Origin of the sequence: Dinoroseobacter sp. S375 (genome assembly GCF_049800775.1) — a bacterium.
In the GTDB taxonomy this organism is placed as follows: domain Bacteria; phylum Pseudomonadota; class Alphaproteobacteria; order Rhodobacterales; family Rhodobacteraceae; genus Dinoroseobacter.
Window position 1 is genome coordinate 1 of sequence record NZ_JBNAFR010000014.1, and the last position, 57671, is coordinate 57671.

Annotated in this window: 46 protein-coding genes (1 of these 46 running past the window's edge); 19 read left to right on the forward strand and 27 right to left on the reverse strand. The window is 66.3% G+C overall.

The genetic code is table 11. The features are described from left to right. Positions 1 to 693, reverse strand: a 693-nt coding sequence (locus tag ACP150_RS20415; RefSeq protein ID WP_424968551.1) for a trypsin-like serine peptidase, incomplete at its 3' end; no start/stop codon positions are given. Positions 694 to 837: 144 nt separating this feature from the next. Here ACP150_RS20415 and ACP150_RS20420 point away from each other — a divergent pair. From ACP150_RS20420 to ACP150_RS20435, 4 genes are all read left to right on the forward strand, one after another. Next, the gene (locus ACP150_RS20420; protein ID WP_424968552.1) at positions 838 to 3918 is read left to right on the forward strand and encodes a calcium-binding protein; all 3081 of its coding nucleotides are present in this window, start codon (positions 838 to 840) and stop codon (positions 3916 to 3918) included. 90 nt (positions 3919 to 4008) lie between these two features. After that, on the forward strand, positions 4009 to 4872 hold the full coding sequence (locus ACP150_RS20425) for a Stf0 family sulfotransferase (protein ID WP_424968553.1): 864 nt from the start codon (positions 4009 to 4011) through the stop codon (positions 4870 to 4872). A gap of 75 nt (positions 4873 to 4947) precedes the next feature. After that, on the forward strand, positions 4948 to 5676 hold the full coding sequence (locus ACP150_RS20430; RefSeq protein WP_424968554.1) for a CatB-related O-acetyltransferase: 729 nt from the start codon (positions 4948 to 4950) through the stop codon (positions 5674 to 5676). Then, positions 5673 to 6425: a sulfotransferase family 2 domain-containing protein gene (locus ACP150_RS20435; RefSeq protein ID WP_424968555.1), complete on the forward strand. Its 753-nt coding sequence runs from the start codon at positions 5673 to 5675 to the stop codon at positions 6423 to 6425. The genes ACP150_RS20430 and ACP150_RS20435 overlap by 4 nt, the downstream gene beginning before the upstream one ends. 53 nt (positions 6426 to 6478) lie before the next feature. Here ACP150_RS20435 and ACP150_RS20440 read toward each other — a convergent pair whose 3' ends face one another. Both ACP150_RS20440 and ACP150_RS20445 read right to left on the reverse strand, forming a co-directional pair. Further along, positions 6479 to 7147 carry an ABC transporter ATP-binding protein gene (locus ACP150_RS20440; RefSeq protein WP_424968556.1) on the reverse strand — a complete coding sequence of 223 codons (669 nt, stop codon included), beginning with the start codon at positions 7145 to 7147 and terminating at the stop codon, positions 6479 to 6481. A gap of 31 nt (positions 7148 to 7178) precedes the next feature. After that, positions 7179 to 8273, reverse strand: coding sequence for a capsule biosynthesis protein (locus ACP150_RS20445; protein WP_424968557.1), 1095 nt, complete (start codon positions 8271 to 8273; stop codon positions 7179 to 7181). A gap of 264 nt (positions 8274 to 8537) precedes the next feature. Here ACP150_RS20445 and ACP150_RS20450 point away from each other — a divergent pair, with 264 nt between their 5' ends. The 5 genes from ACP150_RS20450 (at position 8538) to ACP150_RS20470 (ending at position 13713) form a co-directional block, all read left to right on the forward strand. After that, positions 8538 to 8855: a hypothetical protein gene (locus ACP150_RS20450; RefSeq protein WP_424968558.1), complete on the forward strand. Its 318-nt coding sequence runs from the start codon at positions 8538 to 8540 to the stop codon at positions 8853 to 8855. A 267-nt stretch (positions 8856 to 9122) separates the two neighbouring features. Next, positions 9123 to 9968 (forward strand): ABC transporter permease, encoded by an 846-nt coding sequence (locus ACP150_RS20455; RefSeq protein WP_424968560.1) that lies wholly within the window; start codon positions 9123 to 9125, stop codon positions 9966 to 9968. Beyond that, positions 9961 to 10911, forward strand: a complete 951-nt coding sequence (locus tag ACP150_RS20460) for a glycosyltransferase family 2 protein (protein ID WP_424968561.1) — start codon at positions 9961 to 9963, stop codon at positions 10909 to 10911. Before ACP150_RS20455 ends, ACP150_RS20460 begins: the two co-directional genes overlap by 8 nt. Before the next feature lie 248 nt (positions 10912 to 11159). Continuing rightward, entirely contained in the window at positions 11160 to 12605 is a 1446-nt protein-coding gene (locus ACP150_RS20465; protein WP_424968562.1) for a mannose-1-phosphate guanylyltransferase/mannose-6-phosphate isomerase, read from the forward strand. Positions 12606 to 12774: 169 nt separating this feature from the next. Further along, positions 12775 to 13713, forward strand: a complete 939-nt coding sequence (locus ACP150_RS20470) for a glycosyltransferase family 2 protein (RefSeq protein ID WP_424968563.1) — start codon at positions 12775 to 12777, stop codon at positions 13711 to 13713. Between the two features lie 87 nt (positions 13714 to 13800). Here ACP150_RS20470 and ACP150_RS20475 read toward each other — a convergent pair whose 3' ends face one another. From ACP150_RS20475 to ACP150_RS20495, 5 genes are all read right to left on the reverse strand, one after another. After that, entirely contained in the window at positions 13801 to 16170 is a 2370-nt protein-coding gene (locus ACP150_RS20475) for a hypothetical protein (protein ID WP_424968564.1), read from the reverse strand. A gap of 391 nt (positions 16171 to 16561) precedes the next feature. Then, positions 16562 to 18094, reverse strand: coding sequence for an oligosaccharide flippase family protein (locus tag ACP150_RS20480; protein WP_424968565.1), 1533 nt, complete (start codon positions 18092 to 18094; stop codon positions 16562 to 16564). Positions 18095 to 18394: 300 nt separating this feature from the next. Further along, on the reverse strand, positions 18395 to 19711 hold the full coding sequence (locus ACP150_RS20485; RefSeq protein ID WP_424968566.1) for a right-handed parallel beta-helix repeat-containing protein: 1317 nt from the start codon (positions 19709 to 19711) through the stop codon (positions 18395 to 18397). Further along, positions 19690 to 20574 carry a glycosyltransferase family 2 protein gene (locus tag ACP150_RS20490; protein WP_424968567.1) on the reverse strand — a complete coding sequence of 295 codons (885 nt, stop codon included), beginning with the start codon at positions 20572 to 20574 and terminating at the stop codon, positions 19690 to 19692. Before ACP150_RS20490 ends, ACP150_RS20485 begins: the two co-directional genes overlap by 22 nt. Continuing rightward, on the reverse strand, positions 20571 to 22004 hold the full coding sequence (locus ACP150_RS20495; protein ID WP_424968568.1) for an O-antigen ligase family protein: 1434 nt from the start codon (positions 22002 to 22004) through the stop codon (positions 20571 to 20573). The genes ACP150_RS20490 and ACP150_RS20495 overlap by 4 nt, the downstream gene beginning before the upstream one ends. 291 nt (positions 22005 to 22295) lie before the next feature. On the opposite strand from ACP150_RS20495, the gene ACP150_RS20500 reads away from it, so the two are divergent. Then, positions 22296 to 23237 (forward strand): endonuclease/exonuclease/phosphatase family protein, encoded by a 942-nt coding sequence (locus ACP150_RS20500; RefSeq protein WP_424968569.1) that lies wholly within the window; start codon positions 22296 to 22298, stop codon positions 23235 to 23237. 18 nt (positions 23238 to 23255) lie between these two features. On the opposite strand, the gene ACP150_RS20505 is transcribed toward ACP150_RS20500, so the two are convergent. From ACP150_RS20505 to ACP150_RS20525, 5 genes are all read right to left on the reverse strand, one after another. Next, positions 23256 to 23876 carry an acyltransferase gene (locus ACP150_RS20505; protein WP_424968571.1) on the reverse strand — a complete coding sequence of 207 codons (621 nt, stop codon included), beginning with the start codon at positions 23874 to 23876 and terminating at the stop codon, positions 23256 to 23258. Then, positions 23873 to 24877: a glycosyltransferase family 2 protein gene (locus ACP150_RS20510; RefSeq protein WP_424968573.1), complete on the reverse strand. Its 1005-nt coding sequence runs from the start codon at positions 24875 to 24877 to the stop codon at positions 23873 to 23875. Before ACP150_RS20510 ends, ACP150_RS20505 begins: the two co-directional genes overlap by 4 nt. A 57-nt stretch (positions 24878 to 24934) precedes the next feature. Continuing rightward, a complete protein-coding gene (locus ACP150_RS20515; RefSeq protein ID WP_424968574.1) occupies positions 24935 to 25897 on the reverse strand; it encodes an aldo/keto reductase in 963 nt (320 codons plus the stop codon). Continuing rightward, on the reverse strand, positions 25890 to 27647 hold the full coding sequence (locus tag ACP150_RS20520; protein ID WP_424968575.1) for a GMC oxidoreductase: 1758 nt from the start codon (positions 27645 to 27647) through the stop codon (positions 25890 to 25892). The genes ACP150_RS20515 and ACP150_RS20520 overlap by 8 nt, the downstream gene beginning before the upstream one ends. Positions 27648 to 27830: 183 nt before the next feature. Beyond that, positions 27831 to 30824, reverse strand: a complete 2994-nt coding sequence (locus ACP150_RS20525) for a LamG-like jellyroll fold domain-containing protein (RefSeq protein ID WP_424968576.1) — start codon at positions 30822 to 30824, stop codon at positions 27831 to 27833. 900 nt (positions 30825 to 31724) lie between these two features. Here ACP150_RS20525 and ACP150_RS20530 point away from each other — a divergent pair. Beyond that, a complete protein-coding gene (locus ACP150_RS20530; protein WP_424968577.1) occupies positions 31725 to 32174 on the forward strand; it encodes a UDP-N-acetylglucosamine--LPS N-acetylglucosamine transferase in 450 nt (149 codons plus the stop codon). Further along, entirely contained in the window at positions 32171 to 32659 is a 489-nt protein-coding gene (locus ACP150_RS20535; protein ID WP_424968578.1) for a glycosyltransferase, read from the forward strand. The genes ACP150_RS20530 and ACP150_RS20535 overlap by 4 nt, the downstream gene beginning before the upstream one ends. Before the next feature lie 13 nt (positions 32660 to 32672). Here ACP150_RS20535 and ACP150_RS20540 read toward each other — a convergent pair whose 3' ends face one another. The 12 genes from ACP150_RS20540 to ACP150_RS20595 form a co-directional block, all read right to left on the reverse strand. Further along, positions 32673 to 33449 (reverse strand): sulfotransferase family 2 domain-containing protein, encoded by a 777-nt coding sequence (locus tag ACP150_RS20540; RefSeq protein WP_424968579.1) that lies wholly within the window; start codon positions 33447 to 33449, stop codon positions 32673 to 32675. Then, complete coding sequence (locus tag ACP150_RS20545; protein ID WP_424968580.1) at positions 33446 to 36073, reverse strand: glycosyltransferase; 2628 nt, start codon at positions 36071 to 36073, stop codon at positions 33446 to 33448. Before ACP150_RS20545 ends, ACP150_RS20540 begins: the two co-directional genes overlap by 4 nt. 206 nt (positions 36074 to 36279) lie before the next feature. Beyond that, positions 36280 to 36891 (reverse strand): sugar transferase, encoded by a 612-nt coding sequence (locus tag ACP150_RS20550; protein ID WP_424968582.1) that lies wholly within the window; start codon positions 36889 to 36891, stop codon positions 36280 to 36282. Beyond that, the gene (locus ACP150_RS20555; RefSeq protein ID WP_424968583.1) at positions 36888 to 37751 is read right to left on the reverse strand and encodes an NAD-dependent epimerase/dehydratase family protein; all 864 of its coding nucleotides are present in this window, start codon (positions 37749 to 37751) and stop codon (positions 36888 to 36890) included. Before ACP150_RS20555 ends, ACP150_RS20550 begins: the two co-directional genes overlap by 4 nt. 142 nt (positions 37752 to 37893) lie before the next feature. After that, positions 37894 to 38760 carry a glucose-1-phosphate thymidylyltransferase RfbA gene (gene rfbA / locus ACP150_RS20560; protein ID WP_424968584.1) on the reverse strand — a complete coding sequence of 289 codons (867 nt, stop codon included), beginning with the start codon at positions 38758 to 38760 and terminating at the stop codon, positions 37894 to 37896. A gap of 31 nt (positions 38761 to 38791) precedes the next feature. Continuing rightward, positions 38792 to 39625: a sulfotransferase family 2 domain-containing protein gene (locus tag ACP150_RS20565; protein ID WP_424968585.1), complete on the reverse strand. Its 834-nt coding sequence runs from the start codon at positions 39623 to 39625 to the stop codon at positions 38792 to 38794. Between the two features lie 43 nt (positions 39626 to 39668). Beyond that, positions 39669 to 40529: a dTDP-4-dehydrorhamnose reductase gene (rfbD, locus tag ACP150_RS20570; protein WP_424968586.1), complete on the reverse strand. Its 861-nt coding sequence runs from the start codon at positions 40527 to 40529 to the stop codon at positions 39669 to 39671. After that, positions 40526 to 41599, reverse strand: a complete 1074-nt coding sequence (locus ACP150_RS20575; RefSeq protein WP_424968587.1) for an acyltransferase family protein — start codon at positions 41597 to 41599, stop codon at positions 40526 to 40528. Before ACP150_RS20575 ends, rfbD begins: the two co-directional genes overlap by 4 nt. Then, a complete protein-coding gene (locus ACP150_RS20580) occupies positions 41599 to 42327 on the reverse strand; it encodes a sulfotransferase family 2 domain-containing protein (RefSeq protein WP_424968588.1) in 729 nt (242 codons plus the stop codon). Before ACP150_RS20580 ends, ACP150_RS20575 begins: the two co-directional genes overlap by 1 nt. A 12-nt stretch (positions 42328 to 42339) precedes the next feature. After that, positions 42340 to 43380 (reverse strand): dTDP-glucose 4,6-dehydratase, encoded by a 1041-nt coding sequence (gene rfbB / locus ACP150_RS20585; RefSeq protein ID WP_424968589.1) that lies wholly within the window; start codon positions 43378 to 43380, stop codon positions 42340 to 42342. Between the two features lie 3 nt (positions 43381 to 43383). Beyond that, positions 43384 to 43938: a dTDP-4-dehydrorhamnose 3,5-epimerase gene (gene rfbC, locus ACP150_RS20590; protein WP_424968590.1), complete on the reverse strand. Its 555-nt coding sequence runs from the start codon at positions 43936 to 43938 to the stop codon at positions 43384 to 43386. A 166-nt stretch (positions 43939 to 44104) separates the two neighbouring features. Next, entirely contained in the window at positions 44105 to 45145 is a 1041-nt protein-coding gene (locus ACP150_RS20595; RefSeq protein ID WP_424968591.1) for a replication initiator protein A, read from the reverse strand. Positions 45146 to 45526: 381 nt separating this feature from the next. Here ACP150_RS20595 and ACP150_RS20600 point away from each other — a divergent pair, with 381 nt between their 5' ends. The 7 genes from ACP150_RS20600 (at position 45527) to ACP150_RS20630 (ending at position 55510) form a co-directional block, all read left to right on the forward strand. After that, the gene (locus tag ACP150_RS20600; protein WP_424968592.1) at positions 45527 to 46918 is read left to right on the forward strand and encodes an AAA family ATPase; all 1392 of its coding nucleotides are present in this window, start codon (positions 45527 to 45529) and stop codon (positions 46916 to 46918) included. Positions 46919 to 47023: 105 nt separating this feature from the next. Continuing rightward, entirely contained in the window at positions 47024 to 48094 is a 1071-nt protein-coding gene (locus tag ACP150_RS20605) for a ParB/RepB/Spo0J family partition protein (RefSeq protein WP_424968593.1), read from the forward strand. Positions 48095 to 48456: 362 nt separating this feature from the next. Next, positions 48457 to 50373 carry a polysaccharide biosynthesis protein gene (locus tag ACP150_RS20610; protein WP_424968594.1) on the forward strand — a complete coding sequence of 639 codons (1917 nt, stop codon included), beginning with the start codon at positions 48457 to 48459 and terminating at the stop codon, positions 50371 to 50373. A 323-nt stretch (positions 50374 to 50696) separates the two neighbouring features. After that, a complete protein-coding gene (locus tag ACP150_RS20615; protein WP_424968595.1) occupies positions 50697 to 52919 on the forward strand; it encodes a YjbH domain-containing protein in 2223 nt (740 codons plus the stop codon). Continuing rightward, positions 52910 to 53695 (forward strand): YjbF family lipoprotein, encoded by a 786-nt coding sequence (locus ACP150_RS20620; protein ID WP_424968596.1) that lies wholly within the window; start codon positions 52910 to 52912, stop codon positions 53693 to 53695. Before ACP150_RS20615 ends, ACP150_RS20620 begins: the two co-directional genes overlap by 10 nt. A 166-nt stretch (positions 53696 to 53861) precedes the next feature. After that, complete coding sequence (locus ACP150_RS20625; protein WP_424968597.1) at positions 53862 to 54113, forward strand: hypothetical protein; 252 nt, start codon at positions 53862 to 53864, stop codon at positions 54111 to 54113. 230 nt (positions 54114 to 54343) lie between these two features. Next, complete coding sequence (locus ACP150_RS20630) at positions 54344 to 55510, forward strand: nucleotide sugar dehydrogenase (RefSeq protein WP_424968598.1); 1167 nt, start codon at positions 54344 to 54346, stop codon at positions 55508 to 55510. A 432-nt stretch (positions 55511 to 55942) separates the two neighbouring features. On the opposite strand, the gene ACP150_RS20635 is transcribed toward ACP150_RS20630, so the two are convergent. Further along, positions 55943 to 56983, reverse strand: a complete 1041-nt coding sequence (locus tag ACP150_RS20635; protein ID WP_424968599.1) for a hypothetical protein — start codon at positions 56981 to 56983, stop codon at positions 55943 to 55945. A 181-nt stretch (positions 56984 to 57164) separates the two neighbouring features. Next, a protein-coding gene (locus ACP150_RS20640) for a glycosyltransferase (RefSeq protein ID WP_424968600.1) crosses the window boundary here: on the reverse strand, positions 57165 to 57671 show its 3' portion. 3384 nt of this gene lie beyond the right edge of the window; 507 of the gene's 3891 nt are visible here — the last part of the coding sequence; its start codon lies off the right edge, out of view; the stop codon is at positions 57165 to 57167.

Here is a 57671-nt window from a genome sequence, read left to right on the forward strand (position 1 = left end):
CGGGGTCTCGAGGATGGCGCCCCCGGCGCGCAATTGGCCGGGCCCGCAGGCCCGGGCCAGGGACAGAACATGGGGCCGCAGCCCGGCATAGCCCGCCAGCGCCGTCGCGCTGCCTCCGGTCCCGGAGCGGGCCATGGGCAGGATCCCGGCGCTTGCCCCCAAGGGGGTGTCGAGCACCAACAGGGCCCAATCCCGGGCAATCCCGCCGCGGAAATCCCGGCTTGCCGGATCCTGTACCGGGTCCAGCACATAGCGGCGCACCCCCGCCACTCCGAGCCCCGTGCCGCGCTGGTAGCCTGCCACAAAGCGCAGGCTCTGGGCCGGGATCCAGGCCTTGCGGGCGTAGTTATACAGGCAATGGGCCGCGGTCAGCACCACCGCCTCGGCCACTAGCGTGCCGGTGCAATGGCTGCGGATCTGCAGGCTGGCGAAATTCACCCGCCCGATGGCCCGCCAGGGCGCGGTCCCGGCATCGAGGATCTCGCGCCCCCGGATCGCGGCACAGCCCGCCTCCCCCTGCCGCCCGGCGCCGCAGATCCCACTGAGCTCCGGGCGATAGATCTGGTTATGCAGGGTTCCGGCATCGGGGGTCTGGGCCAGCCCCGGCCCCGGGCCCAAGCCGAGGCTCCCGCCCAAACCGACCCCCCCGCCGAGCAGGAGGGCGCCCAGCAGGTTGGCGATCCCGGCCCGCATCCGGGGCCCGGGATGCGGACGTCCCGCGCCCCTTAAAATTCGCGCGAAACGCCACCCTTTTGCCCTGCCCCTCGCCCGGCCCGTGACGTCGCGGGGGGGAATGCTGTCCGCGCACGAAGCGCAGATTGTCCAAGGGGGGCCAAGGTGGCGCAGATTGTTCATGTCACGACACTGACCGATCCGGTCGCAGTGGACCAGCCCGCTGCGCCGGTCACCGCGTTGGAGATCGGCCAGACCGCCAACGGGGCGCTGCTCTATGCGAGCAGCCCTGCGGGGGGCGTGGTCACGGCCTATGCGCTCTCGGGCAGCGGGTCGGCGACCCTGGTCGATCAGCAGGCGCTGACCGATCCGCCTTCTGCCGGGGGCGGGGGTGCGGACGCGCCGGAGGCCGTGGTCACCCTGAACGGGCAGATATACCGGGTGGTGCTCGACCATCCGGATCACGCGGTGCAGCTTTTTCGCCTGAATCCCACGGGCGGATCCGATCTGGTCGCGACCATGGGGGCGGAGCAGGGTCTGGGCCTGTCGACCCCCACGCAGCTTGAGGTGCTGGAGGTCGCAGGCACGGCCTATGCCATCATCGGCGGGGCCGGGTCCTCCTCCCTCAGCGTGCTGGAGGTGACCGCCACGGGGGAGCTGATCCCCCGGGACCATGTCATCGACGATATGGAGACCCGGTTCTCCCGGGTTACCAGCCTCGAGACCCTGCAGGTCGACGGGCGCAGCTATGTGATTGCGGGCGGGGCCGATGACGGCCTGTCCCTGTTCGAGCTTTTGCCGGGGGGGCGGCTCGTCCATCTCGATACGGTGGCCGACAGTGCCGAGATGTCCCTCGTGAATGTGGTGACCCTGGCCGCCCAGGAGACCGGAAACGGCCTGCAGATCTTCGCCGGATCCGAGCGGGAGCCCGGGGTGACCCAGCTGCAGGTTTCGCTCGGCACGACCGGGGCGGTGCAGCTCGCCTGGGATGGCGGGGCGACCCTGACGGGCACGGCGGGGGCGGACCTGCTGGTGGGCGGTGCCGGGGCCGACCTGCTGAAAGGTGGCGCGGGCGCGGATCTGCTGCTCGATGGCGGCGGAGAGGACCGGATGCAGGGCGGTGCCGGCGCGGATCTCTTCCTGCTGGATGCCGATGGGGCGGTGGATCATATCCTCGATTTCGATCCGCGCGAGGATGTGCTGGATCTCTCGGCCTGGACCATGCTGCGCAGCATGGATCAGATTGCCATCACCCAGACCAGCGATGGCGCCCGCCTCAGCTTTGGCGAGGAGGTGCTGATCCTGCACAACCCGGAGGGCGGGGCCTATGATCCGAGCCTGCTGGCCGGGCTCGATGTGCTCAATCTCAGCCGGGTGCATCTGACCATGTTCGACGGCCTGACCCCGGACCCGGTGCAGATCCTGTTCGAAGGCAGCGCGGCGGGCGAGACGATCCATGGCAACGCGGCGGACAACACCCTGCTGGGCCTGGGGGGCAATGATGTTCTTCTGGGTGGCGCGGGGGCCGACTATCTCGATGGCGGCGCGGGGACGGACCGTGCCGCCTATTGGACGGCATCCGCCGGGGTCATGGTCGATCTGGAGAACAGCCAGGCCAATACCGGAGATGCGGCGGGCGATGTCTATGAGAACATCGAGGACCTGCAGGGCACCAAGTACCGGGATGATCTGCGCGGGGACAGCGCGGTCAACACGCTGATAGGGGCGGCTGGCAGTGACACCCTCTGGGGGCGCGCGGGCAATGACCGGCTCCTTGCCGGAGACGGCAATGATGTTCTTCTGGGGGGCGCGGGCGCAGACCGCCTCGATGGTGGGGCAGGAACAGACCGGGCCGCCTATTGGGCCGCGGAGATAGGGGTCCTGGCCGATCTTCAGGCGCCTCAGGCCAATACCGGGGATGCGGCGGGCGACATCTTCATCAGCATCGAAGATCTGCATGGCAGCAAGCATCGCGACGATCTGCGTGGCGACGGGGCGGCGAATACGCTCTGGGGCGCGTCCGGGGATGATACACTCCATGGACGTGGCGGCGCGGACCGGCTTGTCGGCGATGCCGGTAATGACGTGCTGCTCGGCGGGACGGGCGCTGACCGGCTCGAAGGCGGGGTGGGGACGGATCGTGCCGCCTATTGGACGGCCAGTGCGGGTCTGCTGGCGGATCTGCAATTTGCGCATGCCAATACCGGAGATGCGGCGGGCGATCTGTATGACAGCATCGAGGACCTGCAGGGCAGCAAATACCGCGATGACCTGCGTGGCGATAACGCGGCGAATACGCTCTGGGGCGGGGCGGGCAACGATCTGCTCCACGGGCGGAGTGGTGATGATCGTCTTGTCGGAGATGCCGGCAATGACGTGCTGCTCGGCGGGATCGGAGCAGATATTCTGGAAGGTGGCGCCGGCACGGATCGCGCGGCCTATTGGACAGCGAGCGAAGGAGTCCTTGCGGATCTGCAGGCCTCGGACGTCAATACGGGAGAGGCGGCGGGCGATACCTATGCCGGTATCGAGGATCTGCAGGGCAGCAAGTACCGGGACGATCTGCGCGGCGATGAGGGGGCGAATACGCTCTGGGGCGGGGCGGGCAACGATACGCTCCACGGGCGCGGGGGCCATGACCGTCTGGTCGGGGATGTCGGGAATGATATTCTGCTCGGCGGGGCGGGGGCGGACCGGCTCGAAGGCGGCGCCGGCACGGATCGCGCGGCCTATTGGACAGCGGGCGAAGGGGTCCTTGCGGATCTGCAATCGTCCCGATCCAACACAGGTGATGCGGCAGGCGACAGCTATACCGGCATCGAGGACCTGCATGGGAGCCGGTACAATGACCGCCTGCACGGGGATGCGGGCGCGAACACGCTCTGGGGGGGCTCCGGAAATGATGTCCTGCAGGGACGCCGTGGGGATGATCACCTGCTCGGGCAGGACGGGCGCGACTACATGGTGGGCGGCGCCGGCAATGATCGGTTCAACGGTGGCGCGGATGCCGATACTTTCGTCTTCGAGACCGGCCATGACGTGATCGAAGATCTGACCCTTGGCGAGGATCGGTTGCGGCTTTCGGCAGATCTCTGGGGCGGAGGACCACTCGATGCGGACACGCTCATGCCCTTTGCGGAACAGCAGGCCGATGGGCTCTTGCTCGATTTCGGCGCGACCGGCAGTGTTTTGCTGATCGGTGTCACGGATGTGTCGCTTCTGAGCACGGCGATCGATCTGCTATAGGTGCTGCCCGGCGATGGCGATTGCGTGCAGCGGCATGTTTCGGTAAGCCCGGCGCAGAGCTGATCTTCCGCATGTGGTCCTTTCGCGCTTATGAAAAAACAACTTTTCGATTCCACTGATTTCGACCCAGAGCGTTATAACCGATACCTGCGCATCAAAGATCCCGCCGAAAAGACATATGCGATCTACTTCACGGCGCGCTCCGGCAGTTCCTGGCTGAACGATGTCGCCAAGCAGACCGGCCGGCTGAGCGATCCGGGGGAATGCTTCAATCCGAGTTTCGTGCCGCGCATGTCCAAGGCGCTGAACGCGTCGAACATGGATCAGTATCTCGAGATGCTGCGCCGCCGCCGGAACACCCATGGGGTCTTCGGTTTCGAGGCGACCTTCTACCAGATCCGGGTGACGTTCGGATCCGTCGAGGCGTTCATGGCGTACTTTCAGAGTGCCCCATGCTTCTGGCTGATCCGCCAGGACATCGTCCAGCAGGCCGTCTCGCTCTACAAGATGGATGTCACCCAGGTCACCCATAAGGCCCATTCGGATACCGAAAGCCGGGCCGCGGCCGAGGCGAAATTCGTCTATGACCGTGAGAAGATCAAATACTGGGTCCGCCATCTGCTGAACAAGGAGATCGGCTCCGAGGCGATGTTCAAGGATTATGGCCTCACGCCGCTGCGCCTGAGCTACGAGGTGATCACCGCCATGAGCGCCCATGAGGTGGTCAATGTGATCGCCCATCATATCGGCGAACCGGTGATCCCGGTGGGCGACCTGTCCACCGAACATGGCAAGCTCGGCACCAGCCGGAACGTGGAGTTTGCCACGCGCTTTCGCGAGGAAGAGGCCGAGTGGATGAAAGAGGTCAGAGAGATCCGCGCCCCCTGGTTGAGCCAGGTCAACCGGACACCGCCAACAGGGCTGTTGTCGGACGGATCTCCTGCCACAACGTGATATGTGCGGTGCGCCCCGCATTTGGCCGGTCGCTGCCGTGCCGTCGAGGCGTCAATCTGAAGGACAGGGCCCCGTATGAGTAAAGTTGTCGTGCCGTTTCGGAAGCTGCAGCGCGCAGGTGTGGAAGTCCTTCGCCGTGGCATCAAGCAGGAGATCTCGCTGCCCCGTGACACCCGGCTCGAGGCTCCCTGCAGCCTGAAATGGACCAACTACCACCATTCCCTGGAGCTTGGTGCGTTTTCCTATCAGGTCTCGGGCTATTGCTTCGCGGCGCGGATTGGCCGTTACTGCTCCTTCGGCGAGGAGATCCAGATCGGGCGGCAGAACCATCCGCTGACTTGGGTCTCGACCAGCCCGGCCTTCTATTCCTATGACCGGATGTTCAAGCTCGATGGCGGGTTTGAGGGCGCAGACCAGTATCATAACTACAAGTTTTCCCCGTCCAGTCGTGGTGTGCGGGCCAAGATCACCACGATTGGCAATGATGTCTGGATCGGACATGGGGCCCTGATCTCGGCGGGGGTCACCATTGGCGACGGGGCCATTGTTGCGGCCAATGCTGTCGTGACCAAGGATGTCCCCCCCTATGCGGTGGTGGCGGGCAATCCGGCGGTCATCAAGAAGATGCGCCTGCCGGCCGAACTGATTTCCCCGATGCTGGAATGTGGCTGGTGGCGTTTCGCGCCATGGCAGCTGTCTCATCTGGATCCTGCGGATCCCGAAGCATTCATCCTGGGCGTCCAGGAGATGACCGATGTCCCAGAGTTTGCGCCCAGCGTATTGGACTTCAAGGAGGGTGCATGACACCGATTGTCTTTCTTCATATTCCCAAGACCGCTGGACAGACGATCCATCACGAGCTTCAGCGCGTCGTCGGGTCAGACCGTGTGTCGCCCATCCGGTCCCGTGCGCAGGTCGATGTCGGAGAGGCGCAGATGCCGCCGGGATATGACCTCTATTCCGGGCATCTGGACTGGACCGAATTGGAAAGCTTGCCGGAAAACCGGTTCGTCTTCACGGTCCTGCGCAGCCCGTTCGAGCGGATCGCGTCCTTCTACTTCTACATCCTGAAGCGCGCCAAGAGCATGTCCGCCGCGGATCTGGCCAAGTCGAAACGTGTGGGGATGCAGACGGTTGGAACGGTGTCCGCGCCAGAGTACTTCTTTGGCGGGGATGCGAAATGGTCCAACTACATCCAGCAGCATTACGACAATTTCTACACACGCTATTTTGCCACCCGCATGATCCGCGGTCGGCTGCAGCCCGGTGAAACGGTCGCCGAGGCCCTGCCCCGCGCCTTGCGCAATCTGGAGATGGTCGACCGGGTCTATTCCACAAAGAACCTGGGCGCTCTGGAGGCGGATATCGCCGAGCGATACGGGGCGCAGATCAATCTCACGAGCACCTTCGTCAATGTCGGGAGCCATGACCGCTCCCAGGAGCGTTGGCCCATGTTGCTCGATCTGATGGACACCGATGAGCAGCGTGAGAAGCTGACCCGGTTGGCTGAAACGGATCTCAAGTTGATCGAGGCGATTGGTCTTCAGGTCTGACGGATCGGTATCTGCCAGACTGAGAGGGCCTTTTGACGGGCCCTGGCGGATGCCTATCGCACAGGGCGCACTGCCATATTGGCCTCGTGCTGCTCGATGGCGGCCTCAAGATCGTCAAAGTACCGGGCCTGACCATTTTCTAGGACGATCGCGGCGTCACACATCTGGCGGATCTGCGAGGTCGAGTGGCTGACCACGATGGCGCCTGCATTTTCCATGCGCGCCCTGAACAGTTGCGTTGCCTTGGCGCGAAACGCCGCGTCGCCGACGGAGGTGACCTCGTCCACCAGATAGGTTTCAAAGCCGATCCCCATGGAGACCCCGAAGGCCAGCCGCGATTTCATCCCTGAGGAATAGCTGCGCAGGGGCAGGCGGAAATGTTTGCCGAGCTCGGCAAAATCCTCGACGAAATCGCTCAGAGAGTCGGTGTCGACCCCGTAGACCCGGGCGATGAACTTGGTGTTCTGGGCCCCGGTCAGATCCCGGTGAAAGGAGCCTGCAAACCCCACGGGCCAGGAGATCGAGCCCGTGGACAGGATCCGTCCGGATGTGGCATCCATGGTTCCCGCGATCATCCGCAACAGGGTCGATTTTCCTGCCCCGTTGCGCCCCAGCAGGGCGACGGAGGTGCGCGAGGGGATCGTCAGGTTGACGTTCTGCATGATCATCTTGGACTGACCATGCAGCACGAAGCGTTTGGTGAGGTTCTCGAACCGGATCATCGCGTCTCGCCCCTGCTCCGCCGCGTCTGGCTCAGCGCCGGTCCCGCAGGGAATAGGCCACCAGCGCCGTGATCGACCAGGCCAGGAAGGAAAAGAGCGTGATCAGCCCCAGCAGGAAGCCGCGCTCGGGATATTCCGCACGTTCCGCCAGGGTCGGGCGGATATGGGCGGCGAGATAGCGGCTCTGGCGGCGGGCCTCGTTGCGGGCCGCGTCAAAGGCCGCGAGGGCGGCCACATAGCTCTGCTGGGCAAATTCCAGATCCACGGCCAGGGTCTCGTACTCGCCCACCAGATCGGCAAAGACCGAGCGCTCATCGGAACTGCCTCCGCCCAGGCCCATCTTGCGGCGCTCTTCGTCGATACGGCGCTCGATCACCTCCACGCGCAGCTCACCCTGGGTGATCCGCGGATCGCCGGACCGCGTGGTTTCACGCAGCAGATCCACCTCGATCAGCGCATCGGCCAGCTGGGCCTCCAGATTGGTCAGAAGCCCCATCTGGCTCTGGGTGTCGATGGTCGGATCGACGATCTGGGTGCGGTTGCGGAACGCATTCAGCGCGACCCGCGCCTCGCGCAGCCGGACCACCGCCTGATCGAGCTCGTCGCGGGCATAGCGGATGGCATCCTCCCGGGCGAGCGTCGAGAGCTCGTTGATCATCGCGCTGCTCTTGTCGAAGATCGCCTCGGCGATGGCCTGCGCATCCCGGGGCGCAAAGGCCAGCACCCGCAGATCCAGAAGCCCCGAGCCACTGTCGTAATAGATCGCCACCTTGCGTTCCCAATGGGCCACCAGATCCTCGATCGTGCCCGGAGCCTCATAGGCAAAGATCGGATCCACGGCCGGGTCTGCCCGGCTCCACATCTCGCGCAGGTCGAGCTCGGCATCGATATTGGCGACCAGCTCCTGGCCTTGCAGGAACTTGTAGAGGATATCCGTATCCGAGCTGGACGAGCCCGACAGTTCCGTCACCCCGCCCAACAATTCGATCGCCGAGCCGATCTCTTCGGTGCGCACGGAAAACCCCACATAGGAGGCGTATTGGTCCACGGCCCGGGTCCAGAGATAGCCCGCCGAGATCCCCATGGGCAGCAGGACCATGGCCACAAAGCTCGCCAGAAGCAGCACATGCCGCCGCGCGCCCCGGGCCGGTTGTGCCGGGGGCGGGACAGGTGCCGGGGCGGCCGCTTGGGCCGGGGCCGGAGCCTGTTGCGCGCGGGCCGGAGCCTGTTGCGCGCGGGCCGGAGCCGCGCCGCCCTGGGCGGCGGCCTGACCCGGACGCGGTCCCGGCGCCTGGCCTGGCCGGGCCTGTCCCTGTCTCGGACCCGGTTTGGCCCCGGGGTGCGGCCCTGCTTTGGCAGGAGGCGGTGTCTGGCCCTGCGCTGCGCCCGGTTGACCCCCGGGTTTGGCTTGCGGCTTTGCCTGGGGTCTGTCCGGGGACTTGCTCTGCGCGGGACCTTTGCCGGGGGCCTGCGCGGGACCTTTGCCGGGAGCCTGCGCGGGACCTTTGGCGCCGGGCTGTGCGGCGGCGCCCGGCGGCTGAGCCTTGGGCGGCTTGGATTTCTGCTTGGGGGCGGGCTGCGGCGGCTGGGCCTGTGCCGGGCGTCCCTGCCCTGCGGCCACGGGTTCGGGTCCGGGCTGGGGGGCTGCAGGCTGCTGCGGCGCGGCCTCGCCCTTCGGGCCGGCAGGGGCGGGTTTGACGGGATCTGACGGCACGGGCGGGGACGCTTTCGGTTGGGTCACGGGACGTCGTCCTCTGAAACGAAGGGAGGGCAGGCCTGCGCGGGCGCCTCTTCTCCGTGCTACAGAAAAACTTCGACCTTTGCCAGCGCCGGACCCCGGGCTGTCCTGTGACCCAGCGCCCCTGCCCGGCCCCGCGTGGCGTTTGGTCCGGACCGCCGCCCGCCGTGCAAATTGTAATTGTGCCGGGCTTGGGCCATACCAAGAGCCAGTTTGTCCCAATCGGTTCGGCCCGTCATGAGCCCCCCACCCGCCTCAGACACCCCCGTTGCCACGGCCCCGCCGTTGACACCGAAGCTGCGTCCGGTGGGGCGACGGTCCTTTGCCACCCTGCGCACCATCATTGCCCTGATGCTGCGCGAGATGGCGACCACCTATGGCCGGTCGCCGGGGGGGTATATCTGGGCCGTGCTGGAGCCCGTGGGCGGGATCGCCCTGCTGACCCTGGTCTTCTCGGCGGGCTTCAAGTCGCCGCCCATGGGGACCGTGTTCGTGATCTTCTATGCCACGGGCCTGATCCCCTTCCTGATGTTTCTGGATGTGAGCGGCAAGCTGGCCCTGTCGATCCTGTTCTCGCGACAATTGCTGGCCTATCCGGGCGTCACCTATATCGATGCGCTGATCGCGCGGTTCATCCTGAACACGCTGACCCATCTGATGGTGGCCTATATCATCTTCACCGGGATCCTGCTGTTCTTCGACACGCGAACCACGCTGGAGCTTGACCGGATCGCCCTCGGCTTTGCCATGACCATGGCGCTCGCGCTGGGTGTCGGGACGATGAACTGCTTTCTGTTTTCCATGTTCCCGGTCTGGCAGCGGGTCTGGTCGATCCTTACGCGTCCGCTCTTCATCCTGTCCTGCATCTTCTTTCTCTACGAGTCGGTCCCGGATCTCGTACGCGACTACCTGTGGTATCTGCCCACGGTGCATCTGACCGGGATCATGCGCAGCGCCTTCTATGTCGGTTATGACGCCTCCTATGTCAGCCCGACCTATGTCTTCGTGGTCAGCGGGGTGTTGATGGTAACGGGCCTCGTCTTCCTGCGCCGCTATCACCGCGAAGTCCTGAACAATGCCTGAGCCCGCCCCGCAGGGCGGCGCGCATATCCGCATTCTCATGGGCACCTATAATGGCGGGCGGCATCTGCGGGCCCAGCTCGACAGCTTCGCCGACCAGACCCATGGGGACTGGTCGCTCTGGGTTTCCGATGACGGCTCGCAGGATGACACGCGCGCGGTGCTGGCCGGGTTTGCCGCCGATCACCCGACCCGGCAGATCCGCCTGCTGGAGGGGCCGGGCCAGGGGGCTGCGGCGAATTTCCTGTCGCTCCTGTGCCATCCGGAGCTGCCCCGGGACGGGGCGGTGATCGCGCTTTCGGATCAGGATGACGTCTGGATGCCCGACCGGCTGGCCCAGGCACAGGCCCATCTGGCGCGCCATCCGGCGGAGGCCTGCGTGCTCTATGCGGCCAATACGGTGCTGACCGACCCGGCCCTCACCCCGATCCGCCAGATCCGCAGCCGCGGCGCGGATCCGGGGTTCGAGAACGCGCTGGTGCAGAACATCATCGCGGGCAATACCGTGGCGCTCAGCCCGGCCGCGGCGGATCTGGTGCGCCGCGCCGCGCCCCCGGGCCCGGTGCCCTATCACGACTGGTGGCTCTATCTGCTGATCACCGGCGCGGGCGGAACCGTGGTCTATGACCGGGGCCAGCGGCTCTATTACCGTCAGCATGAGGGCAATGTGCTGGGCGCCCATCGCGGGGCGCGGGCCGGGCTGCGCCGGATCTGGCTGAGCGTGAACGGCACTTATCGCGGCTGGGTGCAGGACAATCTCGCCGCCCTCTGGGCCGTGGCCGAGCATCTGACCCCGGATCACCGGGCACAGGTGGCGCGGCTGCGGGCGGATATGGGCCGGGCGGGCCCGCGCCGGGTGCGGGCCCTGCGCGAGGCGGGCATTCGCCGCGACAGCCCGGCGGGGCGCGCGGCGCTGACCCTTCTGGCCCTGACCGGCCGGATCTGATTGGGCATCTGACCGGGCCTCTGGCTGGGCCTGTAACTGGGGCCTCTGACTGGCGGGTCCGATTGGGGCTTTGACTGGGACTTGACCGGGGGGCTCTGATCGGGCGCCCGGAGCCGCCCCCTGAGCGGGTTTGCGCGCCTGGATCCATGGGGGCAGGACGGGCTTGCCGGGACTGGCTAATGATTGGTTAACTTCGAGCCGTTATCGAGATCTTAACGACTGTCTTCCGGCGAGGAGCCGACACGACCATGATCACCCCTGTCATCCTGTGCGGCGGGTCGGGCACCCGGCTCTGGCCCCTCTCGCGCAAGAGCTACCCCAAGCAATTCGCCCCCCTGGCCGGGGCGGATCACAGCCTGTTTCAGGCGGCGGCAGGGCGGCTCGCGGGGGCCGCAGACGGGCAGATCGCCCCGCCGGTCGTCGTCACGGGCGAAGAATTCCGCTTCATCGCCGCCGAGCAGCTGGCCGGGATCGGGCAAGAGGAGGCGACCCTCCTGATCGAGCCCGCCGCGCGCAATACCGGGCCTGCGGTGCTGGCCGCCGCCCTCTGGCTGGAGGCGGCGGATCCCGAGGCGCTGATGCTGGTGATGCCCTCGGATCATGTGATCCCCGATGCGGCCGCCTTTGCCGAGACCGTGGCCGGGGCGGTCCCCGCTGCCCGGGCGGGCCGCATCGCCACCTTCGGCATCGCCCCGCACCGGGCGGAGACGGGCTATGGCTGGCTCGACCCGGTCCCGCCCGCCCCCGGCGAGACCAACCAGAGCGTGCGCCCCCTGCGGGGCTTCGTGGAAAAACCCGATACCGCCCGTGCGGAGGCCATGCTCGATGCGGGCGGATATCTGTGGAATGCGGGCATCTTCCTCTTCTCGGTGGCGACCCTGCGCGCCGCGGTGGCCGCCCATCTGCCCGCCCTGCTCGACCCGGTGGCCGAGGCGGTCGCGGGGGCGCGGGCGGATCTGAACTTCTACCGGCTCGACCCGGTGCCCTGGGCCCGGGTGCCCGAGATCTCGATCGATCACGGGGTGATGGAGCGGGCCGAAAACCTGAGCGTGGCCCCCTATGACGGGGCCTGGTCCGATCTGGGCGACTGGGAGGCGGTCTGGCGTCAGGCCGGTCCCGATGCCCGCGGCGTGGTCACCGAAGGCCCGGCCACAGCGCTGGATTGCGACACCACCCTGCTGCATTCCGGGGCGGACGGGCTCGAGGTGGTGGGGCTTGGCCTCAAGGATACGGTGGTCGTGGCCCTGCCCGATGCGGTGCTGGTGGCCGATGCCTCCCGCACCCAGGAGGTGCGCGACGTGGTCGACACGCTCAAGGTCAAGCGCGCCCGTCAGGCCGAGACCTTTGCCCGGGATTACCGTCCCTGGGGCTGGTTCGAGACCCTCGCCCTGTCCGAGCGGTTTCAGGTCAAGCGGATCGTGGTCAAGCCGGGCGGCGCGCTCTCGCTTCAATCCCATCTGCACCGGGCCGAGCACTGGATCGTCGTCGAGGGCACGGCCCAGGTCACCGTGGGCAACGAGGCCCGGCTCGTGGCCGAGAGCCAGTCGATCCACATCCCTCTGGGGGCGCGGCACCGGCTCGAGAACCCGGGCAAGGTGCCCGTTGTGCTGATCGAGGTGCAGACCGGCACCTATCTGGGCGAGGATGACATCATCCGCCACGAGGACCTTTATGCCCGGGCTTGCGCGGAATAGCGCCACGAGAGGCGGCAAACCCTGTCTGATCCTGTTCCTTTCGCACCTGCGGCACCGGTCCGAGTTGCCTGCCCGCCTGCCATGGGGGACAAGAGCGAAAACTGCCCCGGCCCGGCATCGAGTCGCGGCCTGTGACCAGCCCCCGTGACCAGCCGTGGAGCACATCCCCATGTCCACCCCGTCCTCCGATCCCGGTTCTACCCCGCCCACCCAGGGCCAGCAGGCGGCGATCATCATTCCCCATTACAATGACGTGGTGCGGCTGCGCACCTGTCTTGCGGCGCTTGTGCCCCAGATCGCGGCCCTGACCCAAGGGGACGGGCCGGGGCCCGTGGACCTTGTGGTGATCGACAATGGCTCGACCCAGGACCTGGACCCGATCATGGCCGATTTTCCCCAGGCACGGTTTCTGAGCGAGCCGCAAAAAGGCGCGGCCCCGGCCCGCAATACCGGCGTGCGCGAGAGCACGGCGCCTTGCCTGTTCTTCATCGATGCCGATTGCGTGCCCGATCCCGACTGGCTGAAAACGGCGCTGGATCTGAGCGGCTGGGACGGGATCATCGGCGGCCGGGTCGACGTCTTTGACGAGACCCCGCCGCCCCGTTCGGGGGCCGAAGCCTTCGAGACGGTCTTCGCCTTCCCCCAGGAGCAGTATGTCACCCGCAAGAACTTCTCGGTGACGGCCAATCTGCTGACCACCCGCAAGGTCTTTGAGGATACCGGGCCGTTCGACGGCACCGTGGTGGAGGATAGCGACTGGTGTCAGCGCGCCGTGGCCCGGGGCTGGCCCATCGCCTATCACCCGGAGCTGGGGGTCGGCCACCCGACCCGCAATGACTGGTCGGCCCTGCGCCGCAAATGGAAGCGGACCACGGCGGAGAATTACTTTGCCGGCGGCACGGATCCGGTCTCGCGCCTCCGCTGGGCCTTGCGCGCGGGGGCCGTACTGGCCTCGGCGCCGCTGCATATCCCGCGGGTGCTGCGCCATCCGGCCCTGGCTGCGGGTGAACGCGCGCCGTGCATCGGCGTGCTGATCCGGCTGCGTGTCCTGCGCGCAGGCTGGATGCTGCGCCAGGCCGTTTTCGGAGAGCGACCGCTCAATACCTGAGACCCCTGGGGGCTTGCCGCGACAGCCCGATGCGCCCCGATGTGCCGCAAGACCGGGAACCGGGCGATCCGGATCCCGGCCCCGGTTTCAGGCCCGCTGCAGGGCCCCGGCCACCGCACTGCCATCCGCAGGCAGGGCCCGACCCATCATGTCAGAGCCATAGGGCCGCAGGTCCTCGGGGATCTGGGCCAACTGGGTTGTGACAGAGGGGGTGTAATCCCCGTTGCCCTGGCCATTGGTCCCACTCTGGTCATTGGCAAACGCGACCTCGAGCGGGGCGATGGTGGTGCCCGCCTGCGTGCCGTCGGACGCGATGTCGCCAATCCACGAGAGCGGATAGAAGGCCCTGTCGCCATTGTCCCGGCTTTCCCCCTTGAGGATGGTGTTGCCATGGGCGCCGACCTCGTAGCGGATGTTCCAGTTGCCCACCCGGGCCGGGTCCGTGCCCCCGCTCTGGTAGCCGAAGAAATCGCCTGCCTTCGTGTTGCGCTCGTAGAAGATATTGAAGCGCATGACCGTCAGGTGGTCGCGCCGGGTCGCGCCGCCTGCATCGGTGTAGCTGATATTCGCGCGCCCCCCGAGGAAGGTGTTCCCGATCAGGGTGATGTTTTCGCTGCTATCCGTGTTGCCATCGCCATTGATCAGGAACCCCGGCCCCGAGCCGCCATTGCCGAACACCTCGAAGACATTGCCGATCAACCCGATGCCGAGCGTGGTCGTGGTATGGTTGATGGCCAGGGCCTGCAGGTAATCGCTGCGATGCGCGGAGATGAAGCTCCAGCCCACGAAAAGACCATCTGCCCGGCCGGCCGTGTTCGGGGAAATCTGGCCATTCGGGATCCGGCTGGCCACGCAGGCCACGGTGGACGGGGCCAGGAAATTGCCGGCGCAACCGATGATCTTCTGGGCGCCGACCTGGCTGCTCTCCTGGGTGCAGTCCTCGAAATAGGAGGCATCATAGCGCCAGAAAAAATTGGCTGTCGGGGCAAAGCCGCCATCATCAATCGCGACATTCTGCATCGCGAGATAGGTGGCCCGCGCGCTGGTGCCCGCGTCGATCATGCGAATGGCCGAGGCGGTCCTGCGCCGGATTGTGAGGTTCCGCACGCGCACCTTCTCGGGGAAGCTGGTATTGGTGCTGGACCCGCCATCCTGATAGATCACATTGGCCGGCGTGCTCCCCGGCACGCCCTCAATGGTCATGCAATAGTCGTCGCAGACCCGGTTCGGCATCACCGAATGGGTATGGACGGCCTCGACAAGCCGGATCACCGAGCCATCAATCGCACCCCGTCCGGTATTGGCGTCATGCCAGTTGCGCAGTGCCGCCGAGGCAAGGGCGGTCGTTGCAAAAGGGGTGGCCGCCGCGGCTGCCGGATCCGTCGAGACCGCTGCGCCGCCCCCCGCGGCCGGATCCACATAGGCATAGAGGGTCTGGCGCCAGTTGTTGCGGTTGTTGCCGAAGGTCAGCACGCTGTTTTCGGATGCGGGCTTGCCGGCGGTCATGTCGCTGACCCGATGCACGCTCCCGACCCAGGGCAGGAATTCGGCGTCGATGGTGAACGTATTCCCCCTTGCCCCGGCCGAGGACAGGGAGGAGATATCCACGGTGCCTTCATAGGCGCAGGCCGTATAGCCGCTGCTGGCATATGGCACCGGCAGGCAATCCGTGACCAGAAGACTGGCCTCGGCCCCCAGATGATCCCGCACGATGAACCGCACGCCGGCCACGGGCTGGCCCTTGCGCGCATGGCGATGCGCCACGGCGATCCGGAGCGAGACGCTGTTCTGTCCGGCGCCGACCTCCTGGCGGTCCGGGACCAGCCAGGCGAATTGCGCATGGGGCGGCATCCGGCCGGAGCTGTTCGTGGCCCCGCCAAGCGTGTCGCTCGCATAGACATAATCGCTCAGGGCGACCATGTCCGCCGTGGGGGTGGCCTCGCCGGGTTTGCGGACCCGCGCGGTGATGGCGATGACCTCGTCAAAGGTCGTCTCGGCGCCGCTCGTGTCAAAGCCCGTACGGGTCACAAGCGCCTGACTGCCGGTGACGTCGGCGGGTGGTGCGGGCCATACCGCCTGCCAGCCATCCCCGGACACCATGCTCAGGGGGGAGGAATCCACGGGACGCGCCGCCACGGTCACGGATGTGCTGAACAGGCGCTGGTTGCCGGCGTCATCCGAGACGGTCAGCGTGAGATCCAGAACGCTCCCTTCCTGCAGGATGTGAGAGGCCGGAACCGCCGCGCCATCGCTTTGATAGAGCGCTGTCACCGAGGTGATCTGACCCTCTGAACTGGCAAAATTGCCGGGCGAGAGCAGGGCCGCCGGCACAGCCTCCTGCGCGGTCTGCCCTTCCGTCACCGGAGCGAGATCAAGAGAGCCCTGCGCCGTGATGACAAGGACCGGAGCCTCCCCCGCCAATTGGGCCGGTACGACAGAAATTGCGAATCCGATCATCCGATCTGCTCCATCAGGGAAGAGGCGGGCACAATCTGGCGGGCCATTCTGTGTCGGGCGGAGAGAGGAGAGGAAACGGGCATGCTGGATCCCTTTGAGTGCGAAAAGACCTGAACGGTCCGGACATGGCGATGGCGACAGCCTGACACTCCGGGCCAGGGCCAGGTGGTCGCGATCTGTCAGACTCGGAAAGTAAGCCCTGCCGGAACCGGCCAAGGGGCGCGTTGCATGCGCGTGCGGGACCACGGGGAGGTGACACCCAGGTCTCCGGAACGCATGCCCTCAAGCTAGAGGGCCGCCATGAACAAGTGCTGAAGTCACCGTACGGTGCCCGGAGCGCGCGCGGTGCCGGGGCTCTGCCCGGTGGTGATCCGGGCCGGTCCGGGCGGCGCTACTTGCGCATCGTGGGCACTTTCAGCGCCTTCATCACATCCCGGCGCATCTCGACGTTGAAGGCCAGACGCAGGCCGACCAGCGCGGCCAGAACCGCCCCGGTGATCAGCAGCTCGAAGAACATTGTCTCCAGTTGCAGCCAGTCCCGCAATCCCAGCAGGAGCGCCAGGGAGCCTGCCGCGAAGACCGCCTCGCCAAGAAAGGTCCGTCGCACGGTGTCCAGCGTCAGCGGGGTGTAGCGCAGGGACACGACCGCCATCAAAGGCACCATCCCGAAGACCAGCGCCAGCATATAGCCCGCCACCAGCCCGACCACGCCGAACTGGGCCCCGGTGAACAGGGCTGCGAGCAACAGGCCGGTTCCGGCCAGCCGGGCCAGAAACAGCTGCTTGCTGCGTCCACAGGCCACCAGCGTCCAGAGAAAACTGCTCAGGGTCAGGGCGGTCATCGGCAGCAGGCCAAGCCATGCCAGCAATGGCACCACCCCGGTCCAGTCCGGCCCCAGCAGGATCCGCACAAGGACATCCGCACAGGAACAGACCAGAAGGCCGATCGGCACCATCACCAGATTGGCGCGGGTCACCTGGCGCATATACATGCTCTGGAACTCGGCCCGGTCATCCTGCAAACGGCTGAGCGAGGGGATGAACGCCCCGGACAGGGGCGAAATGATCCGCCGCTGGGGCATCTGGGCAATGGTCTGGGCCCGGTAGAACAGGGCGGCATCGGTCGGGGCGAAAAGCCGCCCGATCACCACCAGCTGTATGGAGCGCGCGAATTCTCCGAGCAGGCGCTCCGCGGCGAGATAGCCGCCAAAGCTCAGGGCGCTGCGCGCCTCCTGGAACTTGTATTTCAATGGGCTGGAGGGCAGCCAGCGGATCAGCACCAGCAGATAGAGCAGGTTCAGCACTTCGGTCATGACCAGCTGGATCACCAGCGCCCAGTATCCCGCCCCGGCCAGAGCCGCCCCGATTGCCATGACCGCGGCGAGGCAGGCTGCGCCGAACCCGCCGATCTCGATCTGCCGGATCCGCATCTGGCGGCGCAGGATGGCCACATATTGCGCGGTCAGCACGGACAGGAAGATATAGGGCGACATCCAGACAAAGACCTGCGCCGCCTCCGGCACGTCGTAGAACACTGCCGCAGGGCCGCCCAGAAGCGCCACCGCGATGGACAGGGTCGCCCCAAGCGCCACATTGGTCCAGAGCAGGGTCGAGGCCAGCTGATGGGTCACATGGGGGCGTTGGACCACCGCCTGCGCCAGCCCGAATTCCGACAATCCCGTGGCAATCAGGATGGCGGGCATGGCCATGGCGATCACCGCCTGCTGTTCGGGCGGGACCAGACGGGCCAGCACCGCGGTCGATCCCAGCGCCACGATGATCTTGGCCGCCGCAAAGAGCAGCACCGTGATGGCGGACCGCCCGGTGCGCGAGCCCAGCCCCTTGGTCACGCCGGTGACATCAAAGACCTGGTCGCGGGGATCGGCCCGATCCTGATCGGTATCTGGAGAAGAAGAACTCGTCATGACCGCATTCCCGGGGCGTTGCTGTCCTGTCTATGCGGACCTTCGCATAGTCGTGTAATCTGCAAGGGGTTACAAAATCATCACGCAACGCGCGACGATCTGACACCGCCTCCCGCGTGGCTGTGCCCGACAAGGGGGCGGATGCTGGCGGGATCGCCCCTGCGGGAGACAACGGGGATCCGGACTGGGATCAGAACTGGGCCCCGCCCGCCCCTTGCATCGGCCCAAGCACTGCCCTTGTACCGGCCTTCTACTGGCCCTGCGGGACCGCCCTGTCTGCCGTTCCGGAGGGTGGCGCGGCTATCTGGCACCGGCCTCGAAGGCGCCGAGCGTCGGCGGGTCGGCGCGCGGGGTGCCTTGCAGATCCGTGGGCACGGCGGCGTCCTGGCTTCCGGCCCCGATCAACGGCCCCCCGGGCTTGGGGCGGAAATCCCGATCCAGAGGAGCCGCGAAAAAGACGCTTGGCACCCGGATCCCCAGATTGCTCTCCTGCCAGTTGGCGACCCCCTGAAAGGCCATGGCCACATTGTTGCGCACCTCCACATTCCCGGATTTCCAACCATTGCGATTGTCGCGCAGCAGGATCCAGGGGTGGTCCGCGGGCGTGCCGCTGATATTGACCACCGTGTTATTGGCAATCAGGCTGTCGGTCCCGGCATAGACCGAGATTCCGTGAAACGCATCGACCGCGACCAGATTGTTGCGGATGACAATGTTGCGGTAGATGCCGTCGAACAGGCTGATCCCCTGCAGCTTGCTGCGCAGGGGGTGATCTGCGGGACCGACCCATTCCAGGATGGTGTTGTTCTCGACAAGGATATCCGAGACGCTCTTGCGCCCATCGGGATCCTCATGGGTGGCCCAGGTCTGAAAGCCATCATCATGGTTGTCATCCACGGACACCGCGTTCTGAACATGGTTGCCCGCGAAGACCGAGCCATTGCCCAGGCCGCGCAGGCCATCGCCACTGAACCCGTCCACCCGATTATCCCGAACCTCGGCCCGGGCACCGGTGGTCGTGATGCCAAAGGTCACGGCGGTGACCACGCTGTCGCGCACGACACTGTCATCGCCATCGACCCGGATCCCGTTGGCGCGCCAGTCCACCAGCCACTGCTCGGCGCTCCAGTTCAGATAATCCTCGGGCGCGGTGGCGTTGCCGCGCACATCAAAGCCGATGATGGCGACATCGCTGGAGGTCCGATCCACCTCCACGAGATTGCCGGGCTTGGTGGCCGGGCGGAGGGGCCAGACCGACAGGTCATGAAACCGCAGCCCGTGGCTGTCCCGCACCAGCAATTGCTCGGCATGGACCTGCCCCGGGGTCTGGGCGACGATCTCCACGGGCGGGTCGTAATCGGCCTTGGCGATCTTGATCTGCCCATAGGCCCCATCGCGCAGGACCACCCGGTCTCCCCCGGTGACCACGCCGCTGCGCAGGGCCTTGTGCACGGTGGGGAACGGCGCCTCGACACTGCCATCGGCCTGCGCCTCATCCGCCCCGGGGGCCACATGGACATCCCGGGCCAGCGCGGCACTGGTCAAGGCGCAGATCGCGGCGAGCACCAGGCCGGCGCGCGAGACAGCCCCGCCTGTCACGCCAGAAGCGCCCGGCACCGCAGATATCCCGCATAGGCCAGATAGCGCGGATTGGTCGGCGTGGCCCGCACGGCCAGGGCCGCATGGCGCGCGGCGGCCTTCCAGTTCCGGAACATGCGATGCCCGCCGGCAATGCGATGATGGTGCCGCGCCAGGGCATCGGGATACCGGGCCAGAAGCGCTTCGTGCTTGGACAGGACATATTCCTGCGCGGCCAGGCGTTTCTGGCTGGATCGTGTGATCGAGTTGTCCGACATGCGCTGCACGACCAGATCCTCATCCACGAAGGCCACGGGCCCCTGCTGGGCCACGCGCAGCATCAGCTCCCAATCGACCAGGGCGCGCAGGTCCTCGTCGAACCCGCCCACGGCCTGGAACACATCCCGGCGGATGATCAGCATCTGGGTCGAGATATAGCTGCCCCGGGTCAGGCTGGGCAGGATATCCCCCTCCAGCGGCGCAGTGGCCGGATCGGGAAACCGCGCCTGCACCGCCGTTTCAGGGCGGGCATCGGCCTTGACCAGCATACCGCAATAGGCGGCCACGAAGTCACTGTTCTCAAGCCGGGCCATCTGCTGGCGCAGCTTGTCCTGCATCCAGACGTCATCACTGTCCTGAAAGGCGATCCAGGGGGCCTCGGTCAGGGCCACCCCGTGATTGCGGGCCGCCGAGGGGCCGCGCGGGCCGGGATTGCTCGACACCCGCACCCGGGGATCGGCCATCGCGCGCACCACATCCATGGTGGCATCCGTCGAGGCGTCATCGACCACGATCACATCCAGATCGGTGAAATCCTGGTCCAGAACACTCTGGACGGCCTCGGCCACCGTGTCCTCTCGGTTGTGGCAGGGAATGATCACACTGACCTGTGGGGCACTCATGCTGTGCTGTCCTTTCGCGGAGTCGTATCGGTGAAACGGGATCGCCGGAGGGACCCTGCACGGGTCACTTGCGGCTCCGGGCTCTCGGGCTCTGTCCCGGCAGAGGCGGGGCCGCCGGTCTGTGGCTCTCTGGCGTTCGGGGCGAAACGCGAATAGCGCGCGGCTTGTGGCTGCGCGGCCGGGCCGTCCCCGGCCTCCCCCGCCGCATCCGGGGCGGTCGCGGCCTGCGGAGAGGCATACATCCACGCCCCTGCCCCCAGATAGAACATCGTGAAGACCGACATGTTGCCCCAGATATGCACGGTCACGATCGTCAGGCTGATCCCGATCAGGGCCACCGCGTGGCCGATGCGAATGGCGGCGACCTCCGGGTCGGCCAGAGTGGCCCGTGAGAGCAGCCAGATATGGGCCACGAAGGCCACGAGCAACAGCACTGCCCCCACGATGCCGTAGCGCATGGAGGTGAGCAGCCAGAAATTGTCCACCGAGGATGTCAGCCAATGGGGCCGTGGCCAGTCATTGAAACCGATGCCGAAGATCGGGCTGCTCTGCACGGCGGCCCAGCCCGCATCGAAGATCGCGATCCGGGTATAGCCGGTGAGCGGGTTGAAGGTGAGCGAGTCGATCAGGATCGTCACCGGCGTCCGGGCCGATAGCAGGTCGACCCCCACATAGAGCACGGCCGTGATGATGATCAGGGCCTTCCACCGCCCCCGGCTGATCCAGGCCCAGCCCAGCAACCCAAGCTGCAGCAGGCAGGCCAGCAGGGGGGCCGAAGACAGCGCCATCATCGTCGTAAAGAGTGACAGGCCCACCCCGATCCCGATCTTGACCAGGTTCCCCCGCGCAAGGGCGACGAAATTGGCCAGGGTCAGCGAGCAGAACAGTCCCCACAGGATGGGGTGATCGAACACGCCATAGACCCGTTCCATCCCCAGGCGCCCATAGGCACTGCGCCCCCGGAAGGGGGTCTCGAAATACGGACGCAGCAGGTCGGGGATCACCAGTTTCCCGGTGATCAGTTCGATGAGCACGAAAGGCATCAGCACCAGCAGCGCGATCAGGATGATCCGGAACAGGCGCCGATAGCCAATGGCATCCTGGACCAGCACCCGGCCGACGAAATACCCGCCCGTCAGTTCCACCGCCGTGATCCCGGCAAAGGGAATACGCGACGGCCCCTCGATCACGGTCAGCGAAATAATGATCCAGACCCCGTGGAGCAGGAAGAACAGGTCGACTATCGTGAAGCGACCCGCCTGTCCGGACATGACCTTCAGGGCAAAGGGAACCGTCGCCACCAGCAGGAAGAGCCGGGTTGGCGACAACAGGAAACCAGCCAGTTCAAAGGATGCGGGCGTCAGGATGGTGATGATGAACAGCACCAGCAAGGGACCGGAGGATTGGGCCCGGGCCGCATCGCCCTGCAAGCGGAGGCGAGACGCATCTGGAATCCGTGTGTCCAGCGCTGTCACAGATCTTCCTCGGTCTGTTCATGGAGCGGCGCGATCGTCACAAGGGATCGGTCAAGCCGATAGCCCCGTCGATCCAGGCGATAATACTGAAGACGTGTTAGCAAAACAGACCGTTACAAACAAGGTTTCTAAGGTTAACTGGCTAACAGATCCGCCCTGTCAATCCCATGCGGCGCAGTCGCGGGGCGGCCCGGTTTCCGCCCGATCGGAAGAGATCCGCCCATGAGCCCCTTTGCCCGCGGCGCAATGACCGGAATCCTGGGGGCCCTGGCGGTCGGATCGATCGGGATCGGCGCGACGGCCCTGGTTTGGCCCGAGACCGGGATCCTCGGCACGTTCGGGCGGATTTTCGACAGTCTCTCCCTGCATATGCTGGGGTTCGGGGCCTGCCTGGGCCTCTGCCTGGCCGGGCTGGGGGCCCGGCGCAGCGGGGTGGCGCTGGGGGGTGTGGCGCTGCTTGCGGCGGGGCTGTTGCTCTGGCCCCTGCGCACCGCTCCGGCCCCGGCAGAGGATGCGGTTTCCGCGGGATCCGGGCTGCAGGTGCTGTGGTTCAATCTCTATCAAGACAACGCGACCCCGCCCGAGACACTGGCCGAGGCCCTGATCGGGAGCGGTGCCGATCTGGTGGTGCTCGCCGAGGCCGCCCCCCTGCGCCCGGTGCTGGAGAAGCTGGCCGGGACCTATCCCCACCAGCTCGGCTGTCGCGGGCGGGTCTGCGCGACCCTCGTGCTGTCGCGGCATCCCCTCGTGCCGGACCGTGCCGAGATGATCGATGGCGCGCGCAAGGGGCGGCTTGCGGCTTTTGCGATCCAGCCCGCAAAGGGCGCGCCCCTCTCGGTGGTGGCCGCCCATCTGACCAAGCCCTGGTATCACGGCTTCTTCGATGTGGATCTGTGGTACCTGCTGGACCGCTCCGCCGCGGCGGAGGGCCCGCTTCTGGTGATGGGGGATTTCAACGCCACCCCCTGGAGCCGTCCGATGCAGCGCATCCGCGCCGAGACCGGGGCGCGCGCGCCGGGTTGGCCCGTGGCCACATGGCCCGCCGGGGCGGGTGGCCTTGGCCTGCCGATTGATCATCTGCTGGTGCGGGACGGGGCGGTGCTGGGCCCGGTCACGCCCTGGGGCGCGGGGCTCGGCTCGAACCATCGCGGGCTGCTGGCCCGGATCCGCTGGTCCGGCGGCGCATGAGCCGCCACCGGCGCGCGCTCAGTCGAGCGGCGCGGCGTCCGGGTTCATCTTGCGGGACGAGACCACCCGGGCCGGGCTGCCCACGGCGATGCCCATGGCCGGAACCTCGCCGCGCACCACCGCATGGGCCCCGATGATCGCCCCGTCGCCGATCCGCGCGCCGGGCAGGATCACCGCCCGCGTGCCGATCCAGACATCGCGCCCGATCTCGATATCGGCCTCATCCATGGCCTGCTGGGTCACCGGATGGCCATCCTCATAGCGATAGCTCGCCGCCGTCAGCATCACCTCGGGCCCGAACAGCACGTCATCGCCGATCCGGATCCGCCCGCTGCTCGGGCCCGCCCAGATCACGCAGCCCGCGCCGATATTGACCCGGGCCCCGATCTCGATCCGCTCGGGGTTCGAAAAGGCCGCCGTGGGGCTGATATTCACCCCCGGCCCCCGGGTGACTTTCCGCAGGGGCTGCACATGGGTGTAGTTGTAGTAATTCACGATCTTCAGCAGATGCGCCCAGGCCCGCGGGTCGAGCACCCCGCCCAGCAGCCGCATCAGCTTTTGCGGTTTGGTCAGCCGTTCCTTGTGTGCCGGCGTCTGGGCGGAAACGGGCGCGGCGGGCGGCAGTGTCTCGGGGCTCATGCGGCATACCCCGCCAGCCATTCCTTGCGCCGGGCCCAGATGCTGCGCCATTTCTCGCGCGGGCCGGTTTTGCCGGTCAGGGCGATGATCTGCGCGGCGCTGACCCGCACCGCCCCCCAGAGCCACATCAACCCGATGCCCAGGGGCACCATGCCCGGGGACCAGTGATCGCGGATCAGGCTGACCCGGGATTTCGCGACCATGACCACCTTGTCGGCCACCCGGCCCGAGGAGGCGCCCACCAGATGCATGATCTGCGCATCGGGGGTGATCATCGGCTGATAGCCCTTCTTGGCCGCACGCAGGCAGAGATCGGCCTCTTCGCCATACATGAAATACTTCAGGTCGAACCCGCCCAGCTCTTCCCAGAGCTCCCGGCGGATCATCAGCAGGCAGCCCACCACGATATCGACCTCGCGCACGCTGTCGCGCTGCCAGCTGCCCATGCCTTCGGGGTTGAACAGGGCCGAGCCGCGGAAGGCCGCCGTCAGCCCCACCGCCATGCAGAAGGCCGACCAGGGGGTGATGCGCATCCAGCAGGACGCAATGTTCAGGCTGCCATCGGGAAAGACCGTGCGCCCGCCGGTGATCCCCGCGCCGGGGTTGGCCTTGGCAAAGGCCAGCAGCGCATCGATCGCCCCGGGATGGACCTCGGTATCTGGGTTGAGCAGCAAGAGCCACTCGGTCCGGGCCGTGGCCGCAACCACGTTATTGGCCTTGGCAAAGCCGAGATTGTCATCGGACGCGATCAGTTCCACCTGCGGAAAGTGTTCGGCCACCGCCTCGGCAGAGCCATCGGAGGAGGCATTGTCATAGACCACCGTGTGAAACCGGGTGTCCTTCGTGTTGGCATAAAGCGTCTCGAGACAGGCCAGGGTCAGCTCACGGGTGTTGTAGCTGACCACGATGATCGTCAGCTCGGCTTCGGCGGGCTCTGCGGCGGCCAGGGGCGCGGGCGCCTCTGCGGCCAGATCCGGGCTGGGGGGGGCTGCTGTCACCATGAAACGCTCCTGAGGGCCGGAGGAAAGGGGAAGGCGGGCTGCGCGCGTCCCATCAGATCACACGCCGATCTCGGCGCAAAGCGCGATAGCTGCGGGATCGAGCGGCCGGGCGGCGGCGGCGAGATTGCGGCTCAGGCTGCGCTCGGAGGCCATGGAAGCCAGCACAACGCCCTCGGCATTGGCCGCAAAGGCCCGCGCCATCAACAGGGCCGAGGCGGCATCCTCGGGCGCGCCGTCATAACCGGCCTCGGCCAGACGGGTTTGCAGGGCTCGGTCGGATTTGAGCTGCCCGGTCAGGGCCGCCAGTTGACCGGCCACGCCAAAGACCGAATGGGTCACGCTGCCCAGACCCTGATCGGCGGCCTGCCGAGCCAGATCCGCGGCACCAGCCCCGAGGGGTTGAGCGAGCTGGATCACCCCGAACGGGGCGCCCTGTGCGAGGGCGGCACGGGCGGCCTCTTCCTGCCCGGCCACGGCAATGGCGCGGGCCTTGCCGCTGGCCAGCAGATCCTCGAGCGCGCGCAGGATCTCGTCCCGGGCCAGATCCGCCGGATCGGCGTTATGGAGGGCATAGACCTCGACCCGGTCCGTGCCGAGCCGGGTCAGACTGCGCTCCAGCGAGCTTTGCAGCAGCTCGGGCGTCAGGGGGATGGATCTGTTCGAGGTGGCCCCGCTGCGCCGGATCGCGGCCCGCAAGGGACGCGCCACCGCCACCACCGGGCGCAGGGCGCTGCGGATCAGCCGCTTGGCCGGGCTCTGGGCCGGTGGGACGAGGCCAACCTTGGTGCAGATCTGAACCGTCTCGCGCCCGCCGCTCTCGCGCAGGAACCGGCCCAGCAGGCTCTCGGCCTCCCCGGCCCCATAGGCGGGGGCGATATCGAACCAGCAGATGCCCGCGTCGCGGGCGCGGGCCAGAGCCCTGGCCGACTGGGCAGGCGAGACCCGGGAGCCGAGCGAGGCACAGCCAAATCCGAGACAGCTGGTCGATGCCCCCAGCCCGGGCAGGGTCACGTCACGCATGGGATGTCTCCGGTGCCGCCTCGGGTGCCGTTTCGGGGGCTGCCTCGGGGCGTGCCTCCCGCGCCGTTCCCGGCCCCGGGGCCCCCACTGCCGGGGTCTGCTCGGTCAGCTTGTCCACCAGGCGCAGGCCCAGCTGCAGGGCCGCAAGGGTCGGATTCGCCTGGGACGAGGTCGGCAGGATCGCGGTGGAGGCCACATGCAGGTTCGGCAGATCGAAACTCGTGCCCCAGCCATCGACCACGGCATGGCGGGGATCCGATCCCATGCGGATCGTGCCCACCTGATGGTTGCCATGGCGCGCCTCGACCAGCACACCCTCGGCCCGTGCAGCCCCTTCATAGCGATAGACCAGCCGTCCGAGCCCGGAGGCGGTCAATGCCGCGTCCAGCGCATCATGGGCCCGCAGCACGGTCTCCACATCCCGCTCGGAGAAGCGGAAATCGATCTCCAGCCGCCGCAGACCGCTGGCATCCCGGGCCTCCGACAGGGTCAGGCGGCTCTCGGCGCCGGGCAGATGCTCGGAATGGAATTCCAGCCCATAGCGCTTGCCGGGGTTCTCCAGAAAGAACCCGGGGATCCGGTGCCGCGCCACATGGCGGTTCCACAGGAACCAGGGCACGAAGCTTGCCGTGCGCAGCAGATCGCCCAGCACATTGCGCAGATGGGGTCCGCGCGTCCAGGGCTTGGGCCCCATATGCTTGAGCCGGATCGGCTCGGCGATCAGCCGGGAGCCGAGCCCGGGCAGGCTGAGCGCCAGGAACACGGCCGACAAGGGCCCCGAGCGATGCTCTGCCTGGGAAATCTCGGGCACCACGGGCCAGAAGGCCACATTGGCCAGGGCATGGTCCTTCTGGGTGGCCTCGGTGGGGGTGATGCGGCGGCGCACATAGGAGCCATGGGCATCCACGTAGAAATTCATCGCATCATGGAGCGCGTCATTCTCGAAGACGATATCCGCGATCTGACCGTTCACATGCCCCATGTAATAGCGCCCCAGCGGGCCGTCGGGGCCGCCAAAGAGCGCCGGGGTCTCCGCCTGCAGGGCGAGCAGCAACCGGGTCGAGGCATTGCCCCCCGCCGCCAGCACCACCTGGCGCACGGGCAGTGTCGGGGTCTCGGACCGGGCAGGCCAGCCCGGGCTCCACAGATGCAGGGCCGTGACCCCCTCCTCGGCGCCGTGATCCATCCCGGTCACGGTGACACCCAGGGCCACCACGAGCTTCGGGTCGGTCTCGATCCGGTCCTGATGCACGACCTGGGCCCGGGGCTGATTGGTCCAGCGCTCCAGCCGGTCGGTCTCGAACCCCGGCGGGTTGGCGTCCAGACCCGGCACCGGATCGTGGAACACCGCCTCTCCCGCGCCCAGGGCCGCGCAGGCCGGGGCAAGATAGGGGGCCAGATCGGTCTCGGTGACAGGCCAGTCCGGCAGATCCTCGATCCAGGGGCGCGGCGCGAAATCGATCCCGTCAAAGGGCACGCAGCGCCCCCCCCAGAGGTTCGAGGCCCCGCCCAGACGCCGGGCCACGGTGATCTCGGGGGTGTAATGGGTGTCCGGCGTATGCAGCGCATCGGCGGCCAGATCCTGCGCCGCGTCGGTCGGGCCCTTCTCGCCGCTTTCCAGCACGAGCACCCGCTGGCCCTTATCCGCCAGCGCGCAGGCCAGGTTCAGCCCCACGGGTCCGGCGCCGATCACCGTGACATCCCAGGCGGTCGCGGTGAGGGTCTCAAGATCGGGGGAGGCGAGCAGCATCAGGCGGTCTCCTGTGACCGGGCAGTCTGCTTGCGGTCTAAGACATGGCCTTGCGGTCCTGCAACACTCCAGTGTGACGCAGGACCGGCCCGCCTGCCCCAAGGCAATGCTGGGGACAGTACGGGCCGGCACAAAGCTGAAATTCTGGGCGTCGCGCAAACACCCGGCCGTCCATGTTCCGCGTCAGATATCAAAGATCATGCTATCCACAGGCAGGGTTGAAAACAGATCGTCCGCCGGATCCGGCTCTGCGGTCTGGGCCGGCTGATCCTCTTGCGCGTCCGACAGGCGGTTCTGCAGGAGTTTCAGGGCCAGTGCCATCATCAGATCCGTATTCGCAGGCTCTTCCTCGGAGACCATGCGCGCACTCATGGCGGCATCGACAGCCAGGTCTGTATCTGACTCCATGTCCACATCCACATTCACGTCCGGGGACACCAGATCATCGGAGATGAGGGTCAGGGGCTGCGCGTCCTCGGCCTCGCCGCCGGCCGCCAGCATTGCCGCCTCGGTTTCCGCCATGATGATGTAATCCACCGCGACTTCGCTCCGGGTCATGGCCTCATCCAGGATGAGGATATCGTCAACCAATGCCTCGGCGCTGTCTTTCCAGGTATTGCCGAACAGCAGGCTGTGGCGGCCCGTGGACAGAAGCGCGCCCGTGGCGCTGGCCTGCCCGACGAGGAACCCGTCCACATGCAGCTCAAGCCCCTGCCCGCCCGGAGTCCCGTCATAGACAATGACGATGCGCTGCCAGTCCATATCATTGAGCACACCGGGCTCCGTGGTGATGGCGTATTTGCCATCGGTGGTATTCATGTTGAGCACCAGAGCGCCGGACTCGAGCACCTGCAGGCTGAGACCGCCATGCATGTGCAGGAACACACCATCATCCCCATTCTCGGGGGTCTGCAGGGAGAAGGCGATCGAATAGGCCTCGAGATCGTGGAACTGGGTCTCCGTGCGGTTGATGACCAGCTTGTTGGACCCGTCGAGTTCGAAACCCTGGCCGCGCAGCCCGTCGACCAGAACCTCGCCGGTCTTCGAGACCGTGCGCAGCGACGTGTCGGTGCCGCTCTCGTCGATGATCCCGTCCTCGAAGCTGAGCTCGAGCAGGGTATTGCCGTCCGGCTCGGGCCAGTCCACGCCGCCGCCACTACCACTGCCGCTGCCGCCCCCACCGGTCTCTTCGCCTTCGGGGGGATCGACCACCGGGAAATCGGTCCGGACAGACTTGGTCAGGCTGAAATTGTCCACCGTCCCCTGAAGACTGTCATTCCAGGAATTGCCGATCACCAGGTCATGCAACGTCCCGGTCGGCGCGATGATCCCGGTGGCATCGGTCTGCGCGGCCAGCGTGCCATCCACATAGATCCGCAGACCGCCATCCTTCTCGCCGAAGGTGAAGACGATGTCATGCCAGGTGCCCTGCTCCACGAGGCCCGGAATGGTCTCGAGCGTGAAGGAGCCGTCCGATGTGCGCAGGGTCAGCGCGACAGCCCCCTTGTCGGTGATGCTGGCATTCAACGTGTTGTGCATGTGCAGGAACGTCCCGGCATCCCCACCCGGATCGCGCTTCAGCGAGATCCCGATGGTGAAGGTCGCCATGCTGTGCAGGTGCTCGTTCTCCCGGTCGAGCTGCAGCTTGTTGGTCCCGGTCAGCTGGTAGCCATTCCCGTCGACCCCGGCCACGGAGGCCGTGTCTCCGATCTCGGTGATCGTCGTGCCATAGGTGCTGGAATCCGCGATCGCCCCATCGAAATCGAGAGAGACCAGTGTGTCCGCCTCGACCAATGTGCTGCGTGTCACACTGTTGGAGCCGGAGGGCGTGGAGACGGTCAATGTGACCTCCTGCACCCCGGGATCGTCAAAACTGTGAACAACTTCCAAACCCTGCAGGATCGTGCCGTCCGAGAAGGTCCAGACATAGGCCGTGTCATCCTCGGGCAGCAGCCCCTCGGGCCCGAAGGAGAATGCGGCACTGTAGAGAACGGTGCCGAAATTCCCCGTGGCATGCTCCTGCGAGATCACCGCGGTGACCGGCCCGGTCTGCACATTTGGCTGCGTTGCCGCAGCGCCGTATTCCCCGGCCCACTCGCTGGTCGGGCGCAGGGCCAAATCACGCAAATCGACATCGCCGCCGTCAAATGCGTTTACGAAGTTCTGGCCGACATAGTTATCCAATGCCGGGTTTTCAAAATCAACAATCACATTGCGAGAGTCGACATTGTTTCCACTTACGATCCCATGGGTGATATTCTCGCTGACAATGCCGTTCTCAACTCCGGAAAGCCGAATTTGCGGCGGATTTGATTCCGGTTCTGCGGTCGGCGTGGAAAGCATGGCCGCCCCGGCATTCCACAGGAGGGTGTTATTGCTTATATTCACGCCATCTGCATATTCAATGGTCACACCATGGATATGGCCATTGTAAATAACATTGTCTTCGACAGTAATGTTCTTGTATTTCACGCCCGAATCTGGAAAGGTCTCATTAAGGATGAGGATGGATTGGGTTGCGGCGCCACCAGCGCTATTGAGGAAATTGCCACGAATGACAAGATCTTCGGTATTGAGGGTGTTATAACCGGCGGACCAGACCTGAATCATGTCCGAATGGTTGATGTCCTGGCTGGTGCCGTAAAAGGCGTTGAACGTGTTGCCCTCGATCAGGGTATCCTGCACGCCGGACAGGCGCACCCCGTCCCCGGAGAGTTCCGAGAAGGTGTTTCCGATGATCTCGGATCCCACACTGTCGATGATGGCAAGGCCTTGATAGTAGTTGGAAACTTGGTTCCCAACAAAGGTAAAGTCGTCACTGTCCCGCACTAGGGCAAAGGATTCCCCCTGCGAGATGCTGGGGTCTGAACCGTCGTAATAGCCATTGGCGGAATTGACGAAGACGTTGTTCTCGAAAGTGATGTTCGAGCTGTCCAGGATCTCCAGATCCTTGCCTGACAGATCAGACTCAACACTGTTGAAAGTCAGTCCCGAAAAGGTAAGGTTCTGGGATTGGATGAGCTTGACTTGCTCAAAAACCGGGGGATTGTCGGGGTCCGCGGCTGTGATGACAATTTCGCCGTCCGGCGTGCCCCCTTTATAGCGACTGATGGCATATGGATCGTCCGAAGCTTCGACTTGGATGATGCCGCCACCTTCCTTGGCCAAGGTGCTCATCGCAACAGCCAATTCTTGTGAGTTTGTTACTGTTATTACTGAGGTGGGCATTTTTGGCTCCATTGCGCATGGGAACATCAGAGCGCACGAAGCACCCTTTATGATGTATCAATTCCTGGAGTCATTTTCGGTTTTAATCGTATCACATTCTTGGCAGAAAAGCGGTCCGATCAAGACCTATCACTCAATTACACTCGTACTTCTCAAGTAAATTGATAGTATATGCGCATTTCTTTTTTTGGGGGGGATTTTCAGGGTTCGCAGGTAGGCAGGCAGGGTTCGAGAGTTTCAGGGAAGATCGGAAATCCTTCCTTTCTTCTCAAGGACAAAGCAGGTGCGCACGCGGTGTTCCAAGCCGGTATTGCACATGCAGCATCATGTGCTGCAGTTGCAGCATATGAAACAAATTTCTGGGGGGGCACCCGTGTGACAAAATGACTGTCCCGGCCCGATTTCTGCCAAGTTGCGACACAAATCCAATCGGAGCTTTGCGGCAGTCCGGTACAGAGCGAAGCGATAATGTGTCTGAATTGCGGCAGGAGGCCGGGTCGGGGATCGTGCACGTGTGTCCTTTCACTTCACGATCTTCGCGCCTGCACCTCGGGCGACGAAGCCGTGTCCGTTCCTCAGTACGCCGTCCGCAAGGCAACGCACAATTCACCAATTTAGGCAGGGTCACGTTCGCGCATGTCCTTGCCAGCAAAGGCGATAGGCGGGGCCGAAACCCGCCGATAGGGCTTGACCTGACACAGGGAACTTCCTTTAACAAACCCGCCTGAGGGATCCGAGCGGGTTTCCGCGCACACTCCCGGCTCCGGCCGAGGCGCGCCCTGCCTGTCCGCCAGCCCCGATAGAACCACCTTGTCTCCGCCTCGTTTTGCCCGGAAAGAGAGCCATTCCATGACATCCCGTATTCTGGTGATCGCCTCCGGTGGGGGGCATTGGCAGCAATTGATGGAGGTGCGCGCGGCCTGGGCCGATCAGGACGTGCTCCATGTGACCACCATGGACGACCTGCCCCAGCGGTTCGACGCGACCCCGTTCGAGATCGTCCCGGACTGCAACCGCGATGACAAGCGGGCGATCCTGGCCTGTTCCTGGGCGCTGCTGCGACTTCTGCTGCGCTTTCGGCCCAAGGTGGTGCTGTCCACCGGAGCCCTGCCCGGGGTGATCGCCCTGGCGCTCGGCAAGCTGGTGGGCGCGCGCACCATCTGGCTCGACAGCGTGGCCAATGCCGAAGAGATGTCCATGTCCGGCAAGGTCGCCCGGCGCTTTGCCGATCTCTGGCTCAGCCAATGGCCCCATGTGGCCGAGGCCGCCGGGGCCGAGCACGCGGGGTCAATCCTGTGATTTTTGTGACCGTCGGGACCCAGCTGCCCTTTCTGCGCCTCATCGATGCCATGGCCGCCCTGGCCGGTGATCTCTCCGAGCCGGTGATCGCCCAGGCCGGCCCCCATTCCCCCGAAGAGGCCGCCAATTGGGGCAGTCTCGACATCCGCACCCATCTGGCCCCGGCCGAGTTCGACCGCTGCTTTGCCGAGGCGCGGGTGGTGGTGGGCCATGCGGGGATGGGCACGGTTCTCTCGGCGCGCCGCCATGGCAAGCCAGTGATCCTGCTGCCCCGGCGCCATGAGCTGGGCGAGCATCGCAACGACCACCAGATGGCCACCGCCCGGGAGGTCGCGCGTCTTTCCGGGGTGCATATCGCCTGGACCGCCGAGGAAATCGCGCCCCTTCTGGCCCGAGACCTGCCGGCCCCCGAGGCCGCACAGGACAGCCCCGAAAAGGTCGCCCTCGTGGGCCGGTTGCGCCGCTTCATCACCGAAGGCAGCTAGCCCCCCTGCCCGGTCAGACCCGCAGGCCCAGTTCCGACAGGAAGAGCTCGTCGCGCAGGGCAAAGGTTTCCAGCCGCCGGATCCCCGCATCGCTGTCGAAACGGTCGGTCAGGATCGGCCAGCGGCGATCCTCCAACGCACCTTCGGAGACCCGGCGGAACTTGTCCGTGACCGAGACCGTCAGGCCGCGCTCCGCCAGATCCGTCTCCAGCGCGCCGAGATCGCGGATCGAGTAGATCCGGCTCAGCCGGGGCACATTGGCCAGGGCCGCATCGACGGCGCTGTCTTCATCCATCGCCTGCACCGCATCCCAGCCAAGCATCCGGCGCGTGGCGAAATAGCTGGTGTAGAAATTGTCGTAATGGGCCCGGATGAAGGCCTGCCATTCTGCATCCCCGCCAAAGAAATACTCTTCCGCCGAGACGGTCAGGATCCGCCGCAACCCGCGCAGATGGGGCGGGCTGGGCTGTTCGAGCACCTCGTCGGCCCGGGCCTGGGCGCGCTTGAGCACATAGAGGTAGTAGGAGGCCAGCCGTTCGAACGGATCGCGCAGCACCGTGAAGGCAAAGCGGCCCTCTGGCAGGGTCTCGAGCCCCGTCCAGTCCAGATGCCCGGAATAGAGACTGTAGCCCGGCGGCATCTGTGCCGCGCCCGGGGCCACCTGGCTGTGCAGACGTACGGGCGAGATCGCCTCGGGGGGCAGGAGACAGGCCAGCGCCTCGTGGATGGTCTGTCCCGCGGTTTTGGGAATATGCAGAAAGACCAGGGGACGTTCCGGGCTGAGCGTCATCTGGAGATCGCGACACCATCTTCTGCCGCGTCCTCCGCGGCGGGTGCGGGCGCGTCGGTCTCTGCCGGATCGGCGCCCGGGATCAGCACGCTCTGCACCGTGTCGAGGACGATCTCCGCCAGGGGGGCATCGGGGTCGAAATGGATCAGATGGCCATTCTCGGCCCGGGCCACCGCCGTGCCCTGGGCCCCCAGATGGAAGGCAAAGACCGGCAGGCCGGTCGCGAGCGCCTCATGGGTCGTGTAGGAAAACGTCTCGGGCCAGATCGAGGGGATCAGCCAGCAGGTGATCCCGTATTTCGCCGCCAGCTGGTCGAGCTCGGCGATGCGGTAGGTGCCATGGACCGGGGCCGAGGCGGGCAGGCCGTAAGCCGGGTCGATATTGCCGATCAGAACCAGACCGATCCGGGCGGGATCGGCACTGTCCGCGCCATTGCCCGCCGGATGCGCGCCACCACGCTCCAGATGCCGGGCGAGATCCTGCACCACCTGGGCGCCCTTCTGGAAACCGATATTGCCCAGCACCCCGATCACCTGACGGGCATCCGGGGCGGGCTGTGGCAGCACCGGCATCTCGGTCAGCAGGTCATGGGGCCGGATCCGCAGATTTTCGGCCACGGAAGGATAGACCTGCAGCACATGATCCCGGCTGTCCTCGGAGAAGACCGTCACCTGGTCCGCCGCCTCCAGCAGCAGTCCCCAGGCCGCGCGCCAGCCCGAGAGCTGGATCCGGCTGCCATCGGGGCGGATGAACTGATGGGCCTCATCCTCGGTCTCGCCATCGGGCAGACCGCGATAGGCCCCATCCGTGTCGAGCAGGCAATAGGAAGGGCTGAGCGCAAAGAAATCGTGGAACAGGACCTCGACCTCATCGGCGGGCCCGTCCGCCCCGGGCGCGTCGCGACGCAGCGCCAGCAGGCAATCGGGCAGATCCGCCGGATCCGGGTCCCCGACCCCGCAGGAATAGACGATCCGCCGCGCGCCGATCGGGGCCAGCAGGGTCTTGACGAAGTCGAAGTCATCGGTGCCGCCGGACACCCGCCCGGTTTCGGTGATCACCTCGACCTGCCAGCGCTGCGGCCCGCCCACGCGCAGGATCACCGCGCCCCGGGTCTCGGGCAGCGCGGCCTTGATCCGGATCTCGAGATAGTCATCCGCCCCGCCGCCAAGGGAATGGGCGAGATAGATCGGCACCGCGACCCCGGCCTCCCGGGCCCGCTCCGCCAGAAGGGCCGCCGCCAGCGCCACCCGCGGGGTGATCAGCGGATCGGCCGCGATGAAGCTCTGCACCTCGCGGTCATAGGTCGGATAGCGATGGGAGACGATCTGGTTGTTGTTCAGCACCAGCTTGATCTTCTCGGCCGAGCCAAAGCTCTCGCCGCCGCGATGCTCCACATAGAGCCCCGGCAGCCCCAGATGACGCGCCCCCAGCGCGCGCACCTTCTGGCACCAGTCGACCTCTTCGCCATATCCACGGCCAAAGATTGGATCGAGCGTGGGCACCTTGCGCAACCAGTCGATATGCATGGCCATGCAGAACCCGACCCCCGTGGGCGCCACCGAAAGGGTCGCCTCCGGGTGGAAACTCTGGGCGACGCGGTCCACCGCATCGGCCTCGCCCGGGGCGAGCACACTGCGCACGCACATCACCGGCGCCGAGAAAATCTCGGCATCATTGGACATGGGGGTGACCGTGGCCACGTTCTCATGGACGATCATGGGACGGATCAGGCGACTGGCCCAGCCCGCGGGCACCAGCGCGTCGGAATTGAGCAGGACCACATGATCCCCGCGCTCGAGGGCGGCGGCAAAGCCCCGGTTCACGCTGCCGATAAAACCGCGATTGGTCTCGTTCTCGAGCAAGGTGACCCGCCCGGGATGGGCAGCGTTCTGGGCGGCCGCCCAGTCCCGCAGCCAGGGCCGGACCGCCGGATCGGTGGAGCAATCCTCGATCACCACCGCATGCCAGGGCAGATCCGTATGGGTCGCCACCCGCTCCAGCGCCGCCTGGGTCAGCTCGAACGCGTTATAGACCGGCATGATGACGGTGATCGGGACATCGGTCGGATAGCTGACCGTGTCACCCTCGACAAAGGTGAAGAGCGCGGTTTCCATGGGTCCGGCCTGGGGCACGGCCTCAAGCCCGAGCCCGCGCTTGATCTGGTCCCGCCGTCCGGGATCCCGGTGCAGGGCATAGCCCAGAATGGTCGGGCTGAGCCGCGCCAGAACCGACACGAACTGCCGCCGCAGACGTGCCCGGGCCCCGCGCAGCGCCGCAAGGGTCAGGGTCGCCACGGGCTGCGGTGTCTGGGCCGCGCCATGGGCATGGAGCTGCAGGGTGAAGGGAAAGGCATGGAGCGGCGCCTCGAGCACAAAGCCCGTATAGCGGTTCAGCCCCAGGGCATTGGCCACATCTTCGCGCGGGATATGGGGCTGACGGCTGTCCTGCCCGCCTTCCCAGGACAGGGTGACCCGGTCCGCGGTGCTCCAGCCCAGGACATGCACACGATTGCCCCGGACCTCGACCCGGTCCACATGTCCGAGCGGGATCTCACCCCCGGCAGGCTCCAGCGCGAAGCCGGGACAGTCCAGGGTCAGATGCCGGTCAGCATAACGATGAAACAAGCCTTGGAGGCGCTTGAGCACAGGTAAAATCCCGTCTTGTTCGTGATCGAAAAAAGCGCCGCGTCCTGATCTGGCCCTCTCGCACCATGCGGTGTACCCGGCAGGGTCCAAGCTGTCCATGAGCGAGCCTGCCGCAACGCGGCATTTTTTGGCCTGTGTCCTGTTTTCGACCCGCTTCGTTCTGCCCCCCCGTGATGCGCAGCCCCCTAGCCCCGGCGCAGTACCCGCGCCGCCGTACGCCCGATCAGCCCCAGATCAAAACAGACCGAACGATGGGCCGCATAGATCAGATCGAGGCGCGCCTTGCGCGGCACGCAGGCCCGGGCATAGACCGCATCGGTCTCGGCCGCATCGGCACAGCGCGCCAGCAGCCGCTCTTCATGGGTGTGGTAGACCAGCGTCGCCAGCCCTGTGACCCCGGGGCGGCTTTGCAGGACCCGGGCATAGGTCTCGGGAAACCGCTCAACATATTCGCGCAGGGGCGGGCGCGGGCCGACAAAGCTCAGATCCCCGCGCAGGATGTTCCAGAGCTGGGGCAGCTCGTCGAGCCGGCTGCGCCGCAACCAGCGCCCGGCGGGGGTGATCCGCGCGGCCTTGTCCCCGCCGGACACCCCACTGTCGCGCGCCGCCACGGTCATGGTGCGGAACTTCCACAGGGTGAACCCCCGCTCCGGCGTGGTCATCCGTTCGGAGGCATAGAAGACCGGCGCGCCTTGGCTGAGGCGCAGCCAGAGCGCCAGCCCCGCAATCACCGGGCCCAGCACCAGCACGAGGATCAGCGCCAGTCCGATATCAAGGATCCGCTTGCCCGGGGTCATGGCCGGCCCTCCCCCAGGGCGGCCTGATCCGCCCGCCATTCCGCCACGATCCGCCGCGCGGTCCCGGCCTCGGGCGACAGGGGCACCAGCGCGGTCAGGCGCGCGGTGTCCAGCACCACCTCCGGCAAGGCTGCCTCGGGCGCCGGGCGCGGCTGCCACCGGATCCCCGCCGCCTCAAGCAGATCCCCCATGGCCACGCCGGGCCCCGGTCCGCTCAGGTTCAAAACCGGTGGCAAGGGGGCCTCCGCCGCCCGGATCACCAACTGAAACAGGGTCTCTGCAAGGGTTTTCGGCCCGAGATAACTGCGCAGCGGCGTCGTGCCATCGGCAAACCGGTCCAGCGTCACCGCCACCCCGGGATGGGCCCCGGACAAGAGCGCATCGGCGCCGGCCACATTGCCAATCCGCAACGCACAGGCTCCGGGCACCCCGGCCAAGGCCGCCTCGCCTGCCTGCTTGGCCCGGCCATAATCGCTCAAGGGCGCCAGGGGATCATCCTCACCACATCGCGCCCGCGCCCCGTAAACAGCCGCCGACGAGGCCCAGAGGAGCGACCGTCCACCGGCCGCCCGCACCCCATGGGCCACCGCCCGTGCTAGGGGGGGGATCGCCGCAAAGCTGCTGACCGCGCGCCCGGGTCCCGGCACCGGACCGGCGAGATCCAGCACCACATCCACCGCCGCGCAGGCCTCGGCCAGGGCCAGAGGATCCGTGCGCGGATCAAACACAACCCAGTCGCCCGCGCCCGGATCATGCCCCTGTCGGGCCTGCCAAAGCGGCTCTATCTCAGGCGATACCCAGTACCGGCGCAGCATCCCGCCCAGCCGCCCGGTCGCGCCCAGAACCAGCACCCGCACCATGATCCGCCCTCCCCCGCAGCTTTGCCCGGCGGTGCTGACGCCCCCGGGCCAAACTTAAGTCTGTAAATATCCCCGCCGGAGGCTCCCGCCCCCACCACCGGCGCGCGGCCGGACCCCCGCCCGGCGCACACCACAGGCCTGCCTATTTCAACAGATCAGCGAGGTATTCCCCGTAATTGTTCTTGCGGAACTTGTCGGCCCTTGCCTGCAGCTCGGCCGCCGTGATCCAGCCCTGATCATAGGCGATCTCATCGGGGCTGCCGGTCTGCAGCCCTTGCCGCCGTTCCAGGGTGCGCACGAAATTCCCGGCATCGAGAAGGCTGCCATGGGTCCCGGTATCGAGCCAGGCATAGCCCCGCCCCATGCGTTTGACGTTCAACAGCCCCTCGCCGAGATACATCTCCAACAAGGTCGTGATCTCCAGCTCGCCCCGGTCGCTGGGCGTGACGGCCCGGGCGCGCTCCGGCGCGGAGCCATCGAGGAAGTAGAGCCCCGTCACCGCGTAATTCGAGGGCGGCACCTCGGGTTTCTCGATGATCTCTTTCACGGATCCGGCCGCGTCAAAGGCCACAACCCCGTAGCGTTCCGGATCGGCCACGTGATAGCCGAAGACGGTCCCACCCTCATCGGACGCGCTGGCCATCAGGTCCGGCAACCCATGCCCGAAGAAGATATTGTCCCCCAGCACCATGGCCGAGGGCGCCCCGGCGAGGAACTCCTCGGCCAGAATGTACGCCTGGGCCAGCCCATCGGGCGAAGGCTGCACGATATAGGTGAAGCTCACGCCCCATTGGCTGCCATCGCCCAAGGTGCGCTGGAACTGCTCCTGATCCTGCGGGGTGGTGATGATCGCGATCTCGCGGATCCCGGCCAGCATCAGCACGCTGATCGGGTAATAGATCATCGGCTTGTCATAGATCGGCAGAAGCTGCTTCGACACCCCGATCGTGATCGGGTAGAGCCGCGTCCCAGAGCCCCCGGCCAGAATGATGCCTTTGCGTTGTGTCATGGAAAAAACAGCCTCTTCATAAGGGAAAACATCAGCCCGCCGCCGGCGGGAAGAGCATGTCCTCCGCCCGGCACCAGCGTGCATAGAGATCGATATCCTCGGCATAGAGCCGCGCCACTCGCGCCACCAGCGCCTCATCATAGAGCGCGCGATGGGCGGGCACCTTGCCCTGCCGTTTCAGGCTGGCCAGCCGATGGATCGGCGCATCGGCAAAGGCGCCGTCTTCGGGGGTCAGATGGCTGGTGCCATGCTTGGTCAGGGGCCGGGCATCGGCCACGGCGATGCCGCGGGCGGCCAATGTCTCGATGGCCGCGGCGAACTGCTCAAGCGCGAAGACATCGTCATAGCGCTCATAGACCAGGAAATCGCTCTGGGGTTGCCAATGGATGTTCTTGGTCAGGGCCTTGTACTTGGCCAGGGTGGTGACGAATTGCCGGAAGGTGGTCTTTTCCGGATCAAGCCTGTCCCCGGTGATCCGGTGCAGCCCCCAGAAATCCGGGTAGCGTCCGACGATCTTGTCGAGAAACACCGAGGCCAGCCGGGCATAGGGGCAGCGCAGCACCACGAATGTATAGGGCGCGGTCACCAGCTCCCGCAGGGAGGCCCGGAAGGTGCCGTTATTGGGATGGATCCAGGCCCAGTCCTCGGGGCCCGCGATGCAGCCATTGGCCAGCGCCAGACTGTAGCGCAGGGTCGAGCAGGCATTCTTGGGAATGAAGCTATAGACAGCGCCCGTGGGGTAATGAACCAGCGCCTGGGTCGCCGCCGTCACATGGGGGCCGTTCTTGGACAGGGTCACAAGCTGGCCGCGCGCATGGCGCAACAGGCGCGGCGAGGCCCCGGGATCGCCGGTCGGGGCGCTCATGGGCGGGCCTCCAGCAGGGCCAGACGGGGCAGAGACAGGGGCATCATGGCTGCGGCGTCACCCCGAGATCACTGAGGATCCCGCTCAGGCTCTCGGCCCAGTCGGGCCGGGCAATGCCGAAGGTGGCCTCGAGGCTGGAACAGTCCATGCGCGAGTTGAAGGGCCGCTTGGCGGGGGTCGGATAGGCCGCCGAGGGGATATCGGTGACCGCGCAGGTCAGTCCGGCCTGACCAAAAATCTCGCGCGCGAAATCGGCCCAGCTCACATCCGGCGCGCCGGAGAAGTGATAGGTCCCGGATTTGCCCGGATCGGCGACCAACTGCTCGGCAATGGCCAGACAGGCCGCCGCGATATCACCCGCCGCAGTGGGCCCGCCCACCTGATCGGCGACGATGGTCAGCGCGTCCCGCTCGGCCCCGAGCCGCAGCATGGTCTTGACGAAATTGTTGCCATGGGCCGAGACCACCCAGGAGGTGCGCAGGATCGCATGGGTCCCGCCCGCGGCGCGCACGGCTTCTTCGCCCGCCAGTTTCGAGCGGCCATAGGCCCCGAGCGGGGCCACGGCTGCGTCGGGGGCAAAGGGCGCAGTCCCCGCACCATCGAATACGTAATCGGTCGAGATATGCACGAAGGGCACGCCCAGCTCGGCCGCGGCCGCCGCCATGGCCCCGGGGGCCGCGCCATTAATGGTGGTGGCGAGATCCTCTTCCTCTTCGGCCTTGTCCACGGCCGTATAGGCGGCGGCATTGATCACCACCGAAGGGCTGGCCGCATGCAGGGCCGCCGCACAGGCCGCCGGGTCCGACAGATCCGCCGACCCGCGCCCGAGACAGACCGCCTGCGGCGCGCGGGCCGCCAATTCCCGGGCCACCTGCCCGGTCTCTCCGAAAACAAGTATCGTCATGAGTTCACCTTTTTCAGAGCCGCATCCGCCGGCCGGCTCGGCCGCACCAGCCGCAGGGCCGGTTTTTCCACCAGATGCCACGAGAGCACGGCGCAGATCAGGGTCAGGGGGAAGGCCACGGCCATGTTGCCGAGCGGGGTGACCGCCCCCATGGAGGCCGCAAGCTGCTGCAGCGGGAAGGCATAGATATAGATCCCGTAGGAATAATCCCCGAGCCGGTTATAGGCCAGCAGCGCCGGCATCTCGGCTAGTCCGAGCCAGAGCACCCCATAGGACAGGGCCAGCACGAAGAGCGGGGCAAAGGCCGCGCTGCCATGGGCCAGAGCCGCCAGCACCACCAGACCCAGCGTGACGCTCCAATGCATCGGGATCTGCGCCCGCCAGACATACATGGCCGTGCCAATGGCAAAGGGCAGCGCCAAGTTGGCCAACGAGGCCAGCTTGCTGTGCAAGGGCAGATAGGGCGCCGCGACACAGGCCAGCACCACCAGCGCAAAGGCCCCGGCAAAGAGCCGCGGCGCCCGCAGCACGCCCAGCACACCCGCCAGGAACACCCCGGCATAGCAGACCACCTCGTAAAACAGCGTCCAGAGCGAGCCGTTGATCGGCGGTCCGTAAGGCACGGTCTCGAACACGCCCGGCAGGTCGTAATCCAGGCTCACCAGGGTCAGGTTGCGGATCAGGTAGCCCGGCACATCGGCCCAATAGACCCCCGCCGGGGCCGTGGTCAGAAACAGACCCGCCACCAGCACGGTCAGCACCAATACGGTGATCAGCGCCGGAAAGAGCCGCAGGGCCCGCGCCTCGAGAAAACGCACCCGGCTCTGCCCCCGGTCAAAGCTCTTGGCGATGAAGAACCCGGAGATCGCAAAGAAGATATAGACGCAGACAGTGCCCAGGGTCATGTCCAGCCATCTGGACAGCGGCTGCTCGGCACCGGGGCCCCAGGCGATGGGATAGGCATGGGAGATCAGGACACCCGAGGCCGCGAACATCCGGATCAGGTTGAAATGGTTGTCCCGCCCCCGGGACCGCGTCTCAAGACGGGGGGCATCGCGCAGACCGATCATCAGAGCGTCTCCTGGGTTGGGGGCGCGGCAGGTTTGGGCTTGGGCGGCAGGGGCTGCTCGGTCCGGGGCTGCTCCAGGGGCAGGCTCGCCGGGTCATAGCCGAAGCGGGTGAAATCCTCGGCATAGATCTCGGCGATCATCTCGCGATCCGCCGGGGACACCGCCACCGGGGCCGGCCGGCTGCCGCGCTTGGCCATCAGCCCGCCATGGGTGTTGATCACCGGCATCTCGCGGGGGGCCTGTTCCTCCCCCTGCAGACCGTCGAGCCAGGTCACCACGGGGGCCAGCCCCTCCTCGAGCCGGAACACATCCGTGCCCTCGGGGACAAAGGCGCTCATGGGCAAAGTATGGTTGTCAAAGGCATGGAGGGTCGGTCCGCCCCCGGCGCGCAGATCCTCGAGCCAGGCGCTGAACCGGGTGCGGGGCGGGATCCGCTGCTCCCAGTCGCGCTGGAACCGGAACACGCTGACCAGACGGGGCACCGGATGGCGCAGCACCGTGAAGCGCGCGGCAAAGTATTTCACCGGGATCAGCCGCTCCAGATCGGCGGCGGTCACATGCTGGGGCGAGGTCACGGTCCAGCGCGGACCGGGGTCGCGGTAATGGCGCTGATCGCGAAAGGCGAGCGCGCCGAAGCGGCGCTGCAGATAGGCCTCGACCGAGGTGCCCGCGCATTTCGGCACATGGGCGAAATAGATCAGCTGCTGGCGCAGGCGGAAGAACGGCACCGCCCCGCCCCCTCAGGCCTTTACACCCAGCCGGGCGCCGACACCGTCGCGATCCTGCAGGGCGCGCCACCAGGCCTCGTTGTCGAGATACCATTCCACGGTCTTGCGCAGGCCCTGTTCCACCGTCACCGAAGGCCGCCAGCCCAGCTCGGTCGCGATCCTTGTCGGGTCGATCGCATAGCGTGCGTCATGGCCCGGGCGGTCGGTGACAAAGGTGATCTGCTCGGCATAGGGCTTGGGCCCCGGGCGCAGCTCATCAAGGATCTCGCAGAGGGTCTGCACCAGCTCGAGATTGGTGCGCTCGTTCTCGCCGCCGATATTGTAGGACCGGCCCAGCTCGCCCTTCTGCACCACGGTCAGCAGGGCATCAGCATGGTCTTCGACATAGAGCCAGTCGCGCACATTGGAGCCATCGCCATAGATCGGCAGGGGCTCACCGGCCAGCGCCTTGAGGATGATCACCGGGATCAGCTTTTCCGGGAAATGGAAGGGGCCGTAATTGTTCGAGCAGTTGGTCATGACCACGGGCAAGCCGTAGGTCTCGTGCCAGGCGCGCACCAGATGGTCCGACGCGGCCTTGGAGGCAGAATAGGGGCTGCGCGGATCGTAAGGGGTCTCTTCGGTGAACTGCCCCGTGGCCCCAAGGGAGCCGAACACCTCATCGGTGGAGATATGGTGAAAGCGGAAATCCTCGGGCTTGCCCTGGGCGGTCCAATAGCTGCGCGCGGCCTCCAGCAGCTGGTAGGTGCCGGTGATATTGGTCTCGATGAAATCCCCCGGACCGTCGATCGAGCGGTCCACATGGGATTCCGCGGCCAGATGCATCACCGCATCGGGCTTGTGGGCGGCAAAGACCCGGTCCAGCTCGGCCCGGTCGCGGATATCCACCTGCTCGAACGCATAGCCCGGCGCGTTCGAGACAGAGGCCACATTGTCGAGACAGGCCGCATAGGTCAGCGCGTCGAGATTGACCACGCTGTGGCCCTCGCGGATCGCCTGCCGCACCACCGCCGAGCCAATGAAGCCCGCGCCCCCGGTCACCAGAAGTTTCATCGCTTATCCCTCATACTCAAACGGGCTGTCGAAATCGGCGAGCGCCGGGGCGGCCGCATCCTTGGGCGAGATGACCGGCTCTCCATCAAAGGCCCAGTCGATGCCGCAGCTGTCCCAATGGACCGCGCCATCGCAATCGGGCGCATAATAGTCCGAACACTTGTAAACAATCTCTGTATCGGGCTCCCGAGTGACAAAGCCATGCAGGAAGCCCGCCGGCACCAGCAATTGCCGCCCATTGTCAAAGCTCAGCTCGGTGCCGAACCACTGGCCATAGCTGGGCGATCCCTTGCGGATATCCACCGCCACATCGAACAGACGCCCGCGCCCGCAGCGCACCAGCTTGTCCTGGGCATGGGGGGGCGACTGGAAATGCAGGCCCCGCACGGTGCCGACCTGTGCAGACATGGAGTGGTTGTCCTGCACGAAATCCAGCGTGATGCCGTGATCGGCCAGAACCCGCCGAGAGTAGCTTTCGGAAAAGAACCCACGGTCATCCCCGAACCGCGCCGGGGTCAGGATTTTCACACCGGGCAAGGGGGTGTCTTCGATCTTCACCGGGAACCTCGTAAAATAGTGAATTTAAAACAGAGGCTTACCCTCCGGTCGCCGCGGAATATACCAATCGCCCCAAGGGGAGTCACTGCGACCGCACGCGAAACGCCCCGGTTCTCGCGATATGCCGCAGTTGCACAACAGATCCGGGGCCTGCGGCCCGGTCCGGCTAGCTCTCCTGGACCATCCGCGCGCGCACGAAGCCCAGGAATGCCCTGTCGGCACTGCGCAGGCGCGGCCGGCCCGAACCGACCCAATAGGCCCGCCAATCGGCCTCCAGCGCATAGACATCCCAGCCCGGCGCCAGGGCGCGGGCCTCGTCGAGGGTCTCGGCGGCCAGGGGCGGCAGGGTCGGGCCCGCCTCCTCCACCAGCCCGCCGCGCAGGGAAAAGGCGATCTTGTCCCCGGGCAGCTCGGCCATCTCGTAATCGGGCAGGTGATCGGCGGCGATCATGTCCCGCAACATCTTGCGAAAGACCCGGCGCGGGCTGGCCGAGCCGGATTTCTTCAAGAGCAGATCCACCGAGGCCACCCAGCGCGCCTGCCGCCCGCAATGCTTGCGCGCCAGCTCATAGATCCGCCGCTCCAGCGGTTTGCGAAGCCGGAAGTAATCGCGGCTCAGCGTCAGAACCGATTTCGAGACCACCGCGTTGAAGAGCCACTCCGACAGCGTCACGCTGACCGAGACCATGCGCCCGCCCCGCGCCTTGCGCACGATCTCCCAGCTCTCGATCAGGCCGAAGCCCCGGGTGATCTCCTGACCGCCGGTCGCCATATTGGTGGTGATCCGCGTGCCCGCCAGTCGCTCGAACGCCTCGCGCAGGCGCCGATAGGCATCGCCCGAGGTCTCGCGATTGGTCGCCACCAACAGGTCATGGGCCTTGATCTGGAGCGTGCGGCTCACCGCCTGCCCCGCATTCAGCGCCGCCATAAGCTGGCTGATGCAGAAGATCAGGATGTCCTTGTCGTGGATCGTGGCCAACCCTTTGACGCTCGGCGTCACCTCGATCTCGACCCCGTTATGGGCATAGCTGAGCACCCGCCGGTCCGGTCGGGTGGCCAGCGAGAAGACCGGGTGTTCCATGGTCGCCAGATCATCCTTGGGGATCGCGTCAAAGATATCGCAGACGAAGAAATCCGCCTGCAGATATCGATCCGGCGCGAGCCCTCCCCGGGAGAGGCTGCGTGAGGCTGTCAGGTCTGATGTCACTGCTCGACTCAGATTTATCGTGGTTTTATTGACACCACGCTAGGGTTATCCACAGCGCCGCGCAACCGCTGGCATCGGGGGTTCGGAGTCGCACGAGCGTGGGATCAGAGTCGCTTTATCGGGGGTTCAGAGTCGGGCAGGACAAAATGAAGAGCAAAAAAGCCTGCAAACAAAAGGGCTTCCCAAAACCGCCTATTCGCTTAACACATATATAACACGACTCTAACAGGCAGAAAAAATCTCTCCGCCCCGAGATCCCATGCCAGTACGGGCCGGAAACCCCGGAATTTGCTAAGAAAATGAAGGCCGGGTTCCGCTTTTCCTTCCATGTGCGGTGTTTTTGAGTATATTTAGAAAAACACAACACATGAGGCGGTTTTCATGGCCAAAGACCTCGCAGAGCAACAGCCCCCCTATTTCAACATCGACCCCGATGCGGCCTTGTCGGATTTGGGTCCTTCCACAGACAGTGCGGGCTTTGCCGCCATCGCAGAGGCCTGCGCCCGCGGACGGTCGGATCTCGCCTCCCGCGGGCTCAACGAGGCTGGCCAGAAAGAGCTGCGCCTCTTTTCCACCTGGGAGATCACCAAATACCTGATCCCCGTGGCCCAGGCCCATTTCCGGCGCGTGTTGAAACAGAACCCGGACCTGCCCCAAGGGCGCAGCGAAACGGCCGGTGGCGCGAAATGGTTCACCCTCGATGAGGTGCTCCGCCTGCGGGCGTTCTTTGCCGAGGGCGGATCGAAGGCCAAGGAATACCGACCCTACCGCCCCGAAGGCCTGCCCGCGAAGCTAGTGGCGGTGGCGAATTTCAAGGGCGGGGTCGGCAAGACCTCCACCTGTGCCCACCTGGCCATGTCCGCCGCCCTGGACGGCTACAAGGTGCTGGTGCTCGATCTGGACAGCCAGGGCTCCATGACATCGATCTTCGGCGGACAAGTGGCCGATGAATGGGCGACGGTCTTTCCCCTGCTCGCCCGGCATTATGCGCGGCATCTGCGCGGTGAGAACCAGCGCCGGCTCGACCGCAACGAGGCCCCCATTCCGCTGGATGAAACCCTCGGGGACGCGCTGGACGTCACGGCGCAGAGCCTGATCCAGCCCACCCATTGGCCTAATATCGATCTGATCGGCGCGCAGCTGAACCTCTATTGGGCGGAGTTCCAGATCCCGGTCTGGCGGATGCAGGCGCGCTCCTGGAAGCTTTGGGATGCGCTCACCGAAAGCCTTGAGGCGGACGGGATCCTCGACGCCTATGACCTCGTCTTCATCGATACGCCCCCGGCGCTCGGCTATCTCACGATCAACGGGCTCGCGGCCTCGGACATTCTGCTTGTGCCCATGGGCGCCTCCTTTCTGGAGTTTGACAGCACGGGGCGGTTCTTTGACATGCTGCACTCGACCTTTCACTCCATCGAGGAGGGGGAGAACATGGCCGCCCGGGCGCTGGGGCGCGAGGAGCTGGCCTTTGAATGGGATGCGGTCCGCGCGGTGGTGACCCGCTATGACGGCGCTCAGCAAGCCGAACTGGCCGGGCTGATGCAGGCCTATCTCGGGCGAACCCTCAGCCCCCACCGGCAGGATTTCACCGCGCTGATCGGGCAGGCCGGCGAGCAGGTCTCGGGCATCTACGAGGCCGATTACCGGGATTTCAACCGCGAGACCTATGTCCGGGGGCGCGAGACCTTTGACGCGACCTATGCGGCGTTCAAGCGGCTCCTTCTGGGGGTCTGGCGGCGCGAGGAACTCGCAGCCAAGGACGCCGCCGCGTGACCAAAATAGGCTCTAAACCCCCATTTAGGGCCTGTGAGCTTCAGGCACCGACACCTCCCCTGCCCCCATCCACGCGCCCCTGAGCCCGCTGTCACGGAGGACATCATGGCCAAACGCAAACGCCTTACCCCCGCCCAACCCGGCTATCTCGATACGGGCAGCGCAAGTCTGTCCCCGGGCTTTGCCGCCCCTGCCCCGGCAGAGCCCGCGACCGGGCCCGCGTCGATCCCCCCCATCGCCCAGGTGGCACGGGACAGTGCCGCCTCGGCCGCCCTGGCGGAGGTCACGGCCGAGCTTGAGACGGCCCGGGCCGAAGGACGCCTGATCCAGGCCCTGCCCCTCGCCGCCATCCAGCGGGACCATCTGGTCCGGGACCGGTTGATCGTTGAGGCGGACGAAATGGCCGTGCTCAAGGACAGCCTGCGCAGCCGCGGCCAGCAGACCCCGATCGAAGTGGTGGATCTGGGCGATGGGCAATTCGGGCTGATCTCGGGGTGGCGCCGGGTGACCGCCCTGGGCGAGCTCCATGCGGAGACTGGCGAGGAGCGTTTCGCCCGGGTGCAGGCCCTCCTGCGGACGCCCGAGACCTCCGAGGCGGCCTATACGGCTATGGTCGAGGAAAACGAGATCCGCGTCGGGCTCAGCCCCTATGAGCGGGCGCGCATCGTCGCCAAGGCCGTGGAACAGGGCGTGTTTCCGACCCATAAACGCGCGCTGCAGAGCCTGTTTGCGTCGGCCTCCCGGGCCAAACGCTCCAAGATCGGCTCATTCCTCACCGTGGTGGCCGCGCTGGATGGCGCGTTGCGGTTCCCCGGCAGCCTGACGGAACGGCTGGGCCTGCGCCTGTCCAAGGCGCTGGAGGCAGATCCGGAACTGGCCCGCACCTTGCGGACCCGCCTGCGCAAGGCCGGGGTCGAGGATCCTGACGCCGAAGCCGCCCTGTTGGAGGCCGCTCTGCGCCCGACTGCGGAGCCTCGCCCCGTGACGGCCCGGCCCTCCACCCCGTCAGGGGGGCGTGGGACACCGGCGCCCGAGGGGGAGGAGATTCTTCCGGGTCTCTATCTGGCGCATAGCTCTGCCGGGGGCTCTGCGGCACTGACCCTGTCCGGGCCGCAGGTCACGCCGGAGCTGCGCGCGCGGCTGACGGCCTGGCTTCGGCATGAGGGCGGATCCTGACCTTCCCGGTACATGTTTTACGGCGGGTTCAGGGATGCGAAACGTTTCGCACGCGAAACAAATTTCTGTAACACATTGATTTTAAAAGAAACGAGACTCCAGAGATTCTTGACTAACTGCGGGCAGTGCGCGTTGGCACCCCACCAGGTCCGCCGCCCGCCCAATCCTGCTGCGGGCTGCCTGAGATTTGGGCGTTCACGCCGGATCGGCGTTTTCCAGCGGATGCGTCACCTACCCCCTTGTGGCCATATCCGGCGATCCGCTACACAATCTGTGGTGGAATTAGGCAGTTGATGAAATTGGGAGCAGTCGGATGGGGTCCGATATCTCCGGTTTTAGGTAATTGAGCAGATCTCGAGCGGATGGCGTGGATCCGCGCGACAGATCAGGGGCATGGGCTGAGCGACGTGTTGAATTTCGTCAAATCACTGACATTGGGTCAGAAGGCTATCACGTTGCTGACCGTGGATCTCTTGCTGATCCCGATGGCGCTTCTGGTGACCTTTGCCCTGCAGCCCGAACCCCTACCCCTGCGCGAGACGCTGTTTCTGATCCTGCCGATCCTGCCTTACCTGCTGGCGGCCAGCGCGCTGGTCTCCTTCTGGATGGGCATCCCCTATGTGCGCCTGAACGCCTATGAGAGCCGGGCGGTCGGCAAGACGGCCCAATACGCGGTGGCCAACGGGATCATCGCGCTGGTGCTGGGCAAGATTGCCGGGCTTGGCCTGCCGGGCGGGCTCTACGTGATCTTCGCGGGCTGCTTTTTCCTGTTCTCCTCCGCCAGCCGGGTGGTGATGCTGCAGATCCTGACCGCGATCTATCGCCGGGACGAGGGCCATACCCGGGTGTTGATCTACGGGGCGGGCACCACGGGCACGCAGCTGGTCTCGGCGCTCAACGCGCATAAGACGATCTATCCGGTGGCCTTTGTCGACGACAATACCGCGCTGCATGGGCTGACCGTGGCCGGGTTGCCGGTGCATTCGCCGGTCCGGATCCGTGAGTTGGCCAATGCCAAGCAAATCGACCGCCTGCTGCTGGCGGTGCCATCTCTGAGCCAGCCGAAGCAGGCACAACTGGCCCGCCGGTTGCAGAAGATGGGGCTCGACGTGCAGGCCCTGCCCTCCTTCTCGCAGCTCATCGGCGAGGAGCAACTGGTCGAGAAGCTCAAGCCGGTCGAGAGCCATACCTTCCTCGGGCGTCAGCAGGTCTGCGACGAGCTCGAGCGCGGCTGCGAGAGCTATGCGGGCCGGGTGGCGCTGATCTCCGGAGCCGGGGGCTCCATCGGGTCCGAGCTCTGCCGTCAGATCCTCGCCTGTCGCCCTGCGAAACTCGTGCTCTACGAGCTCAACGAACTGGCCCTCTACAATGTGGAGATGGAGCTGCGCAGCCTCGCCGAGGTCACGGGCACCGAGCTGGTGCCGGTGCTGGGCTCGGTCACCGATCCGCGTCAGGTGCGCGGCGTGCTGGCCGAGCACGGGGTGCAGGTCGTCCTCCATGCGGCGGCCTACAAGCATGTGCCTCTGGTCGAGGCCAATCCGCTGGCCGGGCTCGCCAATAATGTCTTCGGCACCCAGACCCTGGCCCGCGAGGCCGCCGAGAGCGGGGTCGAACGCTTCATCCTGATCTCGTCGGACAAGGCCGTGCGGCCGACCAATGTCATGGGGGCCTCCAAGCGGCTGGCCGAGCTGGTGATCCAGGATCTTGCCACGCGCAGCCCGGGCACGGTCTTCACCATGGTGCGCTTCGGCAATGTGCTGGGCTCGTCCGGTTCGGTCGTGCCGCTCTTTCAGGAGCAGATCCGCCGGGGCGGACCGGTGACGGTCACAGACCCGCATGTGACCCGCTATTTCATGACCGTGCAGGAGGCGGTTCGGTTGGTCCTGACCGCGGGCTCCATGGCCCGGGGGGGCGAGGTGTTCGTGCTGGATATGGGGCGGCCCGTGCCTATCGTGCAACTGGCCCGCCAGGTGATCGAGAGCGCGGGCTACACCGTGCGCGACAGCGATGCGCCGGATGGCGATATCGAGATCGTCTTCACCGGGCTGCGCCCCGGCGAGAAGATGTACGAAGAGCTGACCCTCACGGATGATCATATCGGCACCCGGCATCCCAAACTGTTCTGCGCCCGCGAGCAGAGCGTTTCCGAGATCGAGGTGGCCAGCATCCTGCGCGCCCTGCGCCATGCGGTGGCCTCCAGCGATCCGGTGGCGGGCCGCGCGGTCATCGACCGCTGGGTCGAGGGCTATGTCGCGGCCCCCCAGCGCGTCCAGTCGTGACCCCCGGACAAGGCTGCGCCCCCGGCGCGGGCCCCGAAATCGAGCCTGATACAGGCGCTCTGACAGAGGCCGCTGCGCCTGCGCCGGGGCGTGCCGGGGCAGGGGGGACACAGCCCCCCGCCCATCTCGCCCCGGGCCGGGAAAACGCCTTGAAGGCGGGGGCGCAGGCATGGTCTCACTGCACCAACGGGTGGGACGGTCTCACCCGCTCCGTGAGAACTCTCGTGAGATCCCCTGTGAGATCCTTTGCCATGTGCCTGCTGCCCGTTTCTGCCCCGCGCGTCCCTGCCCCCGCCTCCGCTGCCGCAGAGCGCCGGTCGCGGATGTCCGAACGGATCACGGCACTGCTCTGCGGGACGGCCCTGTGCGCCGGCACCCTCGCGCCACAGACCGCCCGGGCGCAGGAAGGGCTGGCCCCCGCCCCGTTCCTTGTGACCGAGGGCGAGGCCCGGGCCGCAGCGCAACAGCCCGATTACGCCTTCCGGCCCACGCCCGAGGCGGTGCTCTCGCCGCCCAGCCTGAACTTCTACGGCGCGCCGGGGCTGATCGACATGCCCTCGGGCGAGGCCCTGCCCGATGGGCAGATCGCCGTGGGCGTGTCGAATTTTGCCGGCCAGACCCGCACCACCCTGACCTTTCAGCTCGCGCCGCGCCTGTCGGGCAGCTTCCGCTACACGGCCATTCAGGACTGGGATTCAGACGGGTTCGATACCTATTACGACCGCAGCTTCGATGTGCGCCTTCTCGCCCTTGAAGAGAGCCAGTATTTGCCCGCAGTCACCATCGGTCTGCAGGATTTCGTCGGCACTGGCATCTATGCGGGCGAGTATATCGTGGCCACCAAGACCCTGACGCCGCGGATCAAGGGGACCGTGGGTCTGGGCTGGGGCCGTCTGGGCAGTGCGAATAACTTCGGGGGCATCGTCTCTGATGACCGGCCGGGCTTCGACGTGGACAGCCGTGGCGGCGAGCTCGGGACGGATCAGTGGTTCCGCGGACCGCAATCGGTCTTTGGCGGCCTGGAATGGCAGGTCACGGATCAGCTGGGGGTCAAGCTCGAGTATTCCAGCGATGCCTATGAACCCGAGGCCGGGCAGCGCGATGTGTTCGACCGCAAGTCCGACTGGAATTTCGGCCTCGAATACCAGGTCAATGACGCCATGCGGCTGGGGGCCTATTACCTCTATGGGGCCGAGCTGGGCGTGATGGCCCAGTTCCAGTTCAATCCCAAGGGCCCGCCCCAGGCCATGCGCGTGCCCGCCCCCGAGCCCGTGGCCCTGCGCCCGGACCGGGCGGCCAATCCCGCGCTCTGGAGCGCCGATTGGAGCGCGCGGCCCGATGCCCAGCAGATCCTGCGCGATGCCCTCGCCCCGGCCCTGGCCGAGGAGGGGCTCGAGCTGCGCGGCCTGTCCGCCACGGGCAGCAGCATCGACCTGCGCTATACCAACAACCGCTACCTGTCCTCGGCCAATGGGGTGGGGCGGGCGGCCCGGGTGCTGGCCCAGATCCTGCCGCCCTCCATCGAGACCTTCCATCTGACCCCCGTGGTCGGCGGCATGCCCGCGAGCCAGGTCACCCTGCGCCGCTCGGATCTCGAGACCCTGGAATTCGCGCCCCAGGCGGGCGCCCGGCTCCTGGCGGCGGCCGAGATCTCCGAGGCGGCGGAGCTGCCCCCCGAGGCGCTCCTGACCGATGAGGTGGTCCAGCCCCTGACCTGGGGGATCGGACCCTATCTTGAGCAGAGCTTCTTTGATCCCGATGATCCCTGGCGTTTCGAGATCGGGATCGAGGCCACGGCGGCCTATCGTTTCAGCCCGAACCTCACCCTGTCCGGCACGGTCAGCAAGGAGATCGTGGGCACGATCGCCGATAGCGACCGGGAATCGAACTCGGTTCTGCCGCGGGTCCGGACGGATCAGTTCCGCTATGCCCAGGAGGGGGATCCGGGGATCGAGGATCTGGTTCTGGCCTATACGTTCCGCCCGGGCGAGGACATCTACGGTCGGGTGACCGCAGGCTATCTCGAGGCGATGTTCGGCGGGGTCTCGGCGGAGCTTCTGTGGAAGCCCGTGGACAGCCGTCTCGGCCTCGGGGTCGAGCTGAACTATGCCCGCCAGCGCGATTTCGACCAGCGGTTCGGGTTCCAGGATTATGACGTGGTGACCGGCCATGCCTCGGCCTATTACGAGTTCGGCGATGGCTATCTGGGTCAGGTCGATGTGGGCCGCTACCTGGCCGGGGATACGGGCGCGACCTTCACCCTGTCGCGGGAATTCGACAATGGCTGGGAGCTGGGGGCCTTCTTCACCCTGACGGATGTCTCTTCCGAGGATTTCGGCGAGGGGTCCTTTGACAAGGGCATCCTGCTGTCGATCCCCGTGGGCTGGCTTCTGGGCAGCCCGAGCAAGGCGGGCCTGTCCACCACGATCCGCCCGGTGCAGCGCGATGGCGGCCAGCGTCTCTCGGTGCCGGGACGGCTTTATGATCCGGTGCGCGCGCAGCATGCCCGCGCCCTCACGCGGCAATGGGAGCGGGTATGGCAATGATCCCTACAGATCGGATCCGGGACCGCGCCGCGGCCATGCGCGGGGCATTTCCCCTGATACAGAGCCTGATTGCGGCCCGGTCATCCCGGGGATCGGGACGTGTCCTGCGCGGGCTTGGCGCCTTGCTGTGCTGTGGCGGGTTGGTGGCCTGTACCTCCACCGGGCCGGGCGGAGAGGACAATGTCTGGTCCGAGATCCGCGATACCGGACGCATCCTGATCGCGCAGCGCGGGCCCACACCCCAGGCGCCGGAGCTGACGCCTGAACTTCTGGCGGGGGTCGATTTTCCGCTGATCCGGACGCGGAACCTGTCGGTCGGGTCCAGCGCGACCCTGGCCGGGGTCAGCCGCCGGGGCTCGGCCAGTGCGCCGGTCATGGTCTGGCGCGGGGCGGATGGAGCGACCTTCACCACCCGCAGCGGCCTGCTCGTGGCGACCCGGGGGACCGGGGATGACCTGATGTCGGCGGATGTGCGCGGGACCGAGGCCGCGCTGCGCAGCGGCGGCGGGAGCTATGCGCGCTCCTATGTGGTGTTGCAGGGCAATACCCGTGGCCGGACCCTGAATTTTGACTGCACGCTGCAGGCTGCGGGGGCGGAGACCCTGACCCTGGTGGGCCAGCGCCGGGACACCACCCGGCTGGAAGAGAGCTGCAGCGGGCCCGAGGGCGCGTTTCGCAACACCTATTGGCGCGGCGGGGATGGCACCTTGTGGCAATCCCGGCAGTGGTCCGGGCCCGAGATCGGCCATCTGGTTATCGAGCTGCTCAAAAAATAGGCAGTTCTGCCCCGTGTCTGGCCGGGCCTGTGACTTGCAGGCCTCTGTCGCTGCAAAGCCGCGAAAACCCGCGTATCACCGGGGCCTGCCCGGCTTTGTTCATTGTCTCGCCACAGTGCAGCACATATGTTGAAACCAATTGCGAATCCCATTCGAGGTATCCGATATGAAGACCTTTACTGCTCTTGCATCCGGCCTGGTTCTGGCAGCTGCCGCCGCGGCGCCTGCTCTGGCCACGTCCGAAGTTCCGCTGAATGTGGCTGTTTCCAGCCAGGCAGCGACGGGAAGCACCGTCGTGATCGCCGGCACCACCGTGCCCGCAGCCGCCGTGGGCGTCACCGCCTTTGGCGCCGTGATCGTGGCTGGCGCCAGCGGCAGCAGCGACAGCACCACAACCACGGCACCTGACGCGGACTGATCCTCGGGATCGGTTGCGACTGATCTGCTGTGACAGATCGGGTCCATTGCTGGAGGATCTCCAGTCTCTGAGCGAACCCGCCCGGGTTCGCTTTTCGCTTTCTGCGGGCAGGGGGGCCGCAGAATGTCGCGTCAGGGCCGCACCCATCTGCGGGTCTCCTCTGTCGCGGTGACGTGCCCTGGGCGTGCCGCTAAAGTCCCGGCAAGCTCGACTGTTATAGGTTTCCCAAGATGAAAATTGCTGTTGCTGGAATCGGCTATGTTGGCCTGTCCCTGAGCGTTCTGCTGGCCCAACGCCATGAGGTGGTCGCCCTCGACATCTCCGAAGACCGGGTGGCCCGGCTCAATGCTGGTGAGGCCCCGATCGCCGACCCCGAGATCGAGCGCTATCTGGCCGAGGAAAGCCTGACCCTGCGGGCCACCACCGATGCGGCCGAGGCATTTGACGGGGCCCGCTACATCGTGGTCGCGACCCCCACCAGCTATGACCCGCAAACCAACCGCTTCGATACCAGCTCGGTTGAGGCGGTGATCGAGAGCGCGCTCAAGCTCGCACCCGACGCCACCATCGTCATCAAGTCCACCATCCCCGTAGGCTATACCGAAGGCCTGCGCAGCCAGCTCGGGGTCCAGAACATCCTCTTCAGCCCGGAATTCCTGCGCGAGGGCAAGGCGCTCTGGGATAACCTGCACCCCTCGCGGATCGTGGTCGGGGCGAAAACCGAAGAGGCCCGGGTCTTTGCCGATCTGCTGGTCGAGGGGTCGCTCGATGCGGATGTGCCGGTGCTCTTCACCCAGCCGACCGAGGCCGAGGCGATCAAGCTCTTTGCCAATACCTTTCTCGCCATGCGCGTGGCCTATTTCAACGAGCTCGACAGCTATGCCCTGGCCCATGGGCTGGACAGCCGCTCGGTGATCGAGGGGGTCTGCCATGACCCGCGGGTGGGCAGCCACTATAACAACCCCTCCTTCGGCTATGGCGGCTATTGCCTGCCCAAGGACACCAAGCAGCTGCTGGCGAATTACGCCACCGTGCCCCAGAACATGATCTCGGCCATCGTCGATGCGAATACCACCCGCAAGGATTTCATCGCCGAACAGATCCTCGCCCAGCAACCCGCCACGGTCGGCATCTACCGGCTGGTGATGAAGGCCGGCTCGGACAATTTCCGCGACAGCTCGATCCAGGGGATCATGAAGCGGCTCAAGGCCAAGGGCATCGAGGTCACCGTCTACGAGCCCGAACTGCCCGATGACACCTTCTTCAACAGCCCCGTGGAGCGGGATCTGGAGGCGTTCAAATCCGGTGTGGATGTGATCGTCGCCAACCGCATGGATGACCTGATCCAGGATGTGGAAGACAAGGTCTTCACCCGGGACCTCTTCGGCGAGAGCTGAGCCCGGCAGAGGCAGAGATCAAGGAGAGGGGCAGGGCGCACCGGCCAGAGGCGCCGGTCCTGCTCTTCCATATCGGGGGGCCGAATTGCGGCTCCACCGCCCTGCAGCGCTCTCTCTTCCAGGGCCGTCGCGGTCTCGCGCGCCCGGGCATCCACTATACCGATCAGGCGTTCGGCATCGATCCGGACCGGGCGGTGTCCCACAACCAGATGATGGTCCGACTGGCCCGGGCTGCGACCCGGGCCCGGTTCAAAACCCCGCAGATCTCGTCTTGTACCCCGCCCGCCCCCACCCGTCTGGCGGCCGCGCGGGCGGCGAGGACTGCGCGTCTCGCGGGGATCGACCTGCACGGGCTGCCCGGGCGCAGCCAACAGCTGTGAGCGCCCTTGAAAGGCTCTGAAACAGGCTCTTTTCAAGCGATATACGCCGCCTTCAGGCGATCGCGTCGTCCATCAGCCGGGCCCGGAGGGCCAAGGCAAGAGGCCGGTCCTGCCCGGGTAGATCAAAGACCTCGCTCAGGATGCGATGGGCGCGGCGCAGGATCTGCGCCTCGGACATCTCGCCATAGGCGAGCCCCTCCGGGATCTGTCCGAACTCCGCCATCACGAAGTGCTCGGGATCCTCATCGTCCAGAAACCCGCTGGCCAGGGCGAAATTCTCGTTCAGGAAGTGATCCCGGATCCGCCGCGCCTGATCCGCCGACAGCATCCGGGCATTGGGCCGCTGATAGGCCGGGGGCAGGGCCCGGGTCAGCCGATGGGCAAAGCGCGCGTCATGGCGGCTGTCGAAGAACACGTCATGGTGGCGCATCATGAAATGCATCAGGGCGAAATCGACGCTGGGATTGCTGGCCTCGGTAAAGACCGCCGCGGCCCCGGCGGGCCAGTCAAACAGCGCGAAGAAGTCATAGGCCGGCTGGCCGCGCACCATCCGGCGCGGCAGGAAGGGCCGCAGCCGGATCCGCGCGCCGGGCAGGGCGGCGCGCCAGGCCCGCATGATCCGCAGGTAATTGGGCTGGTTGACCCGCAGATGCCGCTGCACGCTGGCCTCCAGCGTCAGCCCGTCCTTGAGATCCCATTGCTTCCACGCCGAGGGGATCCAGTCGATCTGGGGCCGGATATAGGCCACCACGGTCACGTCGCAGGCCCGGTCGAGCCCGGCAAAGAGCCGGGCGGGCGCGCGCAGATCGGCCAGGTTTTCCGAGGACAGGACCAGCGTCTCGTCGGGGCCTGCGGCGGTGATCTGGCCGCGCAGGCGGGCCTGAAAGGCGACCCCGGCCTCGGGGCTCTCCATGGCCTGTTGCAGGGGCCAGAGCGGCGGTTGCAGCTGCGCTGGATCCTCGGGCAGGTCGAGATCGCGGTTGAAGACCCGCACCCCGCGGGCCCGTAGGGCCGGAAGCTGGGCCACCATCGCATTGAAGATCGAGGTGCTGCCGCATTTCGGGAAGCCCGCATGGAGGATCAGGGATGTCACCGCCGCCTCCGGGCTAGGGGGCCGGGACGCGCGCTGCGCCGAGACAGGGCCGGACAGAAGGGCGGGACCCGGGGCAGGGTGCCGTAGGGGAAACGGGGCGGGATCGCATGGCCTCCAGTTCTACAGGGCCGCCCCGGGAAGGCAAGCTGCGGGCGCGGGGCGGCTGCGGGGGACGCGGGGGTCAGACCCGGTGAAACACCCCGATCTCGGCCCAGTCAAAGCGCAGCACCGCCGAGGAGGGCCGCTTGCGCGCCTCCAGGGCAAAGCCGGCGGCGGTGATCTCGGGGATCAGTGCTGCGAGCGGGGTGTCCCCCACCACGAAGAGCGGCGCGCCGGGGGCCAGCAGCCGCGCCACCTCGGCCAGGGCAGGCCCGCGCAGTTCGGGGTCGTCGAGGGTCTCGTTCAGGCAGGCCAAGTTCAGGGATCCGGCCTCGTTGGGCAGGCGGCCTTCTGCGCCACCAAGGGCCTCGGCAAAGCTCTCGGGGGCTAGCATGGGCCCGCGGAACTGCTGATCCCAGAAGCCTTGCAGGGCGGCGGGGATGTTCACCCCCAGCCCCGGCAAGCGCCGATAGAGCAGGATCGTCTCGGCCAGCACCCGGTGCAGGCTGCGCGCCCGGCGGTCCGAGCCGCATTGGCCACAGCGCGCCGCCACATCGCCGCCCTCGAAATCCGGAGCCTGATGGCCGCA

Excerpts from the sequence above, each read along its gene's own strand:
- ACP150_RS20425 (WP_424968553.1), top strand. The coding sequence starts at position 4,009 with ATGAAAAAACAACTTTTCGATTCCACTGATTTCGACCCAGAGCGTTAT.
- ACP150_RS20430 (WP_424968554.1), top strand. The coding sequence starts at position 4,948 with ATGAGTAAAGTTGTCGTGCCGTTTCGGAAGCTGCAGCGCGCAGGTGTG.
- ACP150_RS20435 (WP_424968555.1), top strand. The coding sequence starts at position 5,673 with ATGACACCGATTGTCTTTCTTCATATTCCCAAGACCGCTGGACAGACG.
- ACP150_RS20440 (WP_424968556.1), bottom strand. The coding sequence starts at position 7,147 with ATGATCCGGTTCGAGAACCTCACCAAACGCTTCGTGCTGCATGGTCAG.
- ACP150_RS20455 (WP_424968560.1), top strand. The coding sequence starts at position 9,123 with ATGAGCCCCCCACCCGCCTCAGACACCCCCGTTGCCACGGCCCCGCCG.
- ACP150_RS20460 (WP_424968561.1), top strand. The coding sequence starts at position 9,961 with ATGCCTGAGCCCGCCCCGCAGGGCGGCGCGCATATCCGCATTCTCATG.
- ACP150_RS20465 (WP_424968562.1), top strand. The coding sequence starts at position 11,160 with ATGATCACCCCTGTCATCCTGTGCGGCGGGTCGGGCACCCGGCTCTGG.
- ACP150_RS20470 (WP_424968563.1), top strand. The coding sequence starts at position 12,775 with ATGTCCACCCCGTCCTCCGATCCCGGTTCTACCCCGCCCACCCAGGGC.
- ACP150_RS20475 (WP_424968564.1), bottom strand. The coding sequence starts at position 16,170 with ATGATCGGATTCGCAATTTCTGTCGTACCGGCCCAATTGGCGGGGGAG.
- ACP150_RS20480 (WP_424968565.1), bottom strand. The coding sequence starts at position 18,094 with ATGACGAGTTCTTCTTCTCCAGATACCGATCAGGATCGGGCCGATCCC.
- ACP150_RS20490 (WP_424968567.1), bottom strand. The coding sequence starts at position 20,574 with ATGAGTGCCCCACAGGTCAGTGTGATCATTCCCTGCCACAACCGAGAG.
- ACP150_RS20500 (WP_424968569.1), top strand. The coding sequence starts at position 22,296 with ATGACCGGAATCCTGGGGGCCCTGGCGGTCGGATCGATCGGGATCGGC.
- ACP150_RS20505 (WP_424968571.1), bottom strand. The coding sequence starts at position 23,876 with ATGAGCCCCGAGACACTGCCGCCCGCCGCGCCCGTTTCCGCCCAGACG.
- ACP150_RS20510 (WP_424968573.1), bottom strand. The coding sequence starts at position 24,877 with ATGGTGACAGCAGCCCCCCCCAGCCCGGATCTGGCCGCAGAGGCGCCC.
- ACP150_RS20515 (WP_424968574.1), bottom strand. The coding sequence starts at position 25,897 with ATGCGTGACGTGACCCTGCCCGGGCTGGGGGCATCGACCAGCTGTCTC.
- ACP150_RS20520 (WP_424968575.1), bottom strand. The coding sequence starts at position 27,647 with ATGCTGCTCGCCTCCCCCGATCTTGAGACCCTCACCGCGACCGCCTGG.
- ACP150_RS20525 (WP_424968576.1), bottom strand. The coding sequence starts at position 30,824 with ATGAGCACCTTGGCCAAGGAAGGTGGCGGCATCATCCAAGTCGAAGCT.
- ACP150_RS20530 (WP_424968577.1), top strand. The coding sequence starts at position 31,725 with ATGACATCCCGTATTCTGGTGATCGCCTCCGGTGGGGGGCATTGGCAG.
- ACP150_RS20540 (WP_424968579.1), bottom strand. The coding sequence starts at position 33,449 with ATGACGCTCAGCCCGGAACGTCCCCTGGTCTTTCTGCATATTCCCAAA.
- ACP150_RS20550 (WP_424968582.1), bottom strand. The coding sequence starts at position 36,891 with ATGACCCCGGGCAAGCGGATCCTTGATATCGGACTGGCGCTGATCCTC.
- ACP150_RS20555 (WP_424968583.1), bottom strand. The coding sequence starts at position 37,751 with ATGGTGCGGGTGCTGGTTCTGGGCGCGACCGGGCGGCTGGGCGGGATG.
- rfbA (WP_424968584.1), bottom strand. The coding sequence starts at position 38,760 with ATGACACAACGCAAAGGCATCATTCTGGCCGGGGGCTCTGGGACGCGG.
- ACP150_RS20565 (WP_424968585.1), bottom strand. The coding sequence starts at position 39,625 with ATGAGCGCCCCGACCGGCGATCCCGGGGCCTCGCCGCGCCTGTTGCGC.
- rfbD (WP_424968586.1), bottom strand. The coding sequence starts at position 40,529 with ATGACGATACTTGTTTTCGGAGAGACCGGGCAGGTGGCCCGGGAATTG.
- ACP150_RS20575 (WP_424968587.1), bottom strand. The coding sequence starts at position 41,599 with ATGATCGGTCTGCGCGATGCCCCCCGTCTTGAGACGCGGTCCCGGGGG.
- rfbB (WP_424968589.1), bottom strand. The coding sequence starts at position 43,380 with ATGAAACTTCTGGTGACCGGGGGCGCGGGCTTCATTGGCTCGGCGGTG.
- ACP150_RS20600 (WP_424968592.1), top strand. The coding sequence starts at position 45,527 with ATGGCCAAAGACCTCGCAGAGCAACAGCCCCCCTATTTCAACATCGAC.
- ACP150_RS20605 (WP_424968593.1), top strand. The coding sequence starts at position 47,024 with ATGGCCAAACGCAAACGCCTTACCCCCGCCCAACCCGGCTATCTCGAT.
- ACP150_RS20610 (WP_424968594.1), top strand. The coding sequence starts at position 48,457 with ATGGCGTGGATCCGCGCGACAGATCAGGGGCATGGGCTGAGCGACGTG.
- ACP150_RS20615 (WP_424968595.1), top strand. The coding sequence starts at position 50,697 with ATGTCCGAACGGATCACGGCACTGCTCTGCGGGACGGCCCTGTGCGCC.
- ACP150_RS20620 (WP_424968596.1), top strand. The coding sequence starts at position 52,910 with ATGGCAATGATCCCTACAGATCGGATCCGGGACCGCGCCGCGGCCATG.
- ACP150_RS20625 (WP_424968597.1), top strand. The coding sequence starts at position 53,862 with ATGAAGACCTTTACTGCTCTTGCATCCGGCCTGGTTCTGGCAGCTGCC.
- ACP150_RS20630 (WP_424968598.1), top strand. The coding sequence starts at position 54,344 with ATGAAAATTGCTGTTGCTGGAATCGGCTATGTTGGCCTGTCCCTGAGC.